The organism is Streptomyces sp. Y1, from assembly GCF_041053115.1.
In the GTDB taxonomy this organism is placed as follows: domain Bacteria; phylum Actinomycetota; class Actinomycetes; order Streptomycetales; family Streptomycetaceae; genus Kitasatospora; species Kitasatospora rubellomurina.
Map to the genome: position 1 here is coordinate 3,585,101 of NZ_CP163445.1, position 55,676 is coordinate 3,640,776.

General features: G+C 73.2%; 53 protein-coding genes and 4 tRNA genes (2 of these 57 running past the window's edge). 27 read left to right on the forward strand and 30 right to left on the reverse strand.

Going from position 1 to position 55,676, the window contains the following annotated elements:
* The 6 genes from AB2U05_RS15150 to crcB (AB2U05_RS15175) form a co-directional block, all read right to left on the reverse strand.
* On the reverse strand, positions 1–654 hold the 5' portion of the coding sequence (locus tag AB2U05_RS15150; RefSeq protein ID WP_045701737.1) for a TIGR02452 family protein. Its footprint begins 171 nt before the window's first position; the window shows 654 of its 825 coding nt (coding positions 1–654); it begins with the start codon at positions 652–654; the stop codon falls past the left edge of the window.
* 198 nt (positions 655–852) lie between these two features.
* Positions 853–3,153: a DEAD/DEAH box helicase gene (locus tag AB2U05_RS15155; protein WP_369183458.1), complete on the reverse strand. Its 2,301-nt coding sequence runs from the start codon at positions 3,151–3,153 to the stop codon at positions 853–855.
* Between the two features lie 195 nt (positions 3,154–3,348).
* Positions 3,349–3,996 (reverse strand): hypothetical protein, encoded by a 648-nt coding sequence (locus AB2U05_RS15160; RefSeq protein WP_369183459.1) that lies wholly within the window; start codon positions 3,994–3,996, stop codon positions 3,349–3,351.
* 144 nt (positions 3,997–4,140) lie between these two features.
* A complete protein-coding gene (crcB, locus tag AB2U05_RS15165; protein WP_369183460.1) occupies positions 4,141–4,515 on the reverse strand; it encodes a fluoride efflux transporter CrcB in 375 nt (124 codons plus the stop codon).
* Positions 4,512–4,886 (reverse strand): DUF190 domain-containing protein, encoded by a 375-nt coding sequence (locus AB2U05_RS15170; RefSeq protein ID WP_045704507.1) that lies wholly within the window; start codon positions 4,884–4,886, stop codon positions 4,512–4,514. The genes crcB (AB2U05_RS15165) and AB2U05_RS15170 overlap by 4 nt, the downstream gene beginning before the upstream one ends.
* Positions 4,883–5,308 carry a fluoride efflux transporter CrcB gene (crcB, locus tag AB2U05_RS15175; RefSeq protein WP_369185957.1) on the reverse strand — a complete coding sequence of 142 codons (426 nt, stop codon included), beginning with the start codon at positions 5,306–5,308 and terminating at the stop codon, positions 4,883–4,885. The genes AB2U05_RS15170 and crcB (AB2U05_RS15175) overlap by 4 nt, the downstream gene beginning before the upstream one ends.
* Positions 5,309–5,471: 163 nt before the next feature.
* Between crcB (AB2U05_RS15175) and AB2U05_RS15180 the strand changes: the two genes are divergently transcribed.
* From AB2U05_RS15180 to AB2U05_RS15210, 7 genes are all read left to right on the forward strand, one after another.
* Entirely contained in the window at positions 5,472–5,813 is a 342-nt protein-coding gene (locus AB2U05_RS15180) for a metallopeptidase family protein (RefSeq protein ID WP_045704509.1), read from the forward strand.
* A gap of 140 nt (positions 5,814–5,953) precedes the next feature.
* A tRNA-Glu gene (locus AB2U05_RS15185) sits at positions 5,954–6,026 on the forward strand.
* Positions 6,027–6,092: 66 nt separating this feature from the next.
* Positions 6,093–6,166: transfer RNA gene (locus tag AB2U05_RS15190), tRNA-Asp, on the forward strand.
* A 27-nt stretch (positions 6,167–6,193) separates the two neighbouring features.
* Positions 6,194–6,270 (forward strand) — tRNA-Phe (locus tag AB2U05_RS15195).
* A gap of 167 nt (positions 6,271–6,437) precedes the next feature.
* The gene (locus AB2U05_RS15200) at positions 6,438–6,752 is read left to right on the forward strand and encodes a hypothetical protein (protein ID WP_045709777.1); all 315 of its coding nucleotides are present in this window, start codon (positions 6,438–6,440) and stop codon (positions 6,750–6,752) included.
* Complete coding sequence (locus AB2U05_RS15205; protein WP_369183461.1) at positions 6,749–8,395, forward strand: alpha/beta hydrolase; 1,647 nt, start codon at positions 6,749–6,751, stop codon at positions 8,393–8,395. The genes AB2U05_RS15200 and AB2U05_RS15205 overlap by 4 nt, the downstream gene beginning before the upstream one ends.
* A 23-nt stretch (positions 8,396–8,418) precedes the next feature.
* Positions 8,419–9,006, forward strand: a complete 588-nt coding sequence (locus AB2U05_RS15210; protein ID WP_045698139.1) for a hypothetical protein — start codon at positions 8,419–8,421, stop codon at positions 9,004–9,006.
* 22 nt (positions 9,007–9,028) lie between these two features.
* On the opposite strand, the gene AB2U05_RS15215 is transcribed toward AB2U05_RS15210, so the two are convergent.
* The 3 genes from AB2U05_RS15215 to AB2U05_RS15225 all read right to left on the reverse strand — a co-directional run bounded on the left by AB2U05_RS15215 (position 9,029) and on the right by AB2U05_RS15225 (position 12,316).
* On the reverse strand, positions 9,029–10,732 hold the full coding sequence (locus AB2U05_RS15215; RefSeq protein ID WP_369183462.1) for a proline--tRNA ligase: 1,704 nt from the start codon (positions 10,730–10,732) through the stop codon (positions 9,029–9,031).
* Between the two features lie 154 nt (positions 10,733–10,886).
* Positions 10,887–11,801: a hypothetical protein gene (locus tag AB2U05_RS15220; protein WP_369183463.1), complete on the reverse strand. Its 915-nt coding sequence runs from the start codon at positions 11,799–11,801 to the stop codon at positions 10,887–10,889.
* Positions 11,798–12,316 (reverse strand): SigE family RNA polymerase sigma factor, encoded by a 519-nt coding sequence (locus tag AB2U05_RS15225; RefSeq protein ID WP_369183464.1) that lies wholly within the window; start codon positions 12,314–12,316, stop codon positions 11,798–11,800. The genes AB2U05_RS15220 and AB2U05_RS15225 overlap by 4 nt, the downstream gene beginning before the upstream one ends.
* A gap of 201 nt (positions 12,317–12,517) precedes the next feature.
* Here AB2U05_RS15225 and hrpA point away from each other — a divergent pair, with 201 nt between their 5' ends.
* Both hrpA and AB2U05_RS15235 read left to right on the forward strand, forming a co-directional pair.
* Positions 12,518–16,441 carry an ATP-dependent RNA helicase HrpA gene (hrpA, locus tag AB2U05_RS15230; protein WP_369185958.1) on the forward strand — a complete coding sequence of 1,308 codons (3,924 nt, stop codon included), beginning with the start codon at positions 12,518–12,520 and terminating at the stop codon, positions 16,439–16,441.
* A 132-nt stretch (positions 16,442–16,573) separates the two neighbouring features.
* Positions 16,574–16,647 (forward strand) — tRNA-Asp (locus AB2U05_RS15235).
* A 350-nt stretch (positions 16,648–16,997) separates the two neighbouring features.
* On the opposite strand, the gene bldC is transcribed toward AB2U05_RS15235, so the two are convergent.
* Positions 16,998–17,204 carry a developmental transcriptional regulator BldC gene (bldC, locus tag AB2U05_RS15240; protein ID WP_014137253.1) on the reverse strand — a complete coding sequence of 69 codons (207 nt, stop codon included), beginning with the start codon at positions 17,202–17,204 and terminating at the stop codon, positions 16,998–17,000.
* Between the two features lie 487 nt (positions 17,205–17,691).
* On the reverse strand, positions 17,692–18,639 hold the full coding sequence (locus tag AB2U05_RS15245) for a hypothetical protein (RefSeq protein WP_369183465.1): 948 nt from the start codon (positions 18,637–18,639) through the stop codon (positions 17,692–17,694).
* A 207-nt stretch (positions 18,640–18,846) separates the two neighbouring features.
* On the opposite strand from AB2U05_RS15245, the gene AB2U05_RS15250 reads away from it, so the two are divergent.
* Both AB2U05_RS15250 and AB2U05_RS15255 read left to right on the forward strand, forming a co-directional pair.
* On the forward strand, positions 18,847–20,004 hold the full coding sequence (locus AB2U05_RS15250; protein WP_045698125.1) for a Glu/Leu/Phe/Val dehydrogenase dimerization domain-containing protein: 1,158 nt from the start codon (positions 18,847–18,849) through the stop codon (positions 20,002–20,004).
* A gap of 373 nt (positions 20,005–20,377) precedes the next feature.
* Positions 20,378–20,635, forward strand: coding sequence for a DUF3073 family protein (locus AB2U05_RS15255; RefSeq protein ID WP_045698123.1), 258 nt, complete (start codon positions 20,378–20,380; stop codon positions 20,633–20,635).
* A gap of 144 nt (positions 20,636–20,779) precedes the next feature.
* On the opposite strand, the gene purM is transcribed toward AB2U05_RS15255, so the two are convergent.
* The 3 genes from purM to AB2U05_RS15270 form a co-directional block, all read right to left on the reverse strand.
* Positions 20,780–21,865 (reverse strand): phosphoribosylformylglycinamidine cyclo-ligase, encoded by a 1,086-nt coding sequence (purM, locus tag AB2U05_RS15260; protein WP_045698122.1) that lies wholly within the window; start codon positions 21,863–21,865, stop codon positions 20,780–20,782.
* 98 nt (positions 21,866–21,963) lie between these two features.
* Positions 21,964–23,547: an amidophosphoribosyltransferase gene (gene purF / locus AB2U05_RS15265; RefSeq protein ID WP_045698121.1), complete on the reverse strand. Its 1,584-nt coding sequence runs from the start codon at positions 23,545–23,547 to the stop codon at positions 21,964–21,966.
* A 283-nt stretch (positions 23,548–23,830) separates the two neighbouring features.
* A complete protein-coding gene (locus AB2U05_RS15270; RefSeq protein ID WP_369183466.1) occupies positions 23,831–24,742 on the reverse strand; it encodes a diacylglycerol kinase in 912 nt (303 codons plus the stop codon).
* 126 nt (positions 24,743–24,868) lie between these two features.
* On the opposite strand from AB2U05_RS15270, the gene AB2U05_RS15275 reads away from it, so the two are divergent.
* Positions 24,869–26,152 (forward strand): adenylosuccinate synthase, encoded by a 1,284-nt coding sequence (locus AB2U05_RS15275; RefSeq protein WP_045698119.1) that lies wholly within the window; start codon positions 24,869–24,871, stop codon positions 26,150–26,152.
* 127 nt (positions 26,153–26,279) lie between these two features.
* A complete protein-coding gene (locus AB2U05_RS15280; protein ID WP_369183467.1) occupies positions 26,280–26,882 on the forward strand; it encodes a GNAT family N-acetyltransferase in 603 nt (200 codons plus the stop codon).
* Between the two features lie 7 nt (positions 26,883–26,889).
* Here the strand turns inward: AB2U05_RS15280 and AB2U05_RS15285 are convergent, their stop codons facing one another.
* A complete protein-coding gene (locus AB2U05_RS15285) occupies positions 26,890–29,085 on the reverse strand; it encodes a protein kinase (RefSeq protein WP_369183468.1) in 2,196 nt (731 codons plus the stop codon).
* Between the two features lie 133 nt (positions 29,086–29,218).
* A complete protein-coding gene (locus tag AB2U05_RS15290) occupies positions 29,219–29,395 on the reverse strand; it encodes a hypothetical protein (RefSeq protein WP_369183469.1) in 177 nt (58 codons plus the stop codon).
* A 321-nt stretch (positions 29,396–29,716) separates the two neighbouring features.
* Here AB2U05_RS15290 and AB2U05_RS15295 point away from each other — a divergent pair, with 321 nt between their 5' ends.
* The 3 genes from AB2U05_RS15295 (at position 29,717) to metG (ending at position 32,631) form a co-directional block, all read left to right on the forward strand.
* Positions 29,717–30,568, forward strand: a complete 852-nt coding sequence (locus AB2U05_RS15295) for a helix-turn-helix domain-containing protein (protein WP_369183470.1) — start codon at positions 29,717–29,719, stop codon at positions 30,566–30,568.
* Entirely contained in the window at positions 30,565–30,795 is a 231-nt protein-coding gene (locus AB2U05_RS15300) for a DUF397 domain-containing protein (protein ID WP_045698105.1), read from the forward strand. The genes AB2U05_RS15295 and AB2U05_RS15300 overlap by 4 nt, the downstream gene beginning before the upstream one ends.
* Positions 30,796–30,909: 114 nt before the next feature.
* Positions 30,910–32,631: a methionine--tRNA ligase gene (gene metG / locus AB2U05_RS15305; RefSeq protein WP_369183471.1), complete on the forward strand. Its 1,722-nt coding sequence runs from the start codon at positions 30,910–30,912 to the stop codon at positions 32,629–32,631.
* Between the two features lie 49 nt (positions 32,632–32,680).
* Here metG and cutA read toward each other — a convergent pair whose 3' ends face one another.
* From cutA to AB2U05_RS15335, 6 genes are all read right to left on the reverse strand, one after another.
* Positions 32,681–33,028, reverse strand: coding sequence for a divalent-cation tolerance protein CutA (gene cutA / locus AB2U05_RS15310; RefSeq protein ID WP_045698101.1), 348 nt, complete (start codon positions 33,026–33,028; stop codon positions 32,681–32,683).
* Positions 33,029–33,058: 30 nt separating this feature from the next.
* Complete coding sequence (locus AB2U05_RS15315; protein ID WP_369183472.1) at positions 33,059–34,015, reverse strand: methyltransferase domain-containing protein; 957 nt, start codon at positions 34,013–34,015, stop codon at positions 33,059–33,061.
* Between the two features lie 54 nt (positions 34,016–34,069).
* Positions 34,070–35,110, reverse strand: coding sequence for an NAD(P)/FAD-dependent oxidoreductase (locus tag AB2U05_RS15320; RefSeq protein WP_369183473.1), 1,041 nt, complete (start codon positions 35,108–35,110; stop codon positions 34,070–34,072).
* A gap of 78 nt (positions 35,111–35,188) precedes the next feature.
* Positions 35,189–36,127 (reverse strand): hypothetical protein, encoded by a 939-nt coding sequence (locus tag AB2U05_RS15325; protein ID WP_045698095.1) that lies wholly within the window; start codon positions 36,125–36,127, stop codon positions 35,189–35,191.
* 118 nt (positions 36,128–36,245) lie between these two features.
* Positions 36,246–36,815, reverse strand: coding sequence for a GNAT family N-acetyltransferase (locus tag AB2U05_RS15330; RefSeq protein ID WP_078860095.1), 570 nt, complete (start codon positions 36,813–36,815; stop codon positions 36,246–36,248).
* Positions 36,816–36,864: 49 nt separating this feature from the next.
* A complete protein-coding gene (locus AB2U05_RS15335) occupies positions 36,865–37,287 on the reverse strand; it encodes a DUF350 domain-containing protein (protein WP_045709762.1) in 423 nt (140 codons plus the stop codon).
* 190 nt (positions 37,288–37,477) lie between these two features.
* On the opposite strand from AB2U05_RS15335, the gene AB2U05_RS15340 reads away from it, so the two are divergent.
* Both AB2U05_RS15340 and AB2U05_RS15345 read left to right on the forward strand, forming a co-directional pair.
* Positions 37,478–37,996 carry a GNAT family N-acetyltransferase gene (locus tag AB2U05_RS15340; protein ID WP_369183474.1) on the forward strand — a complete coding sequence of 173 codons (519 nt, stop codon included), beginning with the start codon at positions 37,478–37,480 and terminating at the stop codon, positions 37,994–37,996.
* Between the two features lie 101 nt (positions 37,997–38,097).
* On the forward strand, positions 38,098–39,918 hold the full coding sequence (locus tag AB2U05_RS15345; RefSeq protein WP_045698089.1) for an NHL domain-containing thioredoxin family protein: 1,821 nt from the start codon (positions 38,098–38,100) through the stop codon (positions 39,916–39,918).
* 57 nt (positions 39,919–39,975) lie between these two features.
* Here AB2U05_RS15345 and AB2U05_RS15350 read toward each other — a convergent pair whose 3' ends face one another.
* Together AB2U05_RS15350 and AB2U05_RS15355 are read right to left on the reverse strand one after the other, a co-directional pair.
* Complete coding sequence (locus tag AB2U05_RS15350; protein ID WP_369183475.1) at positions 39,976–41,283, reverse strand: M18 family aminopeptidase; 1,308 nt, start codon at positions 41,281–41,283, stop codon at positions 39,976–39,978.
* A gap of 356 nt (positions 41,284–41,639) precedes the next feature.
* Complete coding sequence (locus tag AB2U05_RS15355; protein WP_045698084.1) at positions 41,640–43,469, reverse strand: acyl-CoA dehydrogenase; 1,830 nt, start codon at positions 43,467–43,469, stop codon at positions 41,640–41,642.
* A 284-nt stretch (positions 43,470–43,753) separates the two neighbouring features.
* Here AB2U05_RS15355 and AB2U05_RS15360 point away from each other — a divergent pair, with 284 nt between their 5' ends.
* On the forward strand, positions 43,754–44,188 hold the full coding sequence (locus AB2U05_RS15360; RefSeq protein ID WP_107073003.1) for an SseB family protein: 435 nt from the start codon (positions 43,754–43,756) through the stop codon (positions 44,186–44,188).
* Positions 44,189–44,366: 178 nt separating this feature from the next.
* Positions 44,367–45,329: a pirin family protein gene (locus AB2U05_RS15365; protein WP_045698080.1), complete on the forward strand. Its 963-nt coding sequence runs from the start codon at positions 44,367–44,369 to the stop codon at positions 45,327–45,329.
* A gap of 92 nt (positions 45,330–45,421) precedes the next feature.
* On the opposite strand, the gene AB2U05_RS15370 is transcribed toward AB2U05_RS15365, so the two are convergent.
* Positions 45,422–46,243, reverse strand: coding sequence for a protein phosphatase 2C domain-containing protein (locus AB2U05_RS15370; RefSeq protein ID WP_045698078.1), 822 nt, complete (start codon positions 46,241–46,243; stop codon positions 45,422–45,424).
* A gap of 204 nt (positions 46,244–46,447) precedes the next feature.
* Between AB2U05_RS15370 and AB2U05_RS15375 the strand changes: the two genes are divergently transcribed.
* Positions 46,448–46,579, forward strand: coding sequence for a hypothetical protein (locus AB2U05_RS15375; RefSeq protein ID WP_279616833.1), 132 nt, complete (start codon positions 46,448–46,450; stop codon positions 46,577–46,579).
* A gap of 11 nt (positions 46,580–46,590) precedes the next feature.
* Here the strand turns inward: AB2U05_RS15375 and AB2U05_RS15380 are convergent, their stop codons facing one another.
* Positions 46,591–47,199, reverse strand: coding sequence for a TIGR03086 family metal-binding protein (locus AB2U05_RS15380; RefSeq protein WP_045698075.1), 609 nt, complete (start codon positions 47,197–47,199; stop codon positions 46,591–46,593).
* Positions 47,196–48,074, reverse strand: a complete 879-nt coding sequence (locus tag AB2U05_RS15385; RefSeq protein WP_369183476.1) for an alpha/beta hydrolase — start codon at positions 48,072–48,074, stop codon at positions 47,196–47,198. Before AB2U05_RS15385 ends, AB2U05_RS15380 begins: the two co-directional genes overlap by 4 nt.
* A gap of 159 nt (positions 48,075–48,233) precedes the next feature.
* Between AB2U05_RS15385 and AB2U05_RS15390 the strand changes: the two genes are divergently transcribed.
* Complete coding sequence (locus AB2U05_RS15390) at positions 48,234–48,884, forward strand: TetR/AcrR family transcriptional regulator (RefSeq protein ID WP_369183477.1); 651 nt, start codon at positions 48,234–48,236, stop codon at positions 48,882–48,884.
* Here AB2U05_RS15390 and AB2U05_RS15395 read toward each other — a convergent pair.
* Together AB2U05_RS15395 and AB2U05_RS15400 are read right to left on the reverse strand one after the other, a co-directional pair.
* Positions 48,881–50,191, reverse strand: a complete 1,311-nt coding sequence (locus tag AB2U05_RS15395; RefSeq protein ID WP_369183478.1) for an amidase — start codon at positions 50,189–50,191, stop codon at positions 48,881–48,883. The genes AB2U05_RS15390 and AB2U05_RS15395 overlap by 4 nt on opposite strands.
* A gap of 26 nt (positions 50,192–50,217) precedes the next feature.
* Positions 50,218–50,448: a hypothetical protein gene (locus AB2U05_RS15400; protein ID WP_045698069.1), complete on the reverse strand. Its 231-nt coding sequence runs from the start codon at positions 50,446–50,448 to the stop codon at positions 50,218–50,220.
* Positions 50,449–50,630: 182 nt separating this feature from the next.
* Between AB2U05_RS15400 and AB2U05_RS15405 the strand changes: the two genes are divergently transcribed.
* Both AB2U05_RS15405 and AB2U05_RS15410 read left to right on the forward strand, forming a co-directional pair.
* A complete protein-coding gene (locus AB2U05_RS15405) occupies positions 50,631–51,554 on the forward strand; it encodes an LAETG motif-containing sortase-dependent surface protein (protein WP_045698068.1) in 924 nt (307 codons plus the stop codon).
* 104 nt (positions 51,555–51,658) lie between these two features.
* The gene (locus tag AB2U05_RS15410; RefSeq protein ID WP_369183479.1) at positions 51,659–52,339 is read left to right on the forward strand and encodes a hypothetical protein; all 681 of its coding nucleotides are present in this window, start codon (positions 51,659–51,661) and stop codon (positions 52,337–52,339) included.
* 77 nt (positions 52,340–52,416) lie between these two features.
* Here AB2U05_RS15410 and AB2U05_RS15415 read toward each other — a convergent pair whose 3' ends face one another.
* Positions 52,417–53,049 carry an ATP-binding protein gene (locus tag AB2U05_RS15415; RefSeq protein WP_369183480.1) on the reverse strand — a complete coding sequence of 211 codons (633 nt, stop codon included), beginning with the start codon at positions 53,047–53,049 and terminating at the stop codon, positions 52,417–52,419.
* Positions 53,050–53,278: 229 nt separating this feature from the next.
* Between AB2U05_RS15415 and AB2U05_RS15420 the strand changes: the two genes are divergently transcribed.
* The 3 genes from AB2U05_RS15420 to AB2U05_RS15430 all read left to right on the forward strand — a co-directional run.
* Entirely contained in the window at positions 53,279–54,106 is an 828-nt protein-coding gene (locus tag AB2U05_RS15420) for a hypothetical protein (RefSeq protein WP_052706632.1), read from the forward strand.
* A 168-nt stretch (positions 54,107–54,274) separates the two neighbouring features.
* Positions 54,275–55,042: a YcnI family protein gene (locus AB2U05_RS15425; RefSeq protein WP_045703792.1), complete on the forward strand. Its 768-nt coding sequence runs from the start codon at positions 54,275–54,277 to the stop codon at positions 55,040–55,042.
* A gap of 80 nt (positions 55,043–55,122) precedes the next feature.
* On the forward strand, positions 55,123–55,676 hold the 5' portion of the coding sequence (locus AB2U05_RS15430; RefSeq protein ID WP_369183481.1) for an SCO family protein. It continues 133 nt past the right edge of the window; 554 of the gene's 687 nt are visible here — the first part of the coding sequence; it begins with the start codon at positions 55,123–55,125; the stop codon falls past the right edge of the window.

The following is a 55,676-nucleotide window of genomic DNA, read 5'->3' on the forward strand; positions in this document are numbered from 1 at the left end:
GAGCACCAGCGCGCGGACCTCGTGCCGGGCGGCGGCCGCCAGCACCCGCTCGGCCCGCGCGGCGAGCACGCCCCGTACGTCGGTGCCGGCCGAACGCCGCTCCAGCTGGCCCGCGTTGGGCGCGGGCGAGGTCAGGAAGGTGACCGGGTACGGGCGGGCCAGCAGCTCGCCGCGCCCGCCGCGGATCACCGGCACGCCCGGCGAGACGATCACCCGGTGGCTGTACCGTAGGTCGTCCGAGGCCCGGTGCGCCTCGTAGTAGTCCGGCGCCTCCAGCAGGCAGGAGTACAGCAGCGCGCTGCGGCACAGGTCCTCCTCCTGGGCGCGGGCGCCGCGCAGGTAGCCGCCGCCGGGGTTGCGCGCGGAGGCGAAGTTCAGCACCCCGACCGGCCCGGCCCCGGCCGCGACCAGCCGCCCGGCGGCCTCGACGCTGCCCTCGGCCGTCACCTCGATCCGCCCGCCGGCCGGGCCCGGCCCCGGCGCCCCGGCGGCCAGCAGCGCGTCCAGCGCCTCCGGCCGGTACGACACCGTGCCGGCCCTCGCCGCCGTCAGTTCCTCCCCCACCCGCACGAGTTCGCCCCCGGCCGTCCGGTAGCTCCCCCGCTCGGCGATCTCCTCGTTCACCCGTGCCACGTCGTGCAGTCTGCTGCTCATGTCCGTGACGCTACGGGACTACCGCCGACGCGCGCCACAGGTTATTCTCACTTCCAGAACAACACCTCGGGGGGCTTGCCGGAGGTGTCGGGGGGTATCGGGGGAACGCGAAGGGCCCGCTCCGGGGGACGGAGCGGGCCCTTCGTGTGTTCAGTCGTTCAGCGCGGCCGGCGGTCGAGGACTACCGGCCGTACCGGGTCAGTTCTTCCAACGCGGCTTGCGGTCCTCGCGGTTGAAGCCGCCGCGGTCGTCACGGTCGCGGCCGCCGAAGCCGCCGGAGCGGGTGCCGCGGTCGTCGCGGCCGAAGCCGTTGCCCTGCGGACGGCCGCCGGAGCGGTGGTCGTCGCGGCGGGCGAACGGACGGCTGTTGCCGCCGCGCTCGTCCCGGTCACGGCCGAAGGACGGGCGGTCGCCGAAGGAGCGGGCCGGGCGGTCGCCGAACGAACGCTCGCCGAAGCCGCCGGAGCGGCGGTCGTCCCGGTCGCGGCCACCGAAGCCACCGCGGTCGCGGTCGAAACCACCCGAACGACGGTCATCGCCGCCACGGCCACCGAAACCACCCGAACGACGGTCGTCACGGTCACGGCCACCGAAGCCACCGCGGTCGCGGTCGAAACCACCCGAACGACGGTCATCGCCGCCACGGCCACCGAAACCACCCGAACGACGGTCGTCACGGTCACGGCCACCGAAGCCACCGCGGTCGCGGTCGAAACCACCCGAACGACGGTCATCGCCGCCACGGCCACCGAAACCACCCGAACGACGGTCGTCACGGTCGCGACCACCGAAGCCACCGGAGCGACGGTCGTCCCGGTCACGGTCACGGTCGCGGTCACGGCCGAAGGCCGGACGCTCGCCGCGCGCCTCGCGGTACGACGGCGCGCGCTCCTCGGACTGCTGCGCCGGAACGGCGGCGGCGGCGGCCTCGGCGACGGCCGGGGCCTCGGCCGCGGTCTCGCCGTCCGCCTCGGCGGCCGGCTCCTCGTCCTCGATGCCCAGCTCGGCCCGCTCGCGCGCCGCACGGGCGGCGAGGCGGTCGGCCTCCTCGCGCAGCTCGGTGGCGCGGCGCTGCGCGCGCTCCAGCTGGCGGGTCATGTCGGCGAGCTCGCGCTCGGCGGCACCGGCGATGTTGGCGGCGCTCTCCGCCTGGACCTCGGTCAGCGAGCGGGCGCCGGTGATCTTGGCGACCTCGGCGTCGAAGGCGTGGTCCAGGATGTGGCGGCTGGCGTCGACGCCCGCGTCCTCCATCAGGCGGAAGACGCCGCGGCGCTGGTGCGGCAGCACCAGGGTGACGACGGCGCCGGAGCGGCCGGCCCGGGCGGTGCGGCCGGAGCGGTGCAGGTAGTCCTTGTGGTCGCCGGCCGGGTCCACGTTGAGGACCAGGTCGATGCCGTCGACGTGGATGCCGCGGGCGGCGACGTCGGTGGCGACGACGACGTTGACGTAGCCGTCCTTGAAGTCGCCGAGGACGCGGGTGCGGGCGCCCTGGGTCATGCCGCCGTGCAGCGCGTCGGCCTTCACGCCGGCCTCGATCAGCTGCTCGGCGACGCGGTCGGCGCCCATCTGGGTGCGGACGAAGATGATCGTGCGGCCCTTGCGGGCGGCGATCGCGTTGGTGATCGGCGCCTTGTCCTTGGGCTTCACCACGAGGATGTGGTGGGTCATGGTGGTGACGGCGCCGGCCGACGGGTCGACCTCGTGGGTGACCGGGCTCTTCAGGTAGCGCTTCACCAGGGTGTCGATCTCGTTCTCCAGGGTGGCGGAGAACAGCAGGCGCTGGCCGCCGGCCGGCACCTGGTCGAGGATCTCGGTGACCTCGGGCAGGAAGCCCATGTCGGCCATCTGGTCGGCCTCGTCGAGGACGACGGTCTGGACGTCGTCCAGCTTGGCGGAGCCGCGGTTCAGCAGGTCGCGCAGCCGGCCCGGGGTGGCGACCAGGATGTCGACGCCGCGCTCCAGCGCGTAGATCTGGTTCGACATCGAGGTGCCGCCGCAGACGACCTTGAGGCGCAGGCCGAGCACCGAGCCGAAGGGCTCCAGGGCGTCGGCGACCTGCATGGCCAGCTCGCGGGTCGGGACCAGGATCAGGCCGCGCGGGTGCTTGGCGCGGGTGCGCTCGCCGTCGGCGAGGCGGGTCAGCAGCGGCAGGCCGAAGCTGAGGGTCTTGCCGGAGCCGGTGCGGCCGCGGCCCAGCACGTCCTTGCCGGCCAGGGCGTCCGGGATGGTCGCGGCCTGGATCGGGAACGGGGTGGTGACGCCGCGCTTGGCGAGGGCGCGGACGACGTCGTCGTGCAGGCCCAGGTCGCCGAAGGTGATGGTGGGCTCCGCGGCCTCGGCGGCGGTGTCCTCCGCGGCGTCCTCGGTGGTCTCCGAGGCGGCCTCGGCGGCGATCTCCTCGGCCTCGGCGATCAGCTCGGTGGTGTCGGTGGTGTCGGTGACATCGGCGGCAGCCTCGTTCGCGGGCATGGCGAAGCGGGCGTCGTCAACGAGAGACATGCAAAACCTTCCGGAAGTGGCACGCGCCAAAGTCCGGGGTTCTGTTTCACAACCGCCTCTATGCGGTCAGCCACGGATCGCCGGAACGCGCCAAGGGCGCCAGATGGGATTAGGGCGCCAGTCAAATGAATCAAACGAACGATCTACCACCATAGAGGACCCTGGGGATCGGAGGCAAATGCCCTGGCCAGCCCGCTAGTGTGCGCCCGCGCGGGGGCTCGGGGCCGGGGAACCGGAGCCGCCCGGGGACGGCTCGGGGGACGGCGGCGTGGTGGCGGGCGGGGTGTGCTCGGGCTCGGGGGTGCCCGAGGGGCGTCCGCTCGGGGTGGCCGAGGGCGTGCCCCCGGTGCCGCCGCCCGAGCGGCCGTCGCCGGTGCCGCCCGCGCCGCCGGCCCCGGACGAGGCACCGGACCCGGCCGAGGTGCCGCCGCCGGGGTGCGGCGCGGGGCTGGCGTTCGCGCCGCCCGCCGCACCGCTTCCGCCCGGCGCGCCCTCCGGGCTGCCCGCCCCCGGCACCGGGACCACGCCGGCCACCGCGCCGTTCGCGCCCGGCGCGGGCTCCCCCGGCGCGCTGGCCGCACCGCCGCCCGGCGCGTTCTCCGCCTGCAAGCCCCCCTGGTGCTCCGCGCGCCCGGCCGCACCGCCGGGGCGCCCGGCCCCCGGCGAGGCCGAGGGACCGCCCGTCGCCCCCGGCTTGCCCGCCGGGCCGACCTGCCCGACCGGCGCCACACCGTGCTTCTCCTCGGCCGCCGAACCGACCGACATGCACCCGGTCAGCCCCAGCCCGGCCACCGCCAGCACCGCCGCCGCCCGCACCACCCGCACCGTACGCACCGAAGCCACCGCGTTCCCTCTCCACCGCCCCGCCCGGGCCGCTCCTGGCGCGCGGCCGCTTCCGGTGCCCAACGCGCGCCCACCCCGGCGGGACACGGGCGCCGCACCCGCGGGCGCGGCGGAAGGCCGCTCGGCGACAGCCCCCCGGGGCGCTCAGCCCCAGAGCGCCGAGGCCAGCCCCGCCCCCGCGTACACCGCCGCCAGGCCCGCCACCAGGCTGCCCGCGACGTTCGCCACCGCGTACCGCCCGGCGCCGGACTCGGCCAGCCGCAGCGTCTCGTACGAGAACGTCGAGTACGTCGTCAGCGCCCCGCAGAAGCCCGTCCCGACCAGGAGTTGGACGTGCGAGGAGGCCGCGCCGGCCGTCACCGCGCCCGCCACCAGCCCCAGCACCAGGCAGCCGAACACGTTCACCGTGAACGTCCCCCACGGGAACACCGAGTCGTGCCGGGACTGCACCGCCCGGTCGGTCAGGTACCGCAGCGGCGCGCCGACCACCGCTCCCGCCACCACCAGCAGCCAGTTCACTCGGCGCCCCCGGCCCCGGACGCGCTCCCGCCGACACCCCGGCCCGCGTACCGGACCACCTCGCACCGGTCGAGCAGCACCAGCCCCTCCGCGACCAGTTCCTCCAACTGCGGCAGGAACGCCCGCACCCGCTCCTCCTCGTCCACGACCAGCACCGCCACCGGCAGGTCCTCGCTCAGCGACAGCAGCCGCGCCGTGTGCACCAGCGAGGAGGCGCCGAAGCCCTCGATCCCCCGGAACACGCTCGCCCCGGCCAGGCCGGCCGCCCGCGCCCGGTGCACGATCTCGCTGTACAGCGGGCGGTGGTGCCAGGTGTCGCTCTCGCCCACCAGCACCGTCAGCCGCAGCGCCGGGCCGCTCAGCCGGCTCACCGGGCACCGCCTCGCACGGACCCGGCCGGGCGGTGGATCAGACGCCTGGTCAGCACCGCCGCCGTCCACACCGCGCCCATCGCGGCCGCCAGGGTCAGCCCGAGGTACGCCAGCCCGGGCCCGAGCCGGCCCGCCTCCAGCAGCCGCCGGACGTCCACCGCGTACGTCGAGAAGGTGGTGAAGCCGCCCAGCACGCCGGTGCCGAAGAACGGCCGCAGCAGCGGGTGCGCCGGGCGCCCCTCGGTGATCGCCACCAGGAACACCCCGATCACCGCGCAGCCGACCACGTTGATCAGCAGCGTCGTCCACGGGAAGGCCGTCGACCCGGTCTCCCAGCCCAGCCCGGCCGCGTACCGCGCCACCGCGCCGATCGCCCCGCCGAGCGCGACCACCGCCACGGCCGGCCCCTGTCCGCGCAGCACCGGTGGCCGCGCCGGGCGCGCCGGGCGGTCCGCGGCGCCGGTCTCCGCAGCGCCGGTCACGGCGTCCTCCACCGCGTCCTCCGAGGTCGTCACCACCCCATCAAACACCGGCCTCCGCTGCCTGGCACACCGTCACCCCAGACCCGACAATGATCCGGTGGAGATGACCCGGGACGACTTCGAGACGCTGGTCGCCGACGCCCTCGACCAGATCCCCCCGCAGCTCGCGGCGATGATGGACAACGTCGCGATCTTCGTCGAGGACGAACCCGACCCCGGCGACCCGGAACTCCTCGGCCTCTACGAGGGCACCCCGCTCACCGAGCGCGGCGAGTGGTACGCCGGCGTCCTGCCCGACCGCATCCTGATCTACCGCGGCCCCACCCTGCGGCACTGCGAGACCCGCGAGCAGGTCGTCGAGGAGGTCCGCACCACCGTCATCCACGAGGTCGCCCACCACTTCGGCTTCGACGACCACGAGCTCGACGAGCTCGGCTGGTCCTGAGCCGGGCGCCGCACCCCGCCCGGGCCCCGGCCCCACGGGCCCGGCTCCCGACCGGCCGAAACCCGTTTTGGCGATCCGCCCGGCATCCCATATGCTTCTCGACGTCCCCGAGACGCCGGAAACGGCGGGACAGGCCGCAAGCCCTCATCGTCTAGTGGCCCAGGACGCCGCCCTTTCAAGGCGGTAGCACGGGTTCGAATCCCGTTGGGGGCACGCAGTACCAAGGCAGTACCGTAGTACAGTGCAGTGCCGCAAGACCTTAGTGGTTCGCCACTACAAGGTCCCGTGGAGCAGTTGGTTAGCTCGCCACCCTGTCAAGGTGGAGGTCGCGGGTTCAAGTCCCGTCGGGATCGCTCGTCTCGCAAGAGGCGGTGCAGTACGGCCAGGTAGCTCAGTTGGTACGAGCGTCCGCCTGAAAAGCGGAAGGTCGCCGGTTCGACCCCGGCCCTGGCCACCACAGGAAGGCCCCGCAGAGATCGCTCTGCGGGGCCTTTCGCGTTCCCCGAAGACCCCCGAACCGCCCATATGATCTGGTGATCATCCATATGGGTGCTTAACGCCGCCGTCCCGGCCTGCCGTCCGACCGGGCCGCGCGCACGCACCAGCCGATTCGGGGGAATCACCATGGCCGACCAGGTCACCGTCGATCCACAGGCGCTCACCGCCTCCTCAGGGGTGGCGAAAACCCTCGCCGAGGAGGTCGACCAACCGGTGAAGGACGCGCTCACCTCGGCCACCACCGCCGCCGGCCAACTCACCGGCTGGTCGATCGCCGCGGGCCTGGGCAAGCTCGGCACCGACTGGAAGGCGCCGCTCGACGCGCTCAAGAAGCGGCTCACCGACACCGGCACCAACCTGCAGGCCAGCGCCACCGCCCACGCGCACAACGAACAGGCGACCGCGGACGCCTGGAAGCAGCCGCAGAAGGCGGCGCAGTGAGCAGCGCCTACGAGCTGCTGGTCGCCTTCGACCCGCACGGGCTGCGCGACGCCGCGAAGGCGTGGAAGGCGCTCGCCCACACCATGGAGAGCACGGCCACCCGGCACCGCAGCCAGGTGAACGGCCCGCTGCGCCGGGGCTGGAAGGGCGCGGACGCCGAGGCCGCCTTCCCGTTCATGGACCTGACCGAGCAGCGGCTCGGCATCGTCCGGGTGGAGGCGGAGGCCGCCGCGCTGGCCCTGAACACCGTCGCGGACCGGATCCACCAGGCGCAGACCAACCTGACGAACGCCGTGCACCGCGCCCAGGACGCCAAGCTGACGGTGTCCGCCGAGGGGATCGTCGACCTCCCGCCGGAGGGCCCGGGCGAGCACAACGACCCCGACGCGCAGGCCGCGCGCCGCAGCCTCGCCGAGCTGAAGACGAGCTTCCAGCAGCGGATCGACACTGCCATCAAGGACGCCCGAACGGCCAGCGACCAGGGCAACAAGGCGCTCGGCCACCTGGGCGCCGACATCCTCGGCGAGCAGCGGGGGAAGGGCGCCGTGGCCGAGACCCGCACCGACGTCGCCGACGTCATGAAGGACCTCGGGCTGGTCGACCCGTACGTCCCGGACGGCAAGGACCCGCAGAAGAACGCCGACTGGTGGAAGAGCCTGACCCCCGACCAGCAGGAGAGCTACCTCGCCCTGGACGCGGCGAAGATCGGGAACCTGGACGGCATCCCGGCGACCGTCCGCGACGAGGCCAATCGCCTCGTCCTCGACCAGAAGCTCGACGCCCTGGAAGCCGGGACGCCCGCCTCCTTCGGCCTCGACCAGGGCGCCTTCGACAAGCGCAAGGCCGCGCTGACCGAGATCCGGAAGAAGCTGGAGGAGAACGCCGACGCGAAGGACGAGCAGCACCAGCTGTTCCTGCTCGCGCTCGAACCGGAGGCGTTCGGGGGCGACGGGCGCGCGATCGTGGCGACCGGCAACCCCGACAAGGCGACCCACACCTCGGTGTTCGTGCCCGGGACGAACACCGACTTCAACGGCGTGCCGGGCCAGATCGACCGCATCCGGCAGCTGCAGGGCTACGGCAAGCAGTACGCCAAGGAGGGCGAGAGCGTCTCGGTCGTCTCCTACCTCGGCTACGACGCCCCGGAGAGCCTGCCGGGGGCGTCCAACCCGATGCGCGGGCTCGACGGCGCCGAGGACATGCGCCGCTTCTCCAACGGCCTGCGGGTGGCGCACGGCGATCCGCGGACCCACCTCAGCTACATCGCGCACAGCTACGGCAGCTTCGCCGTGGGCGTCGCCGACAGCGGCGGGAGCCACGGCCTGGACGCCGACGACATCGTCACCCTCGGCAGCCCGGGCATGGGCGTGCTCTACGCCGGGCAGCTGAACGTCAACCCCGACCACCTGTGGATCGGCGAGGCCAGCGACGACCCCACCCGCCTGGTCGGCGGCTTCTCGCTCGGCCCCAGCCCGCACGTCGCGGGGTTCGGCGGGAACAACATCCACATCGACACGTCCGGGCACGGCGGCTACTGGGACGAGGGCTCGGACAGCCTGAAGAACCAGGGCAAGATCATCGCCGGGAAGCCTCCCCGCACCACCTGGAAGGAGGACCCGCTCTGGGGTTCGATCCCCCACTGACCCGCCGGCCGGAAAGAACCCCCATGCGCAACCCGACCACCCGTCCACCGCTCACCGGCACCCGGCTGAAGCAGCTCCTGGCAACGGCGCTGCTGGCCACGACCCTCGGAGCCTGCATGTCCAGCACCAGCCCCACCACCGGCCCCGGCACCGGGAAGGACGACCCGCTGCCCGTCAAGTCCCGCCAGGAGACGCTGGACTGGGCGAAGCAGCTCACCGAGCACCTGGCCCAGTCCGCCGGGATCCGGATCAACGCCGAGCCCGCCGACCCGGTCTTCACCTCCTGCGTCGGCCGCAACGGAGAGTCCGCGCCCGACGACCGCTACCAGCTGATCTACGGCGTCCACAGCACCGTCCCGGACGCCCAGCACGACGACGTCGTCCGCAAGGTCCGCGACCGGCTCACCGCCGAGGGCCTCACGATCACCGAGTACCAGGAGTCCCACGGCGCGGAGCCGGACGCCACCGTCAGCGCGCGCCACCCCAGCAGCCGGTACGTCGTCGACGTCGCCAGCACCGCGGGCCACGACCGCATGGTCCTGAGCGTCACCACGCCGTGCCTGATGCCGCCGTCCGCCCCGCCCGCCCCCACGCCCACGTCCACGCCCTGACCGCCGGGGGCGGGCGCGGCGGTCAGGCGGCGGTGAGCAGCTTGCGGACGTGGTCCGCGGCCTCGGCGAGCGGGACGGCCCGGGTCTCGCCGGTGGCGCGGGCGGTGATCTCGACGGTGCCCCCGGCGAGGCCGCGGGCCCCGACCGTGATCCGGTACGGAATGCCGATCAGCTCGGCGTCGCGGAACTTCACGCCGGGGCGCTCGTCCCGGTCGTCCAGCAGGGCGTCGACCCGCTCGGCCCGCAGCTGCCGGTAGAGGGCCTCGGCGGTCTCGGCCACGGTCGCGTCCGTGCTGCCGAGGACGGTGACGACGGCCTCGAAGGGGGCGACCGCGACCGGCCAGACGATGCCCTTGTCGTCGTGGTGGGTCTCCACGACGGCGGCCAGCGCCCGTTCGACGCCGATGCCGTAGCTGCCCATGACCGGGGCGACGCGCTCGCCGTCCGGGCCGAGCACCGAGACGCCCAGCGCCTCGGTGTACTTGCGGCCGATCTTGAAGATGTGGCCCACCTCGATCGTGACCACCACCTCCAGGGGCTCGCCGCACCGGGGGCAGGCCTCGCCGGCGGCCACCTCGCGCAGGTCCGCCCACCGCCGCACCGCGAGGTCCCGCTCGACGGACACGCCGCGCAGGTGGACGCCGTCCGTGTTGGCGCCGGTGGTCAGGTCGGTGCGGCCGCGCAGGGCCTCGTCGGCGAGGACGGGCAGGTCGGTGACGCCGACCGCGCCCAGGCTGCCGGGCGAGGCGCCGAGCGCCTCCTGGATCTCCTCGGGGGTGGCGGGCCGCAGGGCCCTGGCGGCCAGGGTGTCGACGAGCTTCTGCTCGGCCAGGGCGTGGTCGCCGCGCAGCAGGACGAGGGTGAGCTGCCCGTCGACCACGTACACCAGCGTCTTGACCTGCCGCTCGGCCGGGACGCCGTGCAGCCGGGCCAGCTCCTCGATGGTGCGGGCGTCGGGGGTGTCGAAGCGCTCGGGGGCGTCCGGGCCGGGGCCGTCCGCGACGGCGGGCAGGGCGGAGGTCGCCTTCTCGGTGTTCGCGGCGTAGCCGCAGCCCGGGCAGCGCACCACCCGGTCCTCGCCGGCCTCCGCCGGGCTCATGAACTCCACCGACTCGCTGCCGCCCATGACGCCGCTGGACGCGTGGACGGCGACGGCGGGCAGCCCGATCCGGGCGAAGATCCGCTCGTAGGCGGCCCGGTGCAGGCGGAAGGCCCGGTCCAGGCCGGCCTCGTCGAGGTCGAAGCTGTACGAGTCCTTCATGGTGAACTCGCGCACCCGCAGCAGCCCGCTCTTCGGGCGGGGCTCGTCGCGGAACTTGGTCTGGAACTGGAACCACATCTGCGGCAGGTCGCGGTACGAACGCAGCTCCTGCGCCAGGACGGTGAAGATCTCCTCGTGCGTCACGCCGAGCACCAGGTCCGCGCCCTTGCGGTCCCGGAGCCGGAACATCTCCTCGCCGATGACCTCCGAGCGGCCGCTGCGCTCCCAGATCTCCGCCGGGTGCACGGTGGGCAGGACGAACTCCTGGGTGCCGATCGCGGCCATCTCCTCGCGGATGACGTCCATGATCTTCGCCCGCACGCGCACGGCCAGCGGCAGCAGCGAGTAGTGGCCGGCCATCAGCTGCCGGACGAACCCTCCCCGCACCAGCAGGCGGTGGCTCACCGCGTCCGCGTCCGCCGGGTCCTGCCGGAGGGTGGGTACGTACAGCTGGGACCAGCGCATGGTCGGGGACCGTCCTCTCGGCAGGCAGCGGGACGACGCGGCCGCACCCGCCCCGGCCGCGCGTCGGGAGCCGCAGTCTAGTGACACGGCCCGGCCCGGCTCCTCCGTTTTTCGGCCCGCCCCCGCCGCACTCCGGCGGGGGCCTGACCGACCCTCAGGGGGTGCGGAACCAGTTGGTTTCGGTGTCGAGCACCGAGCCGTCCGCGCCGTAGGCGGTGATGTCCTTGGCATCCGAACCGGGCTTCTTGGCGATGACGTACCAGCGGGTCGGGGAGTCGCCGATCGTGACGGGGGCGGCTTCGGTGCTGCCGCCGGTCTGCCAGGTGGCCACGACCCGGGCGGTCCCGGATTTGGCGGAGGAGATCAGCACCGGCGAGTCGGCCAGCTCGCCTCCCTTGACACCGAGCACGGTGGCGCCGGCGCCCGAGTTGTAGCCGGGCGTGTGCCCGGCCGGGGAGGCGACCAGGTGGATGGCGTCGTCGACCTGCCGCTTGCCGTCCAGGGTGAGGTAGAGGTTGAGGTGGTCCATGCCCGGGACCCATTGGCGGTCGGTCTCGGCGTCGGTCGGCTTTGGCAGCTGCGGGATGGCGGCGTGCCGGTCCTCCCACATCAGCCGGGCCTGCTGGTGGGCGTCCTCCTTGGTGGAGGTCGTGGGCCAGAGCGCGGCCCAGGCCTGCCAGGTGCGGCCGTTCGACGTTCCCTCGCCGATCTTGACCCGGATCGGGGTGAACGGGTCCCGGCCCTCCGTCGCGGGCCTGGTCGGGACCGTCGTCACGGGAGCCGAGGCGGCGGCGGAGGCCGACGCGGTGGGGGAGGCCGAGGCCGCCACCGCCACCGTGGTGACGGCCCCCCGCCCGGTCCCACCGATCGCCACCCCCGCCCCGCCAACCGCCACGACCAGCGCTGCGGCCGCCCCGGCGATCGCCAGCCGCCGGCGCCGCAGCCGGCGCCGCCCGCCGGCGATCAGCCGGTCGTACGGGACCGCCCCCGGATCGACGCCGCCGGCCAGTTCGCCCAGCTCGTGCACGGCGGCCGCCTCGTCCGGCCCGCCCTCGAACGCCTTGCTCATCTTCCGCCTCCGATACCGATCAGTCCGTTGCGTGGGGAGGCCTCCCGGAGTTTCGCGAGGCCGCGTGCCGCCTGGCTCTTGACCGTCCCGACCGAGCAGCCCATGGCCTCGGCGGCCTGGGTCTCGCTGAGGTCCTCCCAGTAGCGCAGGACGACGGCCTGGCGCTGGCGCGGCGGCAGGCCGGCGAGCGCGCCGAGCAGCACGGCCCGGGCGTCCGGGTCGCTGCCGGCCGGCGCGGGCCGGTCGGGGACGGCGGTGACCAGCTGTTCGCGCGGTCTGCGCCGGAACCGCCGGGCGTGCTCGTTGATCAGGACGCGGCGTACGTAGGCGTACGGGTCCGCGGCCGAACGCACCCGTCCCCAGGCGGTGTACCCCCGTTCCATCGCCTGCTGGACCAGGTCCTCGGCGCCGTGCCGGTCCCCCGCGAGCAGGTAGGCCGTCCGGAACAGCCGCGACCACGTCGCGGCGGCGAACGCCCGGAACTCCTCGTCCCGGGCGGTCTTCTGGGCTCCCATGAGCACCTCCTCAACCCCCCAGAGCCCAGCGGGGCCGCGGACCGTTGCCTGCCGTTCGCGATTCGCCTCCCCCGGCTGTGACACTGGAGGGGCTCGAAAACCGAGGTGCGCGCCGCCGTACCTCCTTGCGAACCTAGAGGGATGCCCGCAGTGAGTTCTCCCGCAGTCCAGTCCGCCGACGTCCCCGCCGCCGGGCCCGGCATCGGTGAGCTGGCCGCCCGCCTGCCCGACCTGACCCTGCGCGACCAGGTGCGGATCGGGCGCCGGCTGGAGGGTGCCCGCAAGGTCCGCAAGCCGGAGGCCCGGCAGAAGGTCGCCGCCGAGATCGCCGCCGACATCGAGCGCGCCGAGCTGCTGGTCGAGCGGCGCCGCGCCGCCGTCCCGAAGATCGGCTATCCCGCCGAGCTGCCGGTCAGCCAGAAGAAGGACGAGATCCTGGCGGCGATCCGGGACCACCAGGTGGTGATCGTCGCGGGCGAGACCGGTTCCGGCAAGACCACCCAGATCCCGAAGATCTGTCTGGAGCTGGGCCGCGGCGTGCGCGGCCTGGTCGGCCACACCCAGCCGCGCCGGATCGCCGCCCGCACGGTGGCGGACCGGGTCGCGGAGGAGCTGAACACCCCGCTCGGCGAGGCGGTCGGCTGGAAGGTCCGGTTCACCGACCAGGTCGGCCCGGACACCCTGGTCAAGCTGATGACGGACGGCATCCTGCTCGCGGAGATCCAGACGGACCGCGAGCTGCGCCAGTACGACACCCTGATCATCGACGAGGCGCACGAGCGCAGCCTCAACATCGACTTCCTGCTCGGCTACCTCAAGCAGCTGCTCCCCCGCCGCCCCGACCTCAAGGTCGTGATCACCTCCGCGACCATCGACCCGGAGCGCTTCGCCGAGCACTTCGGCGACGCCCCGATCGTCGAGGTCTCCGGCCGGACGTACCCGGTGGAGGTCCGGTACCGGCCCATCGTCGACGACACCGCCGACGAGGACGACGATCCCGCGGACCGCGACCGCGACCAGGTCCAGGCGATCTGCGACGCGGCCGAGGAGCTGCAGGCCGAGGGCCCGGGCGACATCCTGGTCTTCCTCTCCGGCGAGCGGGAGATCCGCGACACCGCCGACGCGCTCGGCCGGCTGAAGCTGAAGAACACCGAGGTCCTGCCGCTGTACGCCCGGCTCAGCTCGGCCGAGCAGCACAAGGTGTTCCAGCGCTCCCACTCGCGCCGGATCGTGCTGGCCACCAACGTGGCCGAGACTTCGCTCACCGTCCCCGGCATCAAGTACGTGATCGACCCGGGCACCGCCCGGATCTCCCGCTACAGCCACCGCACCAAGGTGCAGCGGCTGCCGATCGAGGCGATCAGCCAGGCCAGCGCCAACCAGCGCAAGGGCCGCTGCGGCCGCACCTCGGACGGCATCTGCATCCGGCTGTACTCGGAGGAGGACTTCCTCGCCCGCCCCGAGTTCACCGACGCCGAGATCCTGCGCACCAACCTGGCATCGGTGATCCTGCAGATGACCGCGGCCGGCCTCGGCGACATCGCCGCCTTCCCGTTCCTGGACCCGCCGGACTCGCGCAACATCAAGGACGGCGTCCACCTGCTGCACGAGCTGGGCGCCCTCGACCCGGAGGAGAAGGACCCGCGCAAGCGGCTGACGCCGCTCGGCCGCAAACTGGCCCAGCTCCCGGTGGACCCGCGGATGGCCCGCATGGTGCTGGAGGCGGACCGGAACGGCTGCGTGCGCGACGTGATGGTGATCGCCGCCGCGCTCTCCATCCAGGACCCGCGCGAGCGCCCGGCCGAGAAGCGCCAGGCCGCCGACGAGCGGCACAAGCGCTTCAACTCGGAGACCTCGGACTTCCTCTCCTTCCTGGCGATGTGGCGCTACGTCCGGGAGCAGCAGAAGGAGCTCTCCTCCTCGGCGTTCCGCCGGATGTGCAAGACGGAGTTCCTGAACTACCTGCGGATACGGGAGTGGCAGGACATCTACACCCAACTCCGCACGGTGGCGAAGCAGTTGGGCGTCACCATCGAGGAGCCTCATCCTGACGCCGAGCCGGACGCGGACCGGATCCACCAGTCCCTGCTGGCCGGACTGCTGTCCCACATCGGCCTGTTCGACGCGGAGAAGCGCGAGTACGGCGGCGCGCGCGGCGCCCGCTTCGCGGTCTTCCCCGGCTCCGGCCTGTTCAAGAAGCCGCCGCGCTGGGTGATGTCGGCCGAGCTGGTGGAGACGTCCCGGCTCTGGGCCCGGATCAACGCGAAGATCGAGCCCGAGTGGGTGGAGCCGCTGGCCGGCCACCTGATCAAGCGCAGCTACAGCGAGCCGCACTGGGAGAAGAAGGCCGGCGCCGTGCTGGCCTACGAGAAGGTGACCCTGTACGGGATGCCGGTCGTCGCCCAGCGCAAGGTCAACTACGGGAGGATCGACGCGGAGCTCTGCCGCGAGCTGTTCATCCGCAACGCGCTGGTCGAGGGCGACTGGGAGACCCACCACCGGTTCTTCGCCGAGAACCGCCGGCTGCTCGGCGAGGTCGAGGAGTTGGAGAACAGGGCCCGCCGCCGGGACATCATGGTCGACGACCAGACCCTGTTCGACTTCTACGACGCCCGGCTGCCCGACGAGATCGTCTCCACCCGGCACTTCGACGCGTGGTGGAAGAAGGCCCGGCACGACCAGCCGGACCTGCTGAACTTCGAGAAGTCGATGCTGATCAACGACGCCGCGGACGGCGTCACCGAGGCCGATTACCCGGACCACTGGCAGCAGGGCAAGCTGCGCTTCAAGCTGACCTACCAGTTCGAGCCGGGCAGCGACGCGGACGGCGTGACCGTCCACATCCCGCTGCCGGTGCTCAACCAGGTGACCTCGGAGGGCTTCGACTGGCAGATCCCCGGCCTGCGGGAGGAGCTGGTCACGGCGTACCTCAAGTCGCTGCCGAAGGCGATCCGCCGCAACTTCGTGCCGGCGCCGGACTTCGCCAAGGCCGCGCTGCGCGCGGTGAAGGACCGCCAAGAGCCGCTGCTGCCGGCCCTGGAGCACGCGCTGAAGCGCCTGACGGCCGTCACCGTACCGCCGGAGGCCTGGGACGACGAGCGGGTCCCCGAGCACCTGAAGGTGACCTTCCGGGTGGTGGACGGGCGCCGCAAACTCGCCGAGTCCAAGGACCTGGAGGAGCTGCGGCTGAGGCTCAAGCCGAAGCTGAAGGAGACGCTCTCCTCGGCGGCCTCCGGCCGGGGCATCGAGCAGAGCGGGCTGACCGCCTGGCCGGCCTCGCTGCCGGTGCTGCAGCGCACCTTCGAGCAGCGGTCGCGCGGCCACTCGCTGCGCGCCTACCCGGCGCTGGTGGACGAGGGCGCCGCGGTCGGCGTCAAGCTGTTCGACACCGCGCAGGCCCAGGAGCGGGCGATGTGGGAGGGGACGCGCCGGCTGCTGATGCTGACCACCACCTCCCCCGCCAAGTCGATCCAGGGGCGGCTGGGCAACCAGGCGAAGCTGGCGCTCTCGCACAGCCCGCACGGCTCGATCGCGGCCCTGTTCGAGGACGTCGTCTCGGCCGCGACGGACCGGCTGATGGCGCTGAACGGCGGCCCGGCCTGGGACGCGGAGGCCTTCGGCAAGCTGCACGACAAGGTGCGCGCGGACCTGTACGACCTGTCCGCGGACACCACGCTGAAGACGGCCACCGCGCTGATCGCCTTCCACAAGGCGTCGACCCGGTTGAAGTCGGTGAGCAGCCCGGTGCTGCTGAACGCGGTGAACGACGTCCGGCTGCACCTGGCCTCGCTGGTGCACCCGGGCTTCGTGACGGCCACCGGCTGGCAGCGGCTGCCGGACCTCAAGCGCTACCTGCTGGCGGTGGACCGCCGGCTGGAGGCGCTGCCCAACCACCCGCAGCGGGACGCCCAGCAGCTGCTGAAGGTCCAGCAGGTTCAGCAGGCGTACGGGGAGCTGCTGGCGGCGGTGCCGGCCGGGCAGCAGCCGTCCGAGGAGGTGCTGGCGATCCGCTGGATGATCGAGGAGCTGCGGGTCAGCTTCTTCGCCCAGGGGCTGGGCACGCCGAGCCCGGTCTCGGAGAAACGGATCACGAAGGCGATGGAGGCCGCCCGGGCCTCGCTGTGACCCGGGCGGCGCCCTGAGCTGCGGGGCGGCGTGGTGGGCCTTCAGGAGCCAGTTCGACCTGGAGGCCCACCATGGGCTACAGTCTGTCTTGTTCGCAGCGCGGCAAGCGAGTGAACAAGATCAGAACAATCTGGTCCCGTGGAGCAGTTGGTTAGCTCGCCACCCTGTCAAGGTGGAGGTCGCGGGTTCAAGTCCCGTCGGGATCGCCGCAAGGCGAGAGGCCCGGAACCGTCAAGGTTCCGGGCCTCTCGCGTTTCACCGGCCGACCCCTTTACCCCGAACCAGGTCCGGACCACAAGCGATCTTGCATGTGACGGTCGTCACCCGCACTCCCCTGAAAACCGGCCCTTCACACCCTCCTCATGAGCCGGTTAATTTAATATGTAAAATTGCACTGCTATTCACTGTAAATCCCCCCCGCATCATGGATGTCGAACCGTTATCCGGAGTTCAGCATTCCGACAACTTAGGCAAGCCTTAAAGGTATGACAAAAGGGGCCGCTTACCGGACCCGGCGGAGTCCGGTAAGCGGCCCCTTTTCAGAGCCTTTGGCCGATCAGGCCTCGGTGCGCTGGGCGGGAATCCCGGCCAGCAGAGCGCGCACCTCCGCCTCGCGGTAGCGGCGGTGGCCGCCGAGCGTGCGGATCGACGTCAGCTTGCCCGCCTTGGCCCAGCGGGTGACCGTCTTCGGGTCCACGCGGAACATGGTGGCAACCTCTGCCGGCGTCAGCAGGGGCTCGGCATCAGGGGTACGAGCGGTCATGAGCGGCCTCCTCGGGAGAACCGAACCAGGGCGGTTCTATCCTTCAAATTCTGCACCTTGGCCCGCGATGCCCGAAATGGCATAGACGGGCCGAGTCGGTTATAGGACGAACGGCTTGTCCTGGTGTCTACAACTACACCATCCGTCCAGCCCTATCGACCAAACCGCCAAAATTGACCCCTCACGGGTTCAAGGCAGACGGATGGCGATGGACCACCCCATAACGGACAGTCACACGGCAGTGACGTCCGGTTACAAGGGGACCAGACCCTCCGTTTCCCCGCAAAGCACGCATCGACTCCAGAACCACCCAAAAGTGGGCACGCTCACGTGAAGTTGGGCTGGTTGTCCCATTTTTGCACATAGGGGTAAGTTCGCGTCAACGGTGAGTAGTGTCACGTTCGACAGCTATTGACCCGAACCGGGACCTTGGTCAGCCGGGCCGGAGGACGTAGGGCCCTTACAGTCATACACGGCTGTTCGGACGTCAGTTCGCGTGCCGCAGCGCCAGCACCCGCCGCCAGCGCACCGTCAGTTCCCCGTACACGCGCAGCGCCTCCGCCGTGTCCCCCGCCCGCAGGGCGCGCAGCCCCTCCTCCAGCTCCCCCGCCGAGCGGTCCGCCGACAGCCGCTCCGGCCCCAGCAGGTGCACCAGCCCCCCGTAGTCCAGTTCCACCAGCGAGCGCGGATGGAACTCCTCCAGCCACCGCCCGACCTGCTCCGCCCCCTGCACCAGCTCCCCGTCCGGCACCTCCTCGCGCAGCGCCCGGTACGCCCGCGCCACCCGCCGACGGGCCTGCGCCATCGGCACCAGGTAGAACAGCGCCGCCGCCCCGGCCTGTTCCCCATCCTGCCCGCTCCCGCGGCCCGCCTCCCGGACGGGTTCCTGCCCGGCCTCCCGTCCGGCCTCCGGTCCGGCCGGGACGAAGCAGCGGTCCTCGTCGCCGAACGGCAGGAACCAGCGCACCGGCACCTCCCACCGGCTGGTCAGGATCCACGGCCGGGCGTCCGGGTGCTCGGCCCGCCAGCGCTCCCGGTCCGTCTCGGCGGCCGCCCGGGCCGCCGGCGGCAGCGCGGTGTCCAGCAGCGCCACCGGCGCCCCGGCCCGCAGCTCGTCCAGCGCCTGCCAGCTGCGCAGCCTGGTGGCCCACGGGCAGACGTAGAGGACGCCGTCCACCACCCGCAGGTACGCGCGGCCGCTCTCCCGCTCCGGCAGCGCCCGCGGCGTGCGCGCGGCCAGCTCCGCCAGCGCCTCCCGCTGCTCCTCCAGCACCGCCGCCGCCACCGGCCGCTCCGCCGCCCCGGCGTCCGGCCCGTGCTCCGCGGCGTACGCCTGCCAGTGCCCGCGCTCGGGCTCCGGGTAGGCGGCCAACGGCTCGTAGACCCGCAGGTGGGCGGCGTAGGGCGGCTGTACGGAAGTGCGTACGACGGTCACGTCCTGCATGGTCGCACGGGTCGCGCGGGCCCGGGAGGGCGCGCCCCGGACCGTTGGCGCCCGCACCCTCCGCACCCCTCCCGTCTCAGCACTCGGACAACCGGCCCAAGCTCGGACAAGAGGGCCGATCCGAGGCCCGTGCGCGACTACTCTTCGCCTTAGGCGCCCGCACCACAGCAGCGGGCCTTCGATACTGGAGTCACCACAGTGACCGACGTACAGACCCCCGCCACGCACTCCGCATCCGGCGTGCTCAGCAGGATCTTCCGTACCGAGCAGGACGGCGCCCTCGGCGACGGCCACGAGCAGGTCGTCCTCTGCCACGACCGCACCTCGGGGCTCAAGGCGATCATCGCCATCCACTCCACCGCCCTGGGCCCGGCCCTCGGCGGCACCCGCTTCTTCCCGTACGCCTCCGAGGAGGCGGCGCTGGAGGACGCGCTGAACCTGTCCCGCGGGATGTCCTACAAGAACGCGCTGGCCGGGCTCGACCTCGGCGGCGGCAAGGCCGTCATCATCGGCGACCCGAACAAGGTCAAGAACGAGGCGATGCTCCGGGCCTACGGCCGCTTCGTCGAGTCCCTGCGCGGCCGCTACATCACCGCCTGCGACGTGGGCACCTACGTCCAGGACATGGACGTCATCGCGCGCGAGACCTCGTTCGTGACCGGCCGCTCGCCCGAGCACGGCGGCGCCGGCGACTCGTCCATCCTGACCGCCTTCGGCGTCTTCCAGGGCATGCGCGCCAGCGCCCAGGCCCGCTGGGGCCAGCCGACCCTGCGCGGCAAGCGGGTCGGCGTCGCGGGCGTCGGCAAGGTCGGCCACTACCTGGTCGGCCACCTGGTCGCGGACGGCGCCACCGTCGTCGTCACCGACCCCTTCGAGGCCGCCGTCAACCGGGTGCGCGCCGCCCACCCGGAGGTGGAGGTCGTCGCCGACACCGCCGCGCTGCTCCAGGCCAAGCTGGACGTCTACGCCCCCTGCGCCCTCGGCGGCGCGCTGACCGACGACACCGTCGCCGCGCTGGGCGAGTTCGGCACCTCCGTCGTCTGCGGCGCGGCCAACAACCAGCTGGCCCACCCGGGCGTCGAGAAGGACCTCGCCGACCGCGGCATCCTCTACGCGCCGGACTACCTGGTGAACTCCGGCGGCGTGATCCAGGTCGCCGACGAGATCGACGGCTTCAACTTCGAGCGGGCCAAGAACAAGGCCACCAAGATCTTCGACACCACCCTGGAGATCTTCACCCGGGCCGCCGCCGACGACGTCCCGCCGGCCGTCGCCGCCGACCGCCTGGCCGAGAAGCGGATGCGCGAGATCAGCGCGCTGCGCACCGTCCTGCTGCCGGGCGCCCGCCGGGGCTGACCGAGCGGCCGTGATGCGCGGGAGGCCCCCCAATGGCCTCCCGCGCATCACGATGTGGAACCGGATTCTCACTTCTCCGCCCGAACGGGTGATCCGAGGTCCCCCCAGGGGGGATAATCAGTCCTGGAACGACGGACCTCAGATACCTCTGGACAGCGCGCAAACTGCCGCAAAACCTCCCCTGACCTGGGAAGACCTGGTCGCGGGTGCGGTCGGTGCGCGCCACGTCACACCGACGACGTACCGTCCAGCGGCGGAAACAGGTACCGTTAATGCTCCAAGGGACGGCTTCTCCACTTCGGGCAGGCCGGTCCTGATCATGAACACGTGTCAGACTCGGGGCCGTGAGCCCCATCGTTGAGGGGGTCGACCCATGGGGCGCGGCCGGGCCAAGGCCAAGCAGACGAAGGTCGCCCGCGAGCTGAAGTACAACAGCGGCGGGTTTGACGCTAACCGTCTGTCCAACGAGCTGGGCGTATCGCCGTCCACCGCTTCGATCGAGCCTGAGCCGATCGAGGAGGAGGAGGACGACGACCCGTACGCGGAGTACGCCGCCCGCTACGGCGCCCTCGACGACGAGGACGACAACGAGCCGGGCGCCGGGTCCTCGCAGGCCTCCCGCCGCTCGTAACCCGCAGCTTCACCGGACCGGTCCGGGCGCCCTGGGCGCCGGGCCGGTCTTCGGCGTTCTCGTGATTCGCCCGCTCGCCTCCCCCGACGTGCACGAGGGCCCCTCCGGCAGGCCGGAGGGGCCCTCGCGTCGTCCTCGGCGGGATCAGCCCGCCGTGAAGCCCTCGTAGGCGTTGTAGAGCGCCGCGCCGCCCTCGTGCTCGTCCGTGCGCTCGACGATGTCGCCGAGCAGCCAGGCCTCGACGCCGCGGTCCTCCAGGATCGCCAGCACGACGTCCACCGAGTGCGGCGGGACGACGGCGACCATGCCGACGCCCATGTTGAGCGTCTTCTCGATCTCCAGGGTGGCCACCTTGCCGACCTCGGCGACGGTCCGGAAGACCGGCAGCGGGGTCCAGGTGCCGCGGTCCAGGCGGGCGTGCAGGCCGTCCGGGATGACCCGGGCCAGGTTGGCCGCCAGGCCGCCACCGGTGACGTGCGAGAAGGCGTGCACCTCGGTGGCGCGGGTGAGCGCCAGGCAGTCCAGCGAGTAGATCCGGGTCGGCTCCAGCAGCTCCTCGCCGAGGGTGCGGCCGAACTCCTCGACCTTGCGGTCCAGCGACCAGCCGGCCTGGTTCAGCAGCACGTGGCGGACCAGCGAGTAGCCGTTGGAGTGCAGGCCGGAGGCGGCCATCGCGATGACCACGTCGCCCGCCCGCACGCGGTCGGCGCCGAGCAGCGCGTCGGCCTCCACCACGCCGGTGCCGGCGCCCGCGACGTCGTACTCGTCCGGGCCCAGCAGGCCGGGGTGCTCGGCGGTCTCGCCGCCGACCAGGGCGCAGCCGGCCAGCGCGCAGCCCTCGGCGATGCCCTTGACGATCGCGGCGACGCGCTCCGGGACGACCTTGCCGACGCAGATGTAGTCGGTCATGAACAGCGGCTCGGCGCCGCACACCACGAGGTCGTCGACGACCATGCCGACCAGGTCGTGGCCGATGGTGTCGTGCTTGTCCATGGCGGCCGCGATGGCCACCTTGGTCCCCACGCCGTCGGTGGCCGAGGCCAGCAGCGGCCGCTCGTAGTTCTTGAACGCGGACGCGTCGAAGAGGCCGGCGAAGCCGCCGAGACCGCCGACCACCTCGGGGCGGTTGGCCTTCTTCACCCACTGCTTCATGAGCTCGACGGCGCGGTCGCCCGCCTCGATGTCGACACCGGCGGCGGCGTAGGTGGCGCCGTTCTGGTTGCTGGTCACTGCGTGCGGCCCTTTCGGGTCAGGTGGGGGTGGTTCTTGAACAACCGGGGGGTGGAACGGCGGTGGGGCCCCGGTTCGCGGGACCCCACCTGCGTTCGTTACGGGCGGCGCAGCGCGTCGGCCGCGCCCGCCCCGCCGAGCAGCGACTGGACGCCGTCCAGGTCGCTGCCGCTGGTCGGCTTGCCGCGGACGGCCGGGGCCTGCTGGCCGCCCTTGATCTCCGCCTCCAGCAGGAGCTTGCCGAGCAGCGCCGGGTCCGGCAGCTCCATCGGGTACTCGCCGTCGAAGCAGGCCCGGCAGAGCTTGTCCTTGGGCTGCTTGGTGGCCTCGATCATGCCGTCGATCGAGATGTAGGAGAGCGAGTCCGCGCCGAGGGTGCGGCCGATCTCCTCGATGGTCATGCCGTTGGCGATCAGCTCCGCGCGGGTGGCGAAGTCGATGCCGAAGAAGCAGGGCCACTTCACCGGCGGCGAGGAGATCCGGATGTGCACCTCGGCGGCGCCCGCCTCGCGCAGCATCTTCACCAGCGCGCGCTGGGTGTTGCCGCGCACGATCGAGTCGTCCACGACCACCAGGCGCTTGCCGGCGATGACCTCGCGCAGCGGGTTGAGCTTGAGCCGGATGCCGAGCTGGCGGATGGTCTGGCTGGGCTGGATGAAGGTGCGGCCCACGTAGGCGTTCTTCACCAGGCCGGAGCCGTACGGGATGCCGCTGGCCTCGGCGTAGCCGATCGCGGCGGGGGTGCCGGACTCGGGCGTGGCTATCACCAGGTCGGCCTCGACCGGGGCCTCCTCGGCCAGCCGGCGGCCCATCTCCACGCGGGAGAGGTGCACGTTGCGGCCGGCGATGGAGGTGTCGGGGCGGGCCAGGTAGACGTACTCGAAGACGCAGCCCTTGGGCTTGGCCTCGGCGAAGCGCGAGGTGCGCAGGCCGTTCTCGTCGATGGCGATGAGCTCGCCGGGCTCGACCTCGCGGATGAAGGAGGCGCCGACGATGTCCAGCGCCGCCGTCTCGGAGGCGACCACCCAGCCGCGCTCCAGCCGGCCGAGCACCAGCGGGCGGATGCCCTGCGGGTCGCGGGCGGCGTAGAGGGTGTGCTCGTCCATGAAGACGAGCGAGAAGGCGCCCTTGACCTTGGGCAGCACGACCTTGGCCGTCTCCTCGATGGAGAGGTCCGGGTGGCCGGCCAGCAGGGCGGTCACCAGGTCGGTGTCGTTGGTCGCGGCCGTCCGGCCGGAGCGGGAGACGTGCTCCTCGCCCGGGAGTTCGGCGACCATGGCCGCCAGTTCGGCGGTGTTCACCAGGTTTCCGTTGTGCCCGAGGGCCAGCGAACCGTGCACGGTCGCGCGGAAGGTCGGCTGGGCGTTCTCCCAGACCGAGGACCCGGTGGTCGAGTAGCGGGCGTGTCCGACGGCGATATGCCCGTGCAACGACCCCAGCGAGGCCTCGTCGAAGACCTGGGAGACGAGCCCCATGTCCTTGAAGACGAGAATCTGGGAGCCGTTGCTCACTGCGATGCCCGCGGATTCCTGACCGCGGTGCTGCAGGGCGTAAAGGCCGAAGAACGTGAGCTTGGCGACCTCCTCGCCGGGAGCCCAGACACCGAAGACGCCGCAAGCGTCCTGGGGGCCCTTCTCGCCGGGAAGAAGATCGTGGTTGAGTCTTCCGTCACCACGTGGCACGTCTTCGAGTCTAGGGCAGGCGAAACGGGCTTTCGGAACGCGGGAGGGCCGGTCAGGGGCGTGATCGTCGGGTAACGCGCGTAGACAAAACCCCTTACCGGGCCGGGAATTCGGGTGGGGGGAATTCCCGTGGGCGGCGGTTGGCCTTGCGGTTCGCGCCTGTTGGGGATTCGGGGGCGATCGGGCCCGCCCGGCGCCGCGATCGCGAAAGTGAGCCTGCTCACCCGGGGTTCACCCGGCGGTCATCCGGCGGCGGCCGCGCCGCCCGGGGCCGTCCGGCGCGCTATCCGACCGGCCGTGCGGGCAGCAGCAGGCCCCAGGCGCCCGGGTGGGCCGTCCAGGTGCGGGCGCGGACCGGGCCCACCGGGTGGCCGTCCGCTTCGTAGTCGAAGCCCCGGCCGACCACCGAGACGCTCGCCGCCCGGGCCCGGACCAGCCCGCCGGGCGCGCGGACCACGACCTCCAGCAGGCCGTCCGCCGTCCCGTTCACCGTCCCGTCCGCCGTCCCGTCCGCCGTCCCCTTCACCGCCGCGGCCTCCGGTTCGGCGCCCGGCAGGGTCACCTGGACCAGCCGGACCGGCCGGTGGACGTCCGCGAGCAGCCGGCCGTCCGCCTCGACCCGGACCCGGGAGCCGGACTCGACGGCCTCGGCGGTGAGTGTCGTCCCCTGCTCGGCCGCAGCCAGTTTCGCCCATAGCGAACGCCAGCCACCCGGACGGCCCACCATCCTGCGGGCTCCGCCGCAGGTGATCCGCACCCCGCCCAGGGCCACCCCGCCGCCGTCGTCCACCAGCAGGTCCAGCCGGCGCGGCACGCCCGACAGCACCGCCCGCGCGGCCCGCACCGGCTCCCCCGGCACGCCGAGCGCGCGGGCCGCCGCCGACTCCTCGGCACGGCCGACCGGAATCATCCCCACCGGATCGACGCCCAGCTCACACTGGCGGTGCAGGGCCTGCAGCACCCTCCGCAGCGCCAGGTCGGAACCGATCACCACCGGTCGCCGCCGGCCCCGGTGCGAAAGCATCCGGTCGAGTTCGGACGGGCCCTCCGGGCAGGCCAGCTTGACGTCCGTACCTCCGCACAGCACGTCCTTCGCGATCCGCACGGACTCGCCGTCCGCCCGCCGGGCCGCCGGGTCGAGGAGCAGCAGGATCGGTTCGGGGCCGCCGTTCGCGGGCGTGGACAGGGACGACACGACCGGTCCTTCCTCAGGTAATCTCTCGGTGCAAGAGCCCCTTGCGCTACTGCGCCAGGGGCTTCGTCTATCTCGGGGCAGACTGCGGCCTACGCAGGATGCCCCAACCGGAAGGGGTGTACGCCTGTGCCGGCACTCGTGCTCGTTGGCGCTCAGTGGGGGGACGAGGGCAAGGGGAAGGCCACCGACCTCCTCGGCGGCTCCGTCGACTACGTCGTCCGCTACCAGGGCGGCAACAACGCCGGTCACACGGTGGTCATCGGCGACCAGAAGTACGCCCTGCACCTGCTCCCCTCCGGCATCCTCAGCCCGAACGTGACGCCGGTGATCGGCAACGGCGTCGTGATCGACCCGGGTGTGCTGCTCTCCGAGCTCAACGGCCTGAACGAGCGCGGCATCGACACCTCCAAGCTGCTGATCTCGGGCAACGCCCACCTGATCACGCCGTACCACCGCACCCTGGACAAGGTCACCGAGCGCTTCCTCGGCAAGCGCAAGATCGGCACCACCGGCCGCGGCATCGGCCCCGCCTACGCGGACAAGATCAACCGCATCGGCATCCGGGTCCAGGACCTGTTCGACGAGTCGATCCTGCGCCAGAAGATCGAGGCGGCGCTGCACGACAAGAACCAGATCCTGGTCAAGCTGTTCAACCGCCGCGCGATGCCGGCCGAGCTGGTGGTCGAGGAGTACCTGGGCTACGCGGAGAAGATCAGGCCCTTCCTCGCCGACACCACCCTCGTCCTGGACGAGGCGCTGAAGGCCGACAAGGTCGTCCTGCTGGAGGGCGGCCAGGGCACCCTGCTCGACGTCGACCACGGCACGTACCCCTTCGTGACCTCGTCGAACCCGACCTCGGGCGGCGCCTGCACCGGCGCCGGCATCGGCCCCACCAAGATCGACCGGGTCATCGGCATCCTGAAGGCCTACACCACCCGCGTCGGCTCCGGCCCGTTCCCGACCGAGCTGCTCGACGAGGACGGCGAGGCGCTGCGCCGGATCGGCGGCGAGCGCGGTGTCACCACCGGCCGCGACCGGCGCTGCGGCTGGTTCGACGCCGTGATCGCGCGCTACGCGACCCGGGTCAACGGCCTCACCGACTTCTTCCTGACCAAGCTCGACGTGCTGACCGGCTGGGAGCAGATCCCGGTCTGCGTCGCGTACGAGATCGACGGCCGCCGGGTCGACGAGCTCCCCTACAACCAGTCGGACTTCCACCACGCCAAGCCGATCTACGAGACGCTGCCGGGCTGGAGCGAGGACATCAGCAAGGCGAAGACCTTCGCCGAGCTGCCGAAGAACGCCCAGGCGTACGTGAAGGCCCTGGAGGAGATGTCCGGCGCGCCGATCTCGGCGATCGGCGTCGGCCCCGGCCGGGACGAGACGATCCAGATCAACTCGTTCATCTGATCCGGTAGTTGAAGCGAAGGCCCGGCGGGACGCTCCCGCCGGGCCTTCGCTTTGCCCAGCCTTCGGCCGTTTGCACTAGTGCATAAATCCCTTGCCTCTAGTTCAAAACCGGGCTACGTTTCGGATCATGACCGCGAAGCTGCCCTCCCCCACCACCCTCACCGGCCGCCACATCCGCCTGGAGCCGCTGGACCGCCGCCACGTCGCCGACCTCTGGGCCACCGTGGGCTCCGAACCCGAGGTCTGGCGCTGGACCATGAACCTCCCGCCCGCGTCGGAGCAGGAGCTCGGCCGGATCGTCGACGAGCGGATCGCGGAGGCGGCCGAGGGGGGCTGCGTCTACTTCGCCGCCGTCGACCTCACGAGCGGCCGGGCCGTGGGCATGACCGGCTACCACGACTACAGCGCCCAGGACGAGTCCGTCGAGATCGGCGGCACCCTGTACGCCCGCTCGGTCTGGCGCACCGCGGTCAACACCGAGGCCAAGCTCCTGCTCCTGATCCACGCCTTCGAGGACCTCGGCATGGGCCGCGTCTTCTGGAAGACCGACGCCCTCAACGAGCGCTCCCGCAACGCCATCCAGCGCCTCGGCGCCCAGTTCGAGGGCATCCTGCGCCGCCACCGCCTGCGCCCCACCGGCACCTGGCGCGACAGCGCCTACTTCTCGATGCTCGCGGACGAGTGGCCCGCCGCCAAGTCCCGCCTCCAGGAACGGCTTTCCCGCGGCTGACGGAAGGTCAGACCAGCGGGAGGGCAGTCAGGGTCTTCTTGAGCCAGACGAAGAGGTGCTTACCGTTGGCGGCCAACCGGCAGTACTCCGTGACCCGTTCGGTCTCCGTCCCGGGCTGGTAGGTCGGGTCGGTGAAGGTCCACAGGAGGCGGCCGGCCGTGATGTCGACGGCGTAGACGCACGGCTTGTCCGCCGCCCCGGAGGCCGTCGACCCGGCAACCCAGCCGGAGACGTAGAGCGTGCTCTTGGCCAGAGCCATGTCGACGTCCGCGATGGACTGGCCGAGGATCCCGCAGGTCCAGCGGTCCTTCCCGGTGGCCGCGTCGCAGGCGGTGACGTTCGGGGAGCCGTCGCTCAGGTACACCGTGCCGTCCGCCACCACGATGCTGCCGAACTGCCCTTTCTCGCTGCTACGGCGCCACACCTGCTTGCCGTCCGCCAGGCCGACCGCCTGGAGGTGGTCGTCCACGACGAAGTAGGCGCGCTTGTCGTCGCACCACACCGGCGACGGGACCTTGGCCCCGGTCTCCACCCGCCACAGGCGCTTGCCGTCGACGGTGCTGCGGGCGACCACCGCGAACTTGTTGTCCAGGTGCAGCAGGGTGGTGCCGCCGACCGCGCCGTTGTGGTCTCTGGAGAAGGCGTACGGGTCACCCCCGGTTTCCCGGTCCTCCTGGTACCAGAGCCGGTTGGAGAGATCGTGCTTGAAGGCCACCACTCCCGGGGTGTCCGAACTCGAGCCCTCGCCGCCGGTCTTCACCAGTGCGAAGACCGCCTGGTCGGTCACGGCGAGGAGGTCGTAGAACCTGAACGTCCGGCCCCCGCCGGCATCGTTGGACGCGCCGTAGGTCGTCGAACCGTCCGCCGGTGTGATCCGCTCGAGGCTGCCGCTGCCCTCGTACAGGTCTCCCCCGCCCACGAGGTAGCTCATGGTGAAACGGTGCTTCCAGGCCGGGCCGCCGAAGTTGGCATCCACGCCGTAGGTGTCGCCGCCCCGCAGGACGACCCGGTCGTCCACCACCAGCGGCGTGTACAGGCCCTTCTCCTCGGTGGTCATGGTCCAGGCCGGCTTCGGCGCCGCCGCAAGGCTCGGATCGACCGAGGGACCGCCACCCGGGGTCTTGCCGCCCGGCTCGTCGGGGCGGGTGAGGGCCCAGGCCGTGCCGCCGACCACGGCGGTGGCGGCGAGGGCTCCGCCGGCCAGGAAGAAGCGGCGGCGGGAGAAACGCGGGGCCGGTGTGCTCACCGAGGTAGGGACGTACGGGGCCGGCGGGCCGTACGGAACACTCGGCACGGGCTGGAGCACCGGGGTGCGCAGCGGCACCTCCAGGTTCATCACAGCAGCCGCGTGCCGGGCCAGGGCGGCGGCGACCGGGGCGGGGAGCCACTCGGCGGCGGGGGCGGCGGGGGTGAGCCAGGCCCGCAGGTGGGCCGGTGGGGGGCGCAGGGTCGGGTCCTTGCGGAGGCAGTGCTCCAGGACGGCACGCAGTTCGGGCGGGACGCCGGTGAGGTCCGGATCCTCGTGCACCACCTTGTAGAGCTGTGCGGCAACACCGGAGACGCTGTCGAAGGGGCCGTGGCCGGTCGCCGCGAAGACCAGGACGGAGGCGAGCGAGAAGACGTCGCCGGGGGCGCCGGTCGGTCGGCCGGAGGCCTGCTCGGGGGACATGAAGCCGGGTGAGCCGACCACCGCGCCGGTCCGGGTCATGCTGTCGCCGTCCATCGCGCGGGCGATGCCGAAATCAATCACCCGCGGGCCGTCCGCGGCGAGCAGGACGTTGGAGGGCTTGAGGTCACGGTGGACCAGTCCGACCCCGTGGATCGCCTCCAGGGCCTCGGCCAGCCGGGCGCCGAGGGCACGCACCGAGTGCTCGGGCAACGGCCCGTGCTCGTGCACCGCTTCGGTGAGTGAGGGGCCGAGCACGTACGCGGTGGCCAGCCAGGGAGTGGGCCCCTCCGGGTCGGCGTCGGTGACGGGTGCGGTGTAGGCGCCGTCCACGGCACGAGCGGCGGCCACCTCTCGGCGGAACCGGACCCGGAACTCGTGATCCTGGGCCAGTTCAGGGCGAACCACCTTGACCGCCACGGTCCGTCCGCCGGCCGACCGGGCCAGGTACACCTGCCCCATACCGCCGGCCCCGAGCCGGGCGATCAAGCGGTACGGGCCGACCGCCTCCGGGTCGGTGCTGTGCAGCGGCTCCATATCCGATCCCCCCGGCGGACGCGCCTCTCGGCGTTTCCGGTGATCGTACGACAGCGGAGGGTCCGCCCGGACGCCCGGCTCCTGGTCACCGATCGAGCCGGGTTCGCTCGCGACGAAGAGGTTCGGAAGAGGTTCACCTGTCCGGTGAGAAGACGTCGCCGAGTTCGCCGGAGGTGGGTTGGCGGGGGATGAACACGCGCTTCGCGGGACGAGGCAGTCGAGGTTGGCTGTTGACCAACCAGACCAGCCAGCCGACGAAAAGGACGGCGAGCAGGAGAGCGGACAATCCGCCGATGAGAAGGGTGTTCACGGGGATACGGAAATGCGACGGGGAAGACGGAGAGGCGAAGCAAGGGTCACGGCGGTCTCCGGTCGGCGTTGTCGGGCGCACTGACCATGCATCCGGGTGTGAATTGGCATACGTGATTGGCGAATGTCGGCGACTGTTCATCCGGCAACAAGTCAGTGAGTGACACGGACGACCCTAGGGTCCTAGTGCCAGAGTTGCTACCGAGGGAGTGGACGTTCACTCCATCGTGGGGTATCCCCCGATTTGGTAGCTAAGGCCGGGTATGCACGTCACACTTCACCGGAAGCATCGACCGCCAGCCGCGATCCGGAGAAGAGAGTCATGCCACCCCGCTTGTCGCCGACCGTGCGCCAGAAGCGCCTTGGGATCGAGCTGCGCAGGATGCGCGAACACGTGGGCGTGACGCCCAAGATCCTGGCCGCCACGATCGGCACCGACCTCCCGAAGATCTCCCAGATGGAGAACGGGAAGTCGGGCATCAGCGCCGAGCGGCTGCGGATCTGGGCGCGCATCTGCGAGTGCCCCGAGGGCCCGTACCTCGACGCGCTGCTCGCGATGACGCAGGACCGGCGCAAGTACTGGTGGGACAGCTACCGCGGCCGCCTGCCCGGCGGGCTCGTCGACATCGCGGAGATGGAGCACCACGCGCAGTCGCTGTCCATCTTCAACACCACGTTCATCCCCGGCCTGTTGCAGACCGAGGCGTACGCCGGCGCGGTGTTCGAGCGGCTCCCCCCGCAGGCCAGGCAGGACGCGGAGATCCGGAAGGCGTTCCGGATCCGGCGCCAGCAGCTGTTCACCGACCAGCCGAAGCCGTACTGCGCGATCCTCCACGAGTCCGCGCTGCGCATGCAGTTCGGCGGCCCGGAGGTGCTGCGCGACCAGTTGGAGAGCGTGCTGGCGAATTCCGAACGGCCCGGGCTGGAGATCCGGGTGATCCCCTTCAGCGTGCCCACCTATCCGGGTTCCGGGGAGAGCAGCCTGTATCTGGCCCGGGGGCCGGTACCGGAGCTCGACACCGTGCAGATCGACCTTTCCAACGGTCCGAAGTTCGTACACGGCCACGCCGAATTGCGCACCTACCGGCGGATCAAGGAGGGAACGGCGGCGACCGCCCTCGGGCCGGAGGAGTCGCGGGACTTCATCCGGACCATACTGAAAGACTTCTCATGACGAGGTCGCGCAAGCCGAGGTCGGGCAAGACGAGGTGGCGCAAGTCGTCGTCGAGCGGCGAGAGCAGCGAATGCGTCGAGGTCAGAGCCGTCGCCGGGTGGGTCGAGATCCGCGAGTCGGACCTGCCCGAGGTGGTGGTGCGGACGACCCCGCGCAAGTGGGCGGCGTTCGTGCTCGGAGTGAAGGCCGGCGAGTTCGACCGCTACGGCGACCCCAGCCGGCCGTGAAATCCCGCTGGTCCCCCGGCCCGCCGCAGTAGGCTGGGCAGCCCACAGCGGACCTACGCCTGGCAGCGCACTCCGGCTGGGTTGCGCGTGCCGGAGAAACCGGAGCATCCGAGGATGGCTCGGCACCTGATCACCAGCGCCCTTCCGTACATCAACGGGATCAAGCACCTGGGCAACATGGTCGGGTCGATGCTCCCGGCGGACGTGTACTCCCGCTACCTGCGCCGACGCGGCCACGAGGTGCTGTTCATCTGCGCCACCGACGAGCACGGCACCCCCGCCGAGCTGGCCGCGCAGGAGGCCGGACTGCCTGTCGCCGAGTTCTGCGCCCGGGCGCACGACGCGCAGAAGGCGGTCTACGACGGCTTCGGCCTCTCCTTCGACCACTTCGGCCGCAGCTCCTCGCCGCAGAACCGCGAGATCACCCAGGAGATCGCCCGCGAGCTGCAGCGCAACGGCTTCATCGAGGAGCGCTCGATCCGCCAGGTGTACTCGAACGCGGACGGGCGCTTCCTGCCGGACCGCTACATCGTCGGCACCTGCCCGCACTGCGGCTACGACAGGGCGCGCGGCGACCAGTGCGAGAACTGCACCCGGGTGCTGGACCCGACCGACCTGCTGGAGCCGCGCTCGGCCATCAGCGGCAGCGCCGACCTGGAGGTCCGGGAGACCACGCACCTGTTCCTGCTCCAGTCGGAGCTCACCGGCGAGGTCGAGGCCTGGGTCGACGCGCACGGCGACGACTGGCCGGTGCTGGCCTCCTCGATCGCCCGCAAGTGGCTCACCGAGGGCCTGCAGGACCGCTCGATCACCCGCGACCTGGAGTGGGGCGTCCCGGTGCCGGCCGACGTCTGGCCCGAACTGGCCGCCGAGGGCAAGGTGTTCTACGTCTGGTTCGACGCCCCGATCGAGTACATCGGCGCCACCAAGGAGTGGGCGGACGCCGCCCCGGACGGGCAGACCCGGGACTGGAAGTCCTGGTGGTACGAGGCCGACGAGACCGTCCGGTACACCGAGTTCATGGGCAAGGACAACGTCCCGTTCCACACCGTGATGTTCCCCGCCACCATCCTCGGCTCGCGCCGGCCGTGGAAGAAGGTCGACTACGTCAAGGCCTTCAACTGGCTGACGTACTACGGCGGGAAGTTCTCCACCAGCCAGAAGCGCGGCATCTTCAGCGACGTCGCGCTGGAGCTGCTGCCCGCCGACTACTGGCGCTACTTCATGATGGCGCACGCGCCCGAGTCGGACGACTCCAGCTTCACCTGGGCCCTCTTCGCCTCGGTCGTCAACAAGGACCTCGCCGACACCCTCGGCAACTTCGTCAACCGCGTGCTCTCCTTCAGCCGCAAGCGCTTCGGCGACGCCGTCCCGGCCGGACACCCGGCGGGCGAGGCCGAGCAGCGGCTCGGCGAGCAGGTCGCCGCGCTGCTCGCCGAGTACGAGGCCCAGCTGGACGGGCTCAACTTCCGCAAGGCCGCGCAGGCGCTGCGCGCGCTGTGGAGCGCGGGCAACGGGTACCTGGAGGAGAAGGCGCCCTGGATGCAGGTGAAGACCGACCCGGAGGGGGCGGCGCTGACCCTGCGCACGGCGATGAACCTGATCCACCTGTACGCGGTGGTGTCCGAGCCGTTCATCCCGACCGCCGCGGCGGCGATGCGCGCGGCCTTCGCGCTGCCCGGGGACACCGGCACCTGGGTCGACGCGGAGCGGGCGCGGGCGCTGGACGCGGTGCCCGCCGGGACGGCGTTCACCGTGCCGCCGGTGCTGTTCGCCAAGATCACCGACGAGGACCTGGCGGCCTGGACGGCCCGCTTCGGCGGCGCCGAGGGCTGAACGCGCACGGGGACGGCCGCGGGGCCCTCCCGGCCGTCCCTTCCGGCCGCTACGCCGGGCCCCGCGCCGTCTCCTCGGCCACCCAGGCCAGGTAACCGGGGCCGCCGGCCACCACCGGCACCGCGACCAGCTCCGGCGTGTCGTAGGAGTGCCGCTCGGCGAGGAAGGCGCCCAGCCGGTCGACCAGGGCGGCCCGGGTCTTGAGGTCGATCCGCCACTCCTCGGCGTCCTGCACCTCGCCCTCCCACCAGTACACCGACCGGACCGGGTACACCTGGGCGCAGGCCGCCAGCCGCTCCCGGACCACGGCGGCGGCCAGCTCCCGGGCCCGCTCCTCGCTCTCGTGGGTGGTGGTCACCACGACGAAGCCCTGCTCTGCCGATGCTGCTGCGCTCATGGGCCGACGCTATCCCGCATCCCTGGGCCTCTAGGCCTTGCGCGCGGTGTGCACCGTCATCGCCGACAGGTAGAAGGCGTCCGGGCGGTGCAGGATGCCGGTGGGCGCGTCCTCGTCGAGCAGGGCCGCCAGGGTGGCGCGGTCCTCCGGGTCGAGGTGGTCGGCCAACTGCTCCTGGCGGCGGGCGAGCTGGGTGTGCAGGTACGCGCGGAACGGCTCGGCCAGCGGCGCCCGGTGCTCGACCAGGAACGTCCGGGTGCCGCTCGGGGTCAGCCCGGCCCGCTCCAGCATCGCCGGCCAGTCCTCCACCTCCGCGACGGCGCCGGGCAGTTCGGCGCGCATGGCGCTGAAGCCGTCCTCGTGCGCCGCGTCCATCCGGGCCTGGAAGCCGGGCCGGCCGAGGCCGAAGTCACGGGGCAGGTAGCGCGGCGGCAGCCCGCTCTCGGCGACGGCGAGCAGGCCGCCGGGCCGGAGCACCCCGGCGAGCGAGGCGAGCGCGGCCTGCTGGTCGCCGAGGTGGTGGATCGCGTTGCCGGACCACACCAGGTCGGCCTCGCCCAGCTTGCCGAACTCGGCGGGCAGGTCGGCCTGTTGGACGCCAAGCCGACCGCCCGAGCGGGCCCGGGCACGCTCCAGCAGGGCCGCCGACTGGTCGACGGCGACCACCTCGGCCGCCGGGAACGCCTCGGCGAGCATCCCGGCGATCACCCCGGGGCCGCTGCCGACGTCCAGCACCCGGCGCACGCCGCTGCCCCGGCCGGTTTCCGAGCCGCCGTCCGTGGCGCTGTCCGTGGCGCCGTTCGTGGCGCCTTCCGCGTGCAGGCCGGCGAGCCAGCGGGCGGCCTCGGTGACGGCGTCGGCGCGCAGCTCCGCCTCCCGCTCCAGGTGCGCGGCGAGCGCGTCCCAGTCGAGGTCGGCGGCGGGGACGCCGTGGCCGTGGTGGTGGTTTCCGTGCTGGTGCTGGTGCTGGTGCTGGTGCGTGGACATGCGGATTCCCTTCGTGCGGTGGTGGTTCGGCAGTTCGGTGATGAGCGTCCCCGCTCAGGCGGGAACGGCGGGAACGGCGGGAACGGCGGGAACGGCGGGAACGGCGGGAACGGCGGCGCCGGACGCGCGGTGGCGGGCGAGGTCCCGTTCGACGTCCTCCGCCGCCAGCTCGTGGTCGAGCGCGAAGGCGGCCGCCGCACCCGTCCCGGCGGCGATGACGACCTGGGCGCGCGGGTCGGCGACGTTGCCGACCGCCCAGACGCCGGGCTGGCTGGTACGGCCCGTTCGGTCGGTGGCGACCCAGCCGTCCTCGCCGCGCGCGCAGTCCAGCCCGAGCAGCAGCCCGTCCCGGGGCACCAGCTGCGGGAGGACGAACACCGCCTCCCGCGGCACCACCTGCCCGGTCACCAGCTCGACCCCGCGCAGCCGCCCGTCGTCGGCCACCAGCCGGCGGATCCGGCCCTCGACCACCCGCACGCCCCGGGCGGCCAGCCGCTCCCGGTCGACCGCGGTGAGCACGAGGGTGTGCGCGAGCAGCACCACGTCCGCCGACCACTGCCGCAGCAGCAGCGCCTGGTTCACCGCGCCCGGGCCGGTGCCGAGCACGCCGAGCGGGCGGTCCCGGAGCTCCCACCCGTGGCAGTACGGGCAGTGCAGCACGTCGAGCCCCCAGCGCTCGGCCAGGCCGGGCAGCTCCGGCAGGCCGTCCCGCAGCCCGGTGGCGACGACCACCCGGCGCGCGCGCAGCACCGGGCCGCCGGCCAGGTGGACCACGAAGCCGGGCCCGTCCACGGGCTCGATGTGCTCGACCCGGCCGTCGAGCAGGTCCACCCCGTACCGGGCGACCTCCTCCCGCCCGACCGCGAGCAGCGCGGCCGGCGGCATGCCGTCCCGGCTCAGGTAGCCGTGCATGTGGGCCGCCGGGGCGTTGCGCGGCTCGCCCGCGTCCACCACCGCCACCCGGCGCCGGGCCCGGCCCAGCACCAGCGCGGCGTTCAGCCCGGCCGCGCCCGCGCCGACCACCACCGCGTCGTAGCGCTCGCCGTGGCCCGTCCTCGGCCCGCCGCGGCCGCCCGTCCTCGCCGTTTCGCTCATGGCGCTCACCTCCACCGCCAGGCTGCGACCGGCCGCCCGAGGTCGGCAAGCTTTGTTGCTGCCTCGGCAAAACCCGGCTCACCGGGCCGTCCGCCGCCAGTACGAGCGGGTGGCCACCGCCAGCGCCAGCCCGAACCCCGCGAAGGCCACCGCCCCGACCCAGCCGATCTGCAGCATCGCCGAGGTGCTGGCGAGCTCGCCGGTCCCGAAGTCGGCCCGCCGGACCTCGACCACCCCGGCCGTGCACAGCGCCAGGTAGCCGGTCATGCCCAGCCCGTACGGCACCAGCGTGGCCGCGCCCACCAGCGCCGGGGCGAGCGGGAGCCACCGCGGGACGCGGCGGCCGCTCAGCACCACCGTCCAGCGCGGGAAGACCTGCCCCCACGGGCGGACCAGGCCCCACAGCAGGAACACCCCGACCGCCGCCAGCAGCGCCGTGCCGTCCAGCCCCCAGCGCTCCAGGGCGAGCCAGATCCCGGAGGAGCCGTTGCGCACGTAGCCGTCGTACATCCGGTCGCCGCTGAGCCCGGCGAAGCTGCCGCCGAAGGCCCAGGTCAGCTTCATCACGACGTACGGCAGGAACGCCGTGGTGCCGATCCAGCAGGCGACCTGGACGTTCGCCGGGGCCGCCTCGACGGCCGCCTCCCGCCGCACCCCGGCCGCGCCGCCGGGGCGACGGGCGGCGGCCGCCAGCAGCAGCGCCCCCGTCGCGCCGAGCACGTGCTGGACCGCGCCCGGCACGCTGTCCACCGCCTGCCCGAACAGCAGCGCCAGCACGTCCATCAGCAGGCCCCAGGCCGCGACCGCGGCAGGCCCGCACAGCGCCCGCAGCAGCCGTCGCGGCGGGCGCCCCCGCACCACCCCGATGCCGGCACCGACCGCCGTCACGCCCACCGCGGCGAGCAGCCACCCCACCCAGGACGCGCCGAACAGCGCCGTCCCGCTCAGCGCGCACCCCGCTCCGAAACCGGCGAAGCCGACACCCCAGCCGGCCACCGCCCACCCGTTCTTCACCATGGCCCCAGGCTCGCCCGCCCCGCCGCCGCCGACCTCCCCCACCACGGGGATCCCCGTCCCCCGGCGGGGGGATCACAGCGTCTCCGGCACGGCACGGGCCAGCCCGGCCGGGCTGGCCCTACCCCCGCGGAGCCGCGAAGCAGTGCACCTGGACGGTGCGCCCGGAGGGCCAGTGCTGGTCGACGGTGCCGAGGCGGGTCCAGCCGAGCCGGTGGTACAGGGCGACGGCGGCGGTGTCGGTGGCGAGGACGTCGAGGACGGGGTGCAGGCCGAGCGCCCGCGCGTGCGCGACGGCGCTCGCCAGCAGCTGCGCGCCGATCCGGTGGCCGCGCGCCGCGGGGGCCACGTAGAGGCGGCCGATCACGGCGGTCAACTCCGGGCGCCCGCCGGTGCGGTGGCTCCACAGCCCGGGCGCGGCGTCGCCGGGGGCGCTGCGGCCCAGGCCGACGTGGCCGGCGAGCCGGCCGTCCGCCTCGGCGACCCAGGCGGCGAGCAGGCCGTCCGGGGTGAGCCAGTCGGCGGGGCGGTCGGGCCAGTCGGCGGGGTAGCGGTCGGCGGTGTGGACGTCGCCCAACACCCGGACGCAGTCGGCGAGATCGGCGGGACGGCGCCGTCTGACGGTCGCCACCTCCCCGGCCCGCCGAGAGCCGGACGCGACGACGTTGGCGCGTTCTTCAAGGTCAGCCATGCCGGTACGTTACCGGCCGGGCCCCGCCGTCACAGCGGGTTCGCCGAGGTCAGGCGATCGCGGCCGAGACCACCGCCGCCACCGCGAGGTTGGTGCTGGCCGACACCCAGACCGCCGGGTGCGGCTCCGGCTCGACCAGGATCGCGCCGAGCTTCCCGGGCGTCAGCAGGTCCACCGCCCAGAACGCGACGGCCATCAGCAGCAGCCCCAGCAGGCCGTAACAGGCCGTCGAGAACAGGCCCTTGGCGAAGTCCGCGTAGGTGTACATGATCGCGGTGAAGACGATGCCGCCGATGCCGAGCAGCGCGGAGCTGAGCAGGACGGCGGCGTTGCGGTTGCGCTCGACCCAGATCTGGTGGCCGAGCCTCCCGGGCGTCAGCAGGTCCACCAGCGCGACGCCGAGGAGCAGCAGCACCACCCCGAGGGCGCCGTAGGCCGCCGCCGCGCCGAGCCCGTGCAGGATGTCGTTCATGGCCGCTCCAGCCCCCCGGTCCGTTCACCGTGTCCCGTGTCCGTGTCCCCGGACCGCAACGGTCAAGGGTTGGCAAAACATACCCCACCCGGTCGGGCGGCGGGCCGGGAAGCGGAACACCTCCTCCGGGTCGGCGCCCGCCGTTCACCGGCCGGTCGACGCGGGCCCGGCGGCCGCGTTGAATACCGCCATGCGACCCGACCTGACCGCCCCGCTGCGCAGCCCGCGCCTCGACCTGCCGCCGATCGGCCCCGAGCACGCCGAGGCGATGGCCGCCGCCCTCGCCGACCCGGCCCTGCACGCCTTCACCGGCGGCCGCCCGGCCACCGCCGACGAGCTGCGCGCCCGCTACACCCGGCTCGCGGCCGGCTCCCCCGACCCGGCCGAGGCCTGGGGCAACTGGGCGCTGCGGCTGCGCGCGGACGGCGCGCTGGCGGGCTACGTCCAGGCCACCGTCCGCGCCGGGACGGCCGAACTCGCCTGGGTGATCGGCACCCCCTGGCAGGGCCGCGGCCTGGCCACCGAGGCCGCCCGGGCCCTGCTGGCCCACCTCACCGCCGGCGGCGTCACCACGGCCGTCGCCCACATCCACCCCGAGCACCACGCCTCCGCCGCCGTCGCCCGCGCGCTCGGCCTGCGCCCGACGCCGCACACCCAGGACGGCGAGGTCCGCTGGGAAGCCGCCGCGGCCCCCGGCACGACGGGCTGAGCGGCCGGCCCGGTCAGGGCCCGACCCGGCGCTCGGCGAACTCGGTGTCCTGGAGCGCCCTCCTGGAATGCATCCACGGCACGATGGGGTTGGATGTCGACATGGCTTCTCGTGCACGTGTACGCGCCCCCGAGCTGGTCGGCGCCGGCGGATGGCTCAACACCGGCGGCAAGGACCTGTCCCTCGCCGACTTCCGGGGCAAGATCACCATCCTGGACTTCTGGACCTTCTGCTGCATCAACTGCCTGCACGTCCTGGACGAGCTGCGGGAGTTGGAGGAGAAGCACCGCGACACCGTGGTGATCGTCGGGGTGCACTCCCCGAAGTTCGTCCACGAGGCCGACCACCAGGCCGTGGTGGACGCGGTGGCCCGGTACGAGGTGCACCACCCGGTGCTGGACGACCCCGCGCTGGCGACCTGGAAGCAGTACGCGGTGCGCGCCTGGCCGACGCTGGTGGTGATCGACCCGGAGGGCTACGTGGTGGCCCAGCACGCCGGCGAGGGGCACGCGCACGCGATCGCCCGGCTGGTGGAGGAGCTGGAGGCGGAGCACGCCGCCAAGGGCACGCTGCGGCGCGGCGACGGCCCGTACGTGCCGCCGGAGCCGGCCGCCGGGGACCTGAAGTTCCCGGGCAAGGCCGTGCGGCTGCCGGGCGGCGGCTTCCTGGTCGCCGACTCCGGCCACCACAGCCTGGTGGAGCTGGCCGAGGACGGCGAGACGGTGCTGCGCCGGATCGGGGACGGGCAGCGCGGCCTGGTGGACGGCGCCGCCCCCCGGTTCAGCGAGCCGCAGGGCCTGGCGCTGCTGCCGGAGGGCCACCCGTACGACGTCGACGTGATCGTGGCCGACACCGTGAACCACGCCCTGCGCGGCGTCCGGCTGGCGGACGGCCACGTGACGACGCTGGCCGGCACCGGCCGCCAGTGGTGGCAGGGCTCGGCCACCGAGGGCCCGGCCCGCGAGGTGGACCTGTCCTCGCCGTGGGACGTCGCCTGGTTCGACGGCCGGGTGTGGATCGCGATGGCCGGTGTGCACCAGCTGTGGGCGTACGACCCGGCGGCCGGCACGGTCGGCGTCGCGGCCGGCACCACCAACGAGGGCCTGGTCGACGGGCCCGCCGCCGAGGCCTGGTTCGCCCAGCCGTCCGGCCTGGCGGTCTCCCCGGACGGCGGGACGCTGTGGGTGGCCGACTCCGAGACCTCGGCGCTGCGCCGGGTTTCACGTGGAACCAAGGAGGTCTCGACGGCGGTCGGCACCGGCCTGTTCGACTTCGGCCACCGGGACGGCGCCGCCGAGCAGGCGCTGTTCCAGCACCCGCTGGGCGTCACCGTCCTGCCGGACGGCTCGGTCGCGGTCAGCGACACCTACAACCACGCGCTGCGCCGCTACGACCCGGCGACCGGCGAGGTCAGCACCCTGGCCACCGACCTGCGCGAGCCCTCCGGGGCGGTGCTGGCGGACGGCGACCTCGTGGTCGTCGAGTCGGCCCGGCACCGGCTGACCAGGCTGCGGCTGCCGGAGGAGGCGGTGCGGGTGGAGTCGGTGGCGCACCGCACCCAGCGCGCGGCCACCGAGGTCGCGCCGGGCGCCTTCCAGCTGGACGTCGTCTTCGAGGCGCCGAACGGCCAGAAGCTGGACGAGCGCTACGGCCCGTCCACCCGGCTGCTGGTCAGCTCGACGCCGCCGGAGCTGCTGGTCTCCGGCGCGGGCGCCGACAGCGCCCTCTCCCGCGAGCTGGTGCTCTCCGGGGAGGTCGCCGAGGGCGTGCTGCACGTCTCGGCGATGGCGGCCTCCTGCGACGACGACCCGGCGGTCGAGTACCCGGCCTGCCACGTGCACCAGCAGGACTGGGGCGTGCCGGTGAAGCTGGTCGCCGACGGCGCCCGCCGCCTGCCGCTGGTCCTCGCCGGCATGGAGTAGCAGCGCGCGGAAGGGGCCCGGCGGAGAACCGCCGGGCCCCTTCTCGCTCGGGGGGCGTCAGCCCTCCAGGAACGCCTTGAGCGCGCTGGCCAGCAGGTGCGGGTCCTCGGCGCCGCACAGCTCGCGCGCCGAGTGCATGGACAGCGCCGCGATGCCGCAGTCCACCGTCTTGATGCCCAGGCGCGCCGCCGTGATCGGGCCGATCGTCGTGCCGCAGGCGACGGCGTTGTTGGAGACGAAGGTCTGCCACGGCACGCCGGCCTTCTCGCAGGCGGCCGCGAAGACCGCCCGGCCGACGCCGTCGGTCGCGTAGCGGTTGTTGACGTTGACCTTGAGGATCGGCCCGCCGTTGGGCACCGGGTGGTGGCCCGGCTCGTGCCGCTCGGGGTAGTTCGGGTGGACGGCGTGGCCCATGTCCGAGGACAGGCAGACGGTGCCGGCCAGCGCCCGGGCGCGGTCCTCCGGGGTGCCGCCGCGGGCGTGGATCGTCCGGTCGAGGACGTTGCCGAGCAGCGGGCTCTGCGCCCCGGTGTCGGACTCGCTGCCGGTCTCCTCGTGGTCGAAGGCGGCGAGCACCGGGATGTACGGCAGCGCGGCGGCGCCCTCGGAGGTGGCGACGGCGGCGAGCGCGGCGGTGCCGGCGTGGACGGAGAGCAGGTTGTCCAGGCGGGGGGCGGCCAGCAGTTCGCGGTCGCGGCCCAGGTAGGAGGCCGGCTGGATGTCGTGCGTCATGAGGTCCCAGCCGACGACGTCCTCGGCGGCCAGCCCGGCCCGCTCGGCGACGTAGGCGATCAGCGAGCCCTCGTCGACCGGGCCGAGGCCCCAGATCGGGGTGAGGTGGCGCTGGCGGTCGAGCTTCATGCCGTCGTTGACGGAGCGGTCCAGGTGGATCGCGAGCTGCGGCACTCGCAGCAGCGGCTCGTCCAGCTGGACGAGCCGCGCGCTGCCGTCCTTGAGCGCGAGTCTGCCGGAGAGGCCGAGGTCCCGGTCGAGCCAGGTGTTCAGCGGGACGCCGCCGTAGATCTCCACCGCGACCTGCCGCCAGCCGGCCGAGCCGGTGTCCGGGACGGGCTTGACCCGCAGGTTCGGCGAGTCGGTGTGGGTGCCGACGACCCGGAACGGGGTCTCCGGGCCCGCGCCCTCCGGCAGGTACCAGGCGATCAGCGCGCCGCCCCGGACCAGGTAGCGCCCGCCGGGGGCGGCGTCCCAGGCCTCGGTCTCGGAGACCTTCCGGAAGCCCGCCTTCTCCAGCCGCTCCGCGGCGCTCGCGACCGCGTGGTACGGGGATGGCGAGGTCCCGAGGAACGCGATCAGATCGTCACTGTGCGTACGGTCGAAGTAGGCCTGCTGGGCGGCGGTCGACATGCTGCTCCTGGGTCGAGGGAGGGCCGGAGCCGGATCGGGGAATCGGCTTCGTGTGTCGAGCATATGCCCGTACACGGACAGGACTTCGGGCACCGGCGCAAAGGGTGCAGAACACGGACACAACGCCGACTGCTCTGGTACACCGCGGAAGCCGTCACCCTGAGTCATCGCGGGGTGGGCGACGACGCGGAAGGGCCACGGGCGACGACGCGGAAGGGCCACGGGAGGGAAGGGCCGTGGAAGGGACGAGCGAGGCGCGCGGAAACACCGAAGGACCCGGTGGCAGCCGGGCCCTTCGGTGTGAGGGTTTTCGTCAGGCGGTCCGCATCACGGAGGCCGGAGGAGGGGTGCAGGCCTTAGAAGGCCTCCTCCGCCAGGTCCATGATCTCGTTGTCGATACCCTCGGCGATCGCCCGCTGCGGGGCGACGGTCGGGAGGATGTTCTTGGCGAAGAAGCGGGCGGCCGCGACCTTGCCCTGGTAGAACGGCACGTCCTTCTCGGAGGCGCCGGCCTCCAGCTTGGCCAGGGCCACCGCGGCCTGGCGCAGCAGCAGCCAGCCGATGACGACGTCACCGGAGACCATCAGCAGGCGGGTGGTGTTGAGGCCCACCTTGTACATGTTCTTGACGTCCTGCTCGACCGAGGTGAGGTCGGCCAGCAGCTTGCCGACGATCGCCTCCAGGTCGCCGGCGGCCTTGGCGAGCAGCTCGCGCTCGGCGGCCAGGGCCTCGCCGCCCTCGGCCGAGCCGAGGAACTTCTGGATCTGCTCGGACAGCGCGGTCAGCGCCTGGCCACCGTCCTTGACGATCTTGCGGAAGAAGAAGTCCTGGCCCTGGATCGCCGTGGTGCCCTCGTAGAGGGTGTCGATCTTGGCGTCGCGGATGTACTGCTCGAGCGGGTACTCCTGCAGGTAGCCGGAGCCGCCGAAGGTCTGCAGGGACTGCGCGAGCTGCTCGTAGGAGCGCTCCGAGCCGTAGCCCTTGACGATCGGCAGGAGCAGGTCGTTCAGGCGCTCGGCGGCCTCGTCGCGCTCGCCGCGCAGCTTGGCGATCGCCATGTCGTCCTGGACGGACGCGGTGAACAGGACCAGCGCGCGCATGCCCTCGGCGTAGGCCTTCTGGGTCATCAGCGAGCGGCGCACGTCGGGGTGGTGGGTGATGGTGACGCGCGGGGCGGTCTTGTCCAGGAACTGCGAGATGTCGGCGCCCTGCACGCGCTCCTTGGCGTACTCCAGCGCGTTCAGGTAGCCGGTGGAGAGGGTGGCGATGGCCTTCGTGCCGACCATCATGCGGGCGAACTCGATGATCTTGAACATCTGGCGGATGCCGTCGATCTTCTCGCCCAGCAGCCAGCCCTTGGCCGGGTGCTTGGCACCGAAGGTCATCTCGCAGGTGTTGGAGGCCTTGAGGCCCATCTTGTGCTCGACGTTGGTGGCGTAGACGCCGTTGCGCTCGCCCAGCTCGCCGGTCTCCCAGTCGAAGTCGAACTTCGGGACGACGAACAGGCCCAGGCCCTTGGTGCCCGGCTTGCCGCCCTCGGGGCGGGCCAGCACCATGTGGATGATGTTCTCGGACATGTCGTGCTCGCCCGAGGTGATGAAGCGCTTCACACCCTCGATGTGCCAGGAGCCGTCCTCCTGCTGGATCGCCTTGGTGCGGCCGGCGCCCACGTCGGAGCCCGCGTCGGGCTCGGTGAGGACCATCGTCGAGCCCCAGAGGCCGTCGGTCATCCGCTGGGCGATCTTCAGCTGCTCCTCGGTGCCCTCCTCGGCGATGACGCCGGCGAAGGCCGGGCCGGAGGAGTACATCCAGATGGCCGGGTTGGAGCCCAGGATCTGCTCGGCGAAGGCCCAGATCAGGGAGTTCGGGGTGACCTGGCCACCGATCGACTCCGGGATGCCCAGGCGCCACCACTCGGCGTCCATGAAGGTCTGGTAGCTCTTCTTGAACGCGGCCGGGATCGGCGCGGTGTTGGTCTCCGGGTCGAAGACCGGGGGGTTGCGGTCGGTGTCGGCGTAGGACGCGGCGAGGTCGTTCTCGGCGAGGCGCGAGATCTCGCTCAGGATGTTCTTCGCGGTCTCGACGTCCATGTCCGCGAACGGTCCGGTGCCGTACACCTGGTCGCGGCCGAACACCTCGAAGAGGTTGAACTCCACGTCCCGCAGGTTGGACTTGTAGTGACCCATGGCCGTTTTCTCCGGTTCGTCGCTTGCGGGAGACCGCCGCATCTCGGGCGCCCCGTACCCACCAGTAGGCATCATGATGCTACCCAGCGGTAACTTCAGCAAGCCCCCGGCAGTGAATCCGCCGTGAACGTGGTCACGTCCCACAAGGCGGGACGACCACCTCTTGTCAGGATCGACGCCAGCGCGGGCGGGTGCGCTCCCGCTAGCCTGTCCGTGTGTACGGATATGACCAGAACGCATACCCGGGCGACCCCTACCAGCAGCAGGCGGGTCCGCAGCCGGGCATGAACGGCATGCCCGGACCCGACGCCTACGGCGCCCAGGCGCAGGCCTCGCAGCAGTCCCTGTACCCGGAGCCCTCCCCGCCCTCGCTCGCGGACGCGGTCCGGGCCTTCACCACCGGCTCGATGGCGGTCGAGGATTTCCAGGCGATCTTCATCACCTCCAAGGTGCACTGCCCGCGCGGCGAGCGCCCCGGCTTCCTGGCGCTGCACAACACGCCGACGCCGGTGATCCCGATGTTCAGCTCGCTCAAGGAGCTGCGCCGCTACGCCGGCAAGGACTCCAAGCACTTCACCGTCACCGGCGCCGAGGTCCTGGACCTGCTGCCGACCGGCTACGGCTTCGCGCTGGACATGGAGGGCGAGCACCGGATGGTGTTCGACGCGAAGGCCGTCGAGCAGATGGTCGACTTCACCATGCGCCGGATGTACGGCTGAGCCACCCTTGATACGGCCGATCCGCCCCTAGGACGACCGAGCCACCCCCGCCCGGAGCCGGGAGAGGAGCCCCGCGCTTCCTCGCACCCACATAGTTCAACTTTCAACTTGCTTGTTGTTGAGGATTGAACTATCCTCGTCCACGTAGGCCAGAGGAAACCCCCCGAAGGAGGCCGACATGCCCGCCGTGACCGTCGAGAACCCGCTGACCCTGCCGCGCGTCACCACCCCGGACGCCGCCGCCGCGGTCGCCCGCCCGGTGCTCACCGTGGCCACCGCCCCCGAGGGCTTCGAGGGCGAGGGCTTCCCCGTCCGCCGCGCCTTCGCCAAGATCAACACCAAGTACCTCGACCCGTTCATCATGATGGACCAGATGGGCGAGGTGGACTACGCGGCCGGCGAGCCCAAGGGGACCCCCTGGCACCCGCACCGCGGCTTCGAGACGGTCACCTACATCATCGACGGAACGTTCATCCACCAGGACTCGCACGGCGGCGGCGGCACCATCACCGACGGCGACACCCAGTGGATGACGGCCGGCTCCGGTCTGCTGCACATCGAGACCCCGCCGGAGTCGCTGGTGATGTCCGGCGGCCTGTTCCACGGCCTCCAGCTGTGGGTCAACCTGCCCGCCTCGGACAAGATGATCGCCCCCAAGTACCAGGACATCCGCGGCGGCAGCGTCAAGCTGCTCACCTCCGAGGACGGCGGCGCGCTGCTCCGGGTGATCGCGGGCGAGCTGGACGGCCACCAGGGCCCCGGCGTCACCCACACCCCGATCACCATGATCCACGCGACCCTCAGCCCCGGCGCCTCGGTCACCCTGCCCTGGCGCGCCGACTTCAACGCCCTCGCCTACGGCCTGGCCGGCAGCGGCTCGGCCGGCGCCGAGCGCCGTCCGTTCCACATGGGCCAGGCCGTCGTCTTCGGCGACGGCGACTCCCTCACCATCCGCGCCGACGAGAAGCAGCCGGACTCGCGCAGCTCCACCTTCGAGGTCGTGCTGCTCGGCGGCCTGCCGATCCGCGAACCCGTCGCCTGGTACGGCCCGTTCGTGATGAACAGCCACCGCGAGCTCCAGCAGGCCATGGAGGACTTCCAGGCCGGCCGGCTCGGCACCGTCCCGACCGACGCCCACTAGTCCGAGCCCTCCGGCAAGGACGCCACCCCCGGCACCCCCGGCACCCCCGGCACCCCCGGCACCCCCGACGCCTCCGCCGTCGTACGCCGCCGCTACAGCAGCGCGTACACGGCGGAGGCGTCGTCGTGCGCCTTGCCGCGCGGCCAGCGCTCGCAGCCCGCGTCCTCCCGCTCCACCGCGCGCACCTGGGCGATGAGCTCGCCCGGCCCGGACTCGTCCAGCAGCCGCAGCACGTCCGCCCAACTGCCCAGCCCGAAACGCTCGGTGTAGCGCGACGCGCCGTCGGTGAGGGCGGCGAGGGCGCGCAGCCGGTCGATCCGCACGAAGCCGGTCTCGGCGTGGCCGGCGGCGCGCGGGCTGGCCGCGGCGATCCACGGGCCCTCGCCCCGGTTGCGGGCGGCGCGCACGGCCAACGCGTACTCCAGGTGCAGCGCGGCCCGCTCGGCCGTGCCCGGGACGGTCGACCAGACCTGCCGGCGCAGCCCCTCGCCGTCCGGGAAGCGCTGGTTGTCCCCGATCACCTTCGGCGGGCCGTCCTTGAACTCCAGCACCAGCAGGGAGTCGCCGAGCACCAGGTACTCCAGCGACTCGCCGTGCCGTCTGGCGGCGACCACCATGGCGGCGGGCGTGTTCGGGTGGCCGAGGTCGCAGCGGCCGCCGTGCAGCGCGGCCGTCTCGACGATCGCGTCGGCCAGGCACTCGGCGATCGAGCGGTCCACCCGGTCGGTCAGCCGGGCGAGCAGGTGCACGCCCAACCGCCGGACGTACCAGGCCGTTCCGTGCCGGCACCCGGAGTCCAGACCGGCCGGCGAACTCGCGCCGTCCAACAGGACCAGCGCCTCCGGTGAGGCCGCCGCGAAGTCCTCGCTCTCGCGGTCGGGCCGCCGTGCTTCCCCTGCGAGCTGTAGCTGCATCCCGACAGTGTGGCCGCCGCCCGGGCCCCGCGCCCAGACCCGTGCGCCGGTGTGGCGCGGGACGGCCCCCGGGGTCCGGTGGCAGGCGGGGCGATTCGGCCATACCGTCTGATAACGACCGGACGATTCGGCCAATTCGGGCCGTACGGGTTTGGGATCACCTTTCGAGTGCCCGTACGGCCCGGTACTGACGAGGAGCGGATCATGTTCTGGCAGTTCATCGTGGTGCTGGCCGCCGGGCTCGGCTTCCCGGCCGCCGCGCTGCTCTTCCTGATCGGCGGGCCGCGCTTCCCCGACGAACCGCGCGGGCCGGAGCGGAGCCGGGCCCAGGGCTGAGGCAGCGGGCCTCAGGCCCGCCAGGCCGGGTCGCGGCCGAGCAGGGCCAGGGCCCGGTCGAACCGGCAGACGCCGTCGCCGGGTTCGAGGCCCGGACGGAAGGCGCGGCCGGGCGCCCGGTCCTCCGGCGTGTCCGGGACGGCCCCGGTCACCGCCAGCAGCGCGTCGGCCAGTTCCTCGTCGCGCTCCACCGCCGCGACCAGCCCGGCCGGGCTGCCGAGCGCGGCGGCGACGTCCCAGCCGTGCACCAGGGTGTCGAGCAGGTGGAAGCCCACCGCCTGGCGCAGCGGGAAGGGGCCGCCGTCGCGGATCTCGGGCAGCCAGAGCGGCCGGTCGGCGGCGGCCGCCGCCCGGAAGGCGTCGGTGAGTTCGGCCCCGGTGCGGCGGAAGTCGCCCGCCGGGTCGGCACCGACCGGGGCGTCCGCGAACAGCGCGAGGTCCGGCCCGGCGCCGCGGGCGGCCGCGGCGAAGCCCCGGTGCTGGCCGAGGACGTGCTCCAGCAGCCTGCGCAGCGTCCAGCCGGCGCAGGGGGTGGCCAGGTCCAGCTGGCCGGGCCGTACGGAGTCCACCACCTCGGCGGCCAACTCCAGCGACCTCGCGTGCAGTTCGACGATCCTCATGAGGAAGTCGCCTCCATTCCGGCGGAGATGAAACCGATCACCTGGTCGATGACGGTCGGTTCGGTGACGATACGTCGGTGGCCCAGCCCCCGGGTGGTCACCAGGTCGAGCCGTTCCCCGTAAGCCCGTTGGAGCCGGTGCGCCTGGCCCGGCGGGACGACGGCGTCCCCCTCGTCGTGCACCGCCAGGATCGGCAGGCCGACCACCGCCGCCTGCCGGGCGGCGTCGTAGCGCTCCCAGACGCCGGCGTCCCCGGCGAACAGCCCGCGCTCGATCTCGCGCCGCAGCGCCTGCTCGACGGTGCCGACCAGCCCGAGCTCGGCGCAGAACGCGGCCGGGAAGAAGCCGACGTCGGACACCCCGGCGACCGCCGCCAGCCGGCCCGCCCGCAGGCCGTCCGCGAGCGCTCCGAACGCCGCGCAGACGCCCAGCGAATGCGCCACGACGGCCTCGAACGGGCCGTACCGCTCCTGGAGTTGCCCTGCCAGCTCGCGGAACTCCAGCACGCTGGTGCTCCGGCCGCCGGAGTCGCCGTGGCCCGGCGCGTCGAAGGCGACGACGCTGAGGCCGAGCGCGCGCAGCCGGGGCACCAGCGGCGCGAAGCGGGAGGCCCGGGAGCGCCAGCCGTGCAGCAGCAGGACGGGCCGCTCGCCGCTGCCCCAGCGGTAGCCGGCCACGGGCTTGCCGTTCACCCGCAGTGGCTCGGCGGCGGCCCGCCCGTGGACGTCCCGTTCCGCCGGGCGCACCCGGCCGCGCCGCAGCGGGCGCCGGAACAGTTCGAAGGCGGCCCGCCCGGCGAGGACGGGGGCGAGCCCGGCGGTGGGGTTGAGGGCGGTGCGGATCAGTGCGCGGGCCGGGTCCATCGGGTCTCCCATCCCTGTCGGCGTCCCTGGCGGCTTCGGCGTGCTCGGTGTCCCTGGCGGGAGATGTTAGCACGATCGTTCGTTCAGTTTTCTGGGCGGCTCCCAAGGGCCCGACCCCGCCCACGCACTACCCTGGGCGGGCACCCACAGTGAGAAGGGACGGGGCGGACCATGGCCGGACCGACCACCGACAGACGGCTCCTGCGCGGCGAGGAGACCCGCCGGGCAGTGCTGCGCCGCGCGGTCGAGATCGCCTCCGTCGAAGGCCTGGAGGCGCTCTCCATCGGCCGCCTCGCCACCGACCTCGGACTCAGCAAGAGCGGCGTCTTCGCCGGCTTCGGCTCCAAGGAGGAGCTGCAGCTCGCCACCGTCCGGGCCGCCCGCCGGATCTTCGCCGACGCCGTCCTCGCCCCGGTCGCCGACATCCCGCCCGGCCTCGCCAGGGCCCGTGCCCTGTGCGAGAGCTGGCTCGCCTACTCACGGACCCGGGTGTTCCCCGGCGGCTGCTTCTTCTTCGAGGTCACCGCCGAGTTCGACGCCCGCCCCGGCCCCCTCCGGGACGCCCTCGCCGACAGCGCCCGCGCCTGGCACCGGATCGTCGAGGACACCCTCGCCGAGGCCCGCACGGCCGGCGCCCTGCGCCCCGACACCGACCTCGGCGACCTCGCCTTCGGCCTGATCGCGCTCCTCGAAGCGGCCAACTCCCAGGCCGTGCTGCACGAGGAGGACACCCCGTACCAGCGGGCCGGCCGCCTCCTGCTGCGCCTGCTGCGCGCCGAGGCCACCGACCCGGCCGACCCCGCCCTCGCCCAGGCCCTCTAACCCCTCGCCAGAAGGCCTGCCGGCACCGCGGCCGCGGCCAGCAGCCGCTCGTCGCCGCCCGCCGCGCCGACCAGCTGCAGGCCCAGCGGCAGCCCGTCCGCCGTCCGCCCGGCCGGCAGGCTCAGCGCGGGCAGGCCGAGGTAGCTCCACGGCAGCGACATCACCGTGTCCCCGGTGCTGTGCAGGCCCTCCGGCGCTCCGCCGGTCGCGGACGGCGCCAGCCACACGTCCACCCCGGCCGCGGCCGTCGCCTCCGCCACCCGCTCGCGCAGCCGCTCCCGGGCCGCCAGCGCGGCCGCCCGGTCCTCGGCCGCGACGCCCTGGCCGACCCGGATGCTCGCCGCCGTCTCCGGCCGGTACAGGCCGCCGAACCGGGCGAACCAGTCGGCGTGGCCGCGGGCCAGCTCGAAGCGGTTGACCGTCCGCAACTGCCGGGCGATCTCCGCGAAGTCGGGGAACAGCGGCACCCGCCGCACCGCGAGCCCGGCCGCCGCCAGCCGTGCCACCTGCTCCTCGAAGGCGCGCAGCGCCGCCGGCTCGGCCCGCTCCAGGTACGGCCCGTCCGGCACGCCCAGCACGGGCTCGGGCACCGGCCCGGGATCCGTCCGCCAGCCGTCGCAGAGCAGCCCGGCGGCCAGCGCCGCGCCGGCCACGTCGGCGGTGAACACGCCCAGGGTGTCGAGGCTCGGCGCGTTCGGGACCACCCCCGCGACCGGGATCCGCCCGTACGTCGGCCGGAAGCCCACCACCCCGCAGTACGCGGCCGGCCGGATCACCGAACCGACCGTCTGGGTCCCCACCGCCAACGGCACCAGCCCCGCCGCGACCGCCGCCGCCGACCCGCTGCTGGACCCGCCCGGGGTGTGCCCGGGGTGGTGCGGATTGCGGGTCGGCCCGGGGGCGCTCGCGGCGAACTCCGCCGTCACCGTCTTGCCGCCGACCAGCGCCCCCGCCGCCCGCAGCCGGTCCACCACCACGGCCTGCGGCCCGGCCAGCACGCCCGGCGGCAGCGCGGAGCCGGCGTGCGTGGGCAGCCCGTCCACGTGCACGACGTCCTTGACCCCCACCACCACCCCGTACAGCGGCGGCCGCCCGGCCGGCTCCGGGTACCGCGCCGCCAACTCCCCGGCCTGCGCGCGCAGCCGCCCGTGCCGCCCCGACTCCGGCACGAACGCGTGGATCAGCGGGTCGACCCGCTCGACCCGCGCGCAGAACCGGTCCACGTACGCGGTCAAGTCGGGCCGCCCGGCCCGGAGTTCGGCCGCCTCACGGGTCAACGGGCGCGGCCGGACGAGGGGTTCCGCCATGCCGACCACGGTAGCCCCGGCCCCGCCTACGGGTGCTCGGCCGCCAGGTACGGCTGCTCGCGCAGGAAGTACGCCCCGCAGGTGTGGCAGCACAGCTCCGGGGTCCGCCCCCAGTCCACCGCCTCCCGGACCGGGCCGTCCGCGGCCAACTCCCGCCCGCACATCGCCACGCTGTCCTCGCCCCGGACCATGTGCCACAGCCGCACACCGCCCGACGCCCCCTCGGCCCCGAACTCCGCTCGCATCTGGTGCCTCATGCCCCCCATCGTCCGACCACCCGCCACCCCCGGCAACCGGGGCAGGCCGGGCTCGCCCCCACCGGAATCCGGCCACGGCCGCCCGGTAGGGTGCCCGGGCGCGACCGCCTTCGACCGTCCCCGTCGAGCCGCCAAGTCGCGCCGAAACCGGCATCATTCACCCAAACCTGGAGCCTTCTCCCGTGCGCTCTTCTCGCATACTGGCCGCATCCGCCCTGGTTGCCCTGTCCCTCGGCGCCACGATCGGCACCACCACGGCGAGCGCGGTCGGCGTCCCCGCCACCCCGACCCCCACCGGCACCGCGACCGTCCCGGCACCGGCCCCGGCCACCCCGACCGCCACCGCGACCACCCCGGGCACCCCGGCCCCGACCGGCACCGCCACGAACAAGCCGATCCCGGCCCCCACCACCGGCCCGGACAACCGCTGCCACGGCGGCGTCTACCAGAGCAACCTGCTCAAGGTCACCGGCACCGGCCTGTACGGCACCACCCTGGTCAAGGGCGGCCCCGCCGCCGAGATCACCCTGACCTGGGAGAACAAGAGCGGCGTCGACCTGCCCGCCGTCCACAACGGCCTGTACGTCACCGACGAGTTCGACGCCCCGCGCCCGGTCGACTGGAGCACCGACTTCTTCGACGTCCAGCTGGACACCGGCGCCGGCTGGAAGCCCATGAAGCTCAACGACCGGGCCTTCCAGGTGCCCGACTTCAAGCTGGCCAAGGGCGAGAAGCTCACCTACAAGGTCCGGATCGCCGCCACCGCCAAGGCCCCGGTCGGCCGCTACGGCGCGAACTACGAGGCGGGCTCGGACTCCTTCGACAACGACAAGGTCCCCACCCCGGCCAACAACAAGGCGCAGGCCTGCACGCAGTTCCTCGACGACTACCAGGGCCAGTTCCAGGTCGCCGAGGCCGGTGCCGCGACGACCCCGGCCGCTGCTCCCGCCACGGTCTCCGCCTCGCCGTCCGCGGGCCCGCACCTGGCCGAGACCGGCAGCAGCTCCACCACCCTGCCGATCGCCCTCGGCGGCGCGGCCGTCCTGGCCGCGGGCGCCGGGACGCTGTTCGTGCTCCGCCGCCGCAAGGCCGGCGCGCACGGCTGACCGCTCGTGCGATGAACCCGAGGGGTGCGGACAACCGTTCGCACCCCTCGGTGGTCTGGCAACCGGAGACGTGTAGTACCCCGACCCACCGCTGGAGCCCGCCGATGCGTTCCCCCCGCCTGCCCGCCGCCTGCGCCGTCCTCGTGCTCACGGCCGGCACGGCTGCCCTCGGCGCGGCCCCCGCCCTCGCCGACGACGCCTCGCCCACCGCGACGCCGTCCGCCACCGGCTCGCCCCGGCCCGCGGACTGCCCCGAGGGGCCGATGGCCTCCCCCCTGCCCGTCACCGGGAGCGGCGGGGCCACGGGGGAGCTCGCGATCACCTTCGACAACACCAGCACGGCGACGATCCGCGAGCTGGCCACCACCCTGGCCCTCGCGGACGGCGGCAGCGACCTCGCCGTCGAACTCCGCGCGCCCGGCGGCGACTGGAAGCCGCTCACCCTCTCCGGCACCCCCGTCGACGCCGGCCACCACCAGCTCGCGCCGGGCCACAAGCTCACCCTCCAGCTGCGGACCACCGCACCCGGCGGCCACCGCCTCACCGTCACCGCGAAGTCCGAGCTCCTCCCGAGCGGCTCCGCCCCGGCGAAGAAGTACACCTGCCCCCAGCTCACCGGCACCTACACCGGCACCCTCACCGGCCCCGCCCGCCCGAACCCCACCCGCCTCGCCGACACCGGCGCCGGCACCGCCTCCCGCCCCCTCGCCATCACCGGCACCGCCACCCTCCTCCTCGGCACCGCCCTCCTCCTCACCACCCGCCGCCGCCCGGCCGACGACTGACCGACGACTGACCACCGCGCCGGAAGTCGACCCCGCCGACTTCCTGCTCCGCTGCCGCCGAATACCGCGGCGCAGCGCTACGAGGCCGCCCGCAGCAGCGCCCCGTCCTGCCACTTGAGGATCTTGTCGAAGCTGACGATGGCGCCGCGGAGGGGGTGGTTGCGGAGTTGGACGTGGTCGGTGAGCGCGTGGATGAGGAAGAGGCCGCGGCCGGATTCGGCGGTGAGGTCGGGGAGGGTGTCGAGGTCGACCGGGCGCAGGGTGGGGGCGGTGGGCCGGTGGGGGAGGACGTGGGTGTCGTACGGGTGGCCGTCGCGGCGGGGGCGGTGGGCCGTGAGGATGCGGGCCGGCACGGTGGCGCGGCCGCGGCGGGGGCGGTGGGGGGCCGGGCGCGGGGGGCGGCCGGGCGCGGGGGCGGTGGGGCGCCGGACGAGGGGGGCGGCCGGGGCGGGGAGGCCGGGGCCGGAGTCGGTGACCTCGATGCGGAGGCGGTCGCCGCTGATCGAGGCGGTGACCTGGAAGCCGTCGTCGGGGCGGCCGCAGGCGCCGTGCTCGACGGCGTTGGCGCAGGCCTCGCTGAGGGCGACGCCGAGGTCGTGGGCGATCTGCGGGTCGACGCCGGCCGTCGCCATGGCACCGAGCAGGATGCGACGGGCCAGCGGGACGCTGGCCGGGTCGCGCTTGAGGTGCAGAGTCCACCAGATGTCCACGGGAGGTCCCTCCTGGCTGCGGCTCCACATACAACTAGGTATCTCCGGGCGATGGTGCGGTGAACCGTGCGGCAGGGGCGCTACCGCCCGTTCGGCGGATGGACTGGGAACGGGGACTGTGCCGAAGGGCGCATTCGTCCCCCTCCACGCCGCGGCCGAACGGGGCATTCGTAGGGATTTCCCACCCTGCCCGTGGCGGCGGGGTACGCGATGAGATGATGGCCCGGCCATGACTGCCCCCGCCGCCGCCCCGTTCCCGGGCGCCCCCGCCCCGGCCCAGCCGGTGGGGGCCGCCGCCTGGGACCTGCGGCTTGCCCGGGCGGTGCCGTTCGCGCTGGTGTGCACGCTGATCGCGGCCGCCGGGCACGCTCTGGTGGGCGGCGGGAACGTGCCGCCGGCGGCGTTGGCGACGGGTTTCGCCGCGGTGCTGGTGCTCGCGGTGGCACTGGGCGGGCGGGAGCGTTCGCTGCCGGCCATCGCCGGGGCGCTGGGCGCCGGGCAGCTCGGCCTGCACTGCCTGTTCCACGGTTTCCACGGCTTCGCCGCATCCGGCATGCCCGGTATGCCCGGCATGCAGCACGGTGCGACGACCGTACGGGGCGTGGCCGGCCGGCTGATCTGCAACGAGGCCCACCCGGGCACGCTGGACGGTCTGCCGGGCGGTCCGTCCGCCGAGCAGCTGGTGTCCTCGGCCGGTCTGGATCCGCACGCCTTCGCCGCCGCGCCGTGGTGGCAGGGCGGGGTGCTGGGCATGACGCCGTCGATGCTGGCCGGGCACCTGGCGGCCGCGCTGGTGGCGGGCTGGTGGCTGCGGCGCGGCGAGGCGGCGCTGTGGCGGCTGGTGCGGGTGGCCGCGTCGGCGGCCCGGGAGCACTGGGCGGCGCCGCTGCGTTCGGCGCTGGCCCTGGCGGTCGCGCTCCTGCGCGGCCTGTTCGGCGCGGCCGGTCCGGCCCGCCGGTTCGGGGCCCGGGGCGGGGAGTCTCCGCTGCCGGGGGGCGCGGTGCTGCGGCACAGCGTGGTGCGGCGCGGTCCGCCGCGCGGGGTGTTCGCGTACTGATCCGACGTGTCCCGGGGCCGTGAGGCCGTCCGGGGTCGGGCGGTGCGCGGTGTGCCGGCCGTCCCGCGGTGACGTGGGGCCGGCCCGAGGTTCGACCCCCCACTCGCCCCCACGCGCGGCCCCGCCGAGGCCCGGCCGCCGTAGAGCTCCGATCGGAGACCCCGCATCATGCGTTCCGCTTCCTCCCGCCGTCTCGCCGCCGTCGCCCTGACCGCCGCCGCCTCCGTGGTGGCGCTGGCCGGCCCCGCGTTCGCGCACGTCACCGTGAACCCCGGCTCGGCCCAGCAGGGCGGCTACACGGCCGTCGACTTCCGGGTGCCGAACGAGAACGACGCCGCCGGCACCGTGAAGCTGGAGATCAACCTGCCGCTGGACCACCCGCTGGCCTCCGTCCGGACGATGCCGCTGCCGGGTTGGACCGCCGCCGTCGAGAAGTCGAAGCTGGACAAGCCGATCAAGGTGCACGGCAGCGACGTCAACGAGGCCGTCTCCAAGATCACCTGGACCGCCGACGCGGGCACCAAGATCGCCCCCGGCCAGTTCCAGGAGTTCAAGGTCTCGCTCGGCCCGCTGCCGACCGACACCGACAGCCTGGTCTTCAAGGCCCTGCAGACCTACGACAACGGCGACGTCGTCCGCTGGATCGACGAGTCCAAGGACGGCCAGCCCGAGCCGGCCAAGCCCGCCCCCGTCCTGAAGCTCACCAAGGCCGCCGCGGGCGGCGACGGCCACGGCGACAGCCACGGCGTCTCCGCCTCCCCGGCCGCCGGCGCCCACGGCGACAGCTCGGACCACGCCGAGGCCTCGGACGGCGACAAGAAGTCCAGCGACTCCACCGCCCGGGTGCTCGGCGTCGTCGGCATCGTGGTCGGCGTGATCGGCACCGGGGTCGGCATCGCCGGCCTGCGCCGCAAGAGCGGCGGCTCCGCCTCCTGACCCGCACGCCGGCGGGGCCGCCGTACCCGTGAACCGGGCGCGGCCCCGCCGGCGGTCCCTCGCGCACGATCGGATCTCCCATGCCCCGCACCACCCGCACGACGAGCGCCACCCGCACCGCCCGGCTGGCCGGCGCCGCCGCCCTCGCGCTCGCCGCCGCCCTGACCCTCTCCGCCTGCGGCTCCTCCGGCGACGGCACGTCCGCCGCCAAGGTCACCCAGCAGAAGGAGGACACCCCGTACCAGGGCACCAAGCTCGCCAAGAACTTCGACAAGCCCGACCTCCAGCTGACCGACACCTCCGGCCAGCCCTTCGACCTGCGGCAGAAGACCAACGGCCGGACCACGCTGCTGTTCTTCGGCTACACCAGCTGCCCGGACGTCTGCCCGACCACCATGGGCGACATCGGCGTGGCGATGAAGGCGCTCCCCGCCGAGGAGCGCAAGAAGATCGACGTCGTCTTCGTCTCCACCGACCCGCAGCGCGACACCCCCAAGGTGCTGCGCACCTGGCTGGACTCGATGGGCAGCGACTTCATAGGCCTGACCGGCGACCTGGCGAAGGTGAAGACCGCCGCCAAGTCGCTCGGCATCATGATCGAGGACCCGGTGGTCAACGCGGACGGCACCGTCAC

Coding starts and splice junctions, on each gene's coding strand:
- AB2U05_RS15400 (WP_045698069.1), bottom strand. CDS start 50,448: ATGAGGCACCAGATGCGAGCGGAGTTCGGGGCCGAGGGGGCGTCGGGC.
- AB2U05_RS15225 (WP_369183464.1), bottom strand. CDS start 12,316: ATGGGAGCCCAGAAGACCGCCCGGGACGAGGAGTTCCGGGCGTTCGCC.
- AB2U05_RS15335 (WP_045709762.1), bottom strand. CDS start 37,287: ATGAACGACATCCTGCACGGGCTCGGCGCGGCGGCGGCCTACGGCGCC.
- AB2U05_RS15380 (WP_045698075.1), bottom strand. CDS start 47,199: ATGAGGATCGTCGAACTGCACGCGAGGTCGCTGGAGTTGGCCGCCGAG.
- AB2U05_RS15180 (WP_045704509.1), top strand. CDS start 5,472: ATGACCCGGGACGACTTCGAGACGCTGGTCGCCGACGCCCTCGACCAG.
- AB2U05_RS15410 (WP_369183479.1), top strand. CDS start 51,659: ATGCGTTCCCCCCGCCTGCCCGCCGCCTGCGCCGTCCTCGTGCTCACG.
- AB2U05_RS15325 (WP_045698095.1), bottom strand. CDS start 36,127: ATGGTGAAGAACGGGTGGGCGGTGGCCGGCTGGGGTGTCGGCTTCGCC.
- AB2U05_RS15350 (WP_369183475.1), bottom strand. CDS start 41,283: ATGTCGACCGCCGCCCAGCAGGCCTACTTCGACCGTACGCACAGTGAC.
- AB2U05_RS15280 (WP_369183467.1), top strand. CDS start 26,280: ATGACCGCGAAGCTGCCCTCCCCCACCACCCTCACCGGCCGCCACATC.
- AB2U05_RS15355 (WP_045698084.1), bottom strand. CDS start 43,469: ATGGGTCACTACAAGTCCAACCTGCGGGACGTGGAGTTCAACCTCTTC.
- AB2U05_RS15425 (WP_045703792.1), top strand. CDS start 54,275: ATGCGTTCCGCTTCCTCCCGCCGTCTCGCCGCCGTCGCCCTGACCGCC.
- AB2U05_RS15375 (WP_279616833.1), top strand. CDS start 46,448: ATGTTCTGGCAGTTCATCGTGGTGCTGGCCGCCGGGCTCGGCTTCCCG.
- metG (WP_369183471.1), top strand. CDS start 30,910: ATGGCTCGGCACCTGATCACCAGCGCCCTTCCGTACATCAACGGGATC.
- AB2U05_RS15255 (WP_045698123.1), top strand. CDS start 20,378: ATGGGGCGCGGCCGGGCCAAGGCCAAGCAGACGAAGGTCGCCCGCGAG.
- AB2U05_RS15365 (WP_045698080.1), top strand. CDS start 44,367: ATGCCCGCCGTGACCGTCGAGAACCCGCTGACCCTGCCGCGCGTCACC.
- AB2U05_RS15285 (WP_369183468.1), bottom strand. CDS start 29,085: ATGGAGCCGCTGCACAGCACCGACCCGGAGGCGGTCGGCCCGTACCGC.
- AB2U05_RS15210 (WP_045698139.1), top strand. CDS start 8,419: ATGCGCAACCCGACCACCCGTCCACCGCTCACCGGCACCCGGCTGAAG.
- AB2U05_RS15300 (WP_045698105.1), top strand. CDS start 30,565: ATGACGAGGTCGCGCAAGCCGAGGTCGGGCAAGACGAGGTGGCGCAAG.
- AB2U05_RS15385 (WP_369183476.1), bottom strand. CDS start 48,074: ATGGGAGACCCGATGGACCCGGCCCGCGCACTGATCCGCACCGCCCTC.
- bldC (WP_014137253.1), bottom strand. CDS start 17,204: ATGACCGCTCGTACCCCTGATGCCGAGCCCCTGCTGACGCCGGCAGAG.
- AB2U05_RS15370 (WP_045698078.1), bottom strand. CDS start 46,243: ATGCAGCTACAGCTCGCAGGGGAAGCACGGCGGCCCGACCGCGAGAGC.
- AB2U05_RS15215 (WP_369183462.1), bottom strand. CDS start 10,732: ATGCGCTGGTCCCAGCTGTACGTACCCACCCTCCGGCAGGACCCGGCG.
- AB2U05_RS15315 (WP_369183472.1), bottom strand. CDS start 34,015: ATGTCCACGCACCAGCACCAGCACCAGCACCAGCACGGAAACCACCAC.
- AB2U05_RS15390 (WP_369183477.1), top strand. CDS start 48,234: ATGGCCGGACCGACCACCGACAGACGGCTCCTGCGCGGCGAGGAGACC.
- AB2U05_RS15200 (WP_045709777.1), top strand. CDS start 6,438: ATGGCCGACCAGGTCACCGTCGATCCACAGGCGCTCACCGCCTCCTCA.
- AB2U05_RS15395 (WP_369183478.1), bottom strand. CDS start 50,191: ATGGCGGAACCCCTCGTCCGGCCGCGCCCGTTGACCCGTGAGGCGGCC.
- AB2U05_RS15295 (WP_369183470.1), top strand. CDS start 29,717: ATGCCACCCCGCTTGTCGCCGACCGTGCGCCAGAAGCGCCTTGGGATC.
- cutA (WP_045698101.1), bottom strand. CDS start 33,028: ATGAGCGCAGCAGCATCGGCAGAGCAGGGCTTCGTCGTGGTGACCACC.
- AB2U05_RS15420 (WP_052706632.1), top strand. CDS start 53,279: ATGACTGCCCCCGCCGCCGCCCCGTTCCCGGGCGCCCCCGCCCCGGCC.
- AB2U05_RS15155 (WP_369183458.1), bottom strand. CDS start 3,153: ATGTCTCTCGTTGACGACGCCCGCTTCGCCATGCCCGCGAACGAGGCT.
- AB2U05_RS15320 (WP_369183473.1), bottom strand. CDS start 35,110: ATGAGCGAAACGGCGAGGACGGGCGGCCGCGGCGGGCCGAGGACGGGC.
- AB2U05_RS15360 (WP_107073003.1), top strand. CDS start 43,754: ATGAACGGCATGCCCGGACCCGACGCCTACGGCGCCCAGGCGCAGGCC.
- AB2U05_RS15340 (WP_369183474.1), top strand. CDS start 37,478: ATGCGACCCGACCTGACCGCCCCGCTGCGCAGCCCGCGCCTCGACCTG.
- AB2U05_RS15330 (WP_078860095.1), bottom strand. CDS start 36,815: ATGGCTGACCTTGAAGAACGCGCCAACGTCGTCGCGTCCGGCTCTCGG.
- AB2U05_RS15220 (WP_369183463.1), bottom strand. CDS start 11,801: ATGAGCAAGGCGTTCGAGGGCGGGCCGGACGAGGCGGCCGCCGTGCAC.
- AB2U05_RS15345 (WP_045698089.1), top strand. CDS start 38,098: ATGGCTTCTCGTGCACGTGTACGCGCCCCCGAGCTGGTCGGCGCCGGC.